The 55,356-nt window shown below is 73.9% G+C and carries 55 protein-coding genes and 1 other RNA gene (2 of these 56 running past the window's edge); 16 read left to right on the forward strand and 40 right to left on the reverse strand.

All coding sequences use genetic code 11. The features are described from left to right. On the reverse strand, positions 1-430 hold the beginning of the coding sequence (locus AC5L34_RS14590) for a bifunctional [glutamine synthetase] adenylyltransferase/[glutamine synthetase]-adenylyl-L-tyrosine phosphorylase (RefSeq protein WP_441174955.1). Its footprint begins 2,657 nt before the window's first position; only the first 430 of its 3,087 coding nucleotides appear in the window; the start codon lies at positions 428-430; the stop codon falls past the left edge of the window. Further along, positions 430-1,197, reverse strand: coding sequence for a type 1 glutamine amidotransferase (locus AC5L34_RS14595; RefSeq protein ID WP_441174956.1), 768 nt, complete (start codon positions 1,195-1,197; stop codon positions 430-432). The genes AC5L34_RS14590 and AC5L34_RS14595 overlap by 1 nt, the downstream gene beginning before the upstream one ends. A 299-nt stretch (positions 1,198-1,496) precedes the next feature. Here AC5L34_RS14595 and AC5L34_RS14600 point away from each other — a divergent pair, with 299 nt between their 5' ends. Beyond that, positions 1,497-2,372, forward strand: a complete 876-nt coding sequence (locus AC5L34_RS14600; protein ID WP_441175144.1) for a S66 peptidase family protein — start codon at positions 1,497-1,499, stop codon at positions 2,370-2,372. Positions 2,373-2,390: 18 nt separating this feature from the next. Here AC5L34_RS14600 and AC5L34_RS14605 read toward each other — a convergent pair whose 3' ends face one another. After that, positions 2,391-3,275 carry a Vgb family protein gene (locus tag AC5L34_RS14605; RefSeq protein WP_441174957.1) on the reverse strand — a complete coding sequence of 295 codons (885 nt, stop codon included), beginning with the start codon at positions 3,273-3,275 and terminating at the stop codon, positions 2,391-2,393. A gap of 208 nt (positions 3,276-3,483) precedes the next feature. Between AC5L34_RS14605 and AC5L34_RS14610 the strand changes: the two genes are divergently transcribed. Continuing rightward, entirely contained in the window at positions 3,484-3,960 is a 477-nt protein-coding gene (locus tag AC5L34_RS14610; protein WP_441174958.1) for a hypothetical protein, read from the forward strand. Positions 3,961-4,018: 58 nt separating this feature from the next. Here AC5L34_RS14610 and AC5L34_RS14615 read toward each other — a convergent pair whose 3' ends face one another. From AC5L34_RS14615 to glnA, 5 genes are all read right to left on the reverse strand, one after another. Then, complete coding sequence (locus AC5L34_RS14615; RefSeq protein ID WP_363625676.1) at positions 4,019-4,396, reverse strand: VOC family protein; 378 nt, start codon at positions 4,394-4,396, stop codon at positions 4,019-4,021. Positions 4,397-4,438: 42 nt separating this feature from the next. Further along, a complete protein-coding gene (locus tag AC5L34_RS14620; RefSeq protein ID WP_441174959.1) occupies positions 4,439-7,828 on the reverse strand; it encodes an NACHT domain-containing protein in 3,390 nt (1,129 codons plus the stop codon). A 71-nt stretch (positions 7,829-7,899) separates the two neighbouring features. Then, positions 7,900-8,595, reverse strand: coding sequence for a helix-turn-helix transcriptional regulator (locus AC5L34_RS14625; RefSeq protein WP_441174960.1), 696 nt, complete (start codon positions 8,593-8,595; stop codon positions 7,900-7,902). A 36-nt stretch (positions 8,596-8,631) separates the two neighbouring features. Then, positions 8,632-9,057: a DUF350 domain-containing protein gene (locus tag AC5L34_RS14630; RefSeq protein WP_101412099.1), complete on the reverse strand. Its 426-nt coding sequence runs from the start codon at positions 9,055-9,057 to the stop codon at positions 8,632-8,634. 89 nt (positions 9,058-9,146) lie between these two features. After that, the gene (glnA, locus tag AC5L34_RS14635; protein ID WP_357723539.1) at positions 9,147-10,496 is read right to left on the reverse strand and encodes a type I glutamate--ammonia ligase; all 1,350 of its coding nucleotides are present in this window, start codon (positions 10,494-10,496) and stop codon (positions 9,147-9,149) included. A gap of 188 nt (positions 10,497-10,684) precedes the next feature. Here glnA and AC5L34_RS14640 point away from each other — a divergent pair, with 188 nt between their 5' ends. After that, a complete protein-coding gene (locus AC5L34_RS14640; protein WP_441174961.1) occupies positions 10,685-12,445 on the forward strand; it encodes an NAD+ synthase in 1,761 nt (586 codons plus the stop codon). 135 nt (positions 12,446-12,580) lie between these two features. Continuing rightward, positions 12,581-13,426 carry a 3-methyl-2-oxobutanoate hydroxymethyltransferase gene (gene panB / locus AC5L34_RS14645; protein ID WP_441174962.1) on the forward strand — a complete coding sequence of 282 codons (846 nt, stop codon included), beginning with the start codon at positions 12,581-12,583 and terminating at the stop codon, positions 13,424-13,426. Positions 13,427-13,555: 129 nt separating this feature from the next. Here panB and npdG read toward each other — a convergent pair whose 3' ends face one another. Both npdG and AC5L34_RS14655 read right to left on the reverse strand, forming a co-directional pair. After that, complete coding sequence (gene npdG / locus AC5L34_RS14650; protein WP_441174963.1) at positions 13,556-14,254, reverse strand: NADPH-dependent F420 reductase; 699 nt, start codon at positions 14,252-14,254, stop codon at positions 13,556-13,558. Positions 14,255-14,450: 196 nt separating this feature from the next. Next, positions 14,451-15,884, reverse strand: coding sequence for an RNB domain-containing ribonuclease (locus tag AC5L34_RS14655; protein WP_441174964.1), 1,434 nt, complete (start codon positions 15,882-15,884; stop codon positions 14,451-14,453). Positions 15,885-15,958: 74 nt separating this feature from the next. Between AC5L34_RS14655 and AC5L34_RS14660 the strand changes: the two genes are divergently transcribed. The 3 genes from AC5L34_RS14660 (at position 15,959) to AC5L34_RS14670 (ending at position 18,726) form a co-directional block, all read left to right on the forward strand. Next, complete coding sequence (locus AC5L34_RS14660; RefSeq protein WP_441174965.1) at positions 15,959-17,017, forward strand: hypothetical protein; 1,059 nt, start codon at positions 15,959-15,961, stop codon at positions 17,015-17,017. Positions 17,018-17,378: 361 nt separating this feature from the next. Continuing rightward, the gene (locus tag AC5L34_RS14665) at positions 17,379-17,876 is read left to right on the forward strand and encodes an NUDIX hydrolase (protein ID WP_441174966.1); all 498 of its coding nucleotides are present in this window, start codon (positions 17,379-17,381) and stop codon (positions 17,874-17,876) included. Beyond that, complete coding sequence (locus AC5L34_RS14670; protein ID WP_441174967.1) at positions 17,869-18,726, forward strand: nucleotidyltransferase domain-containing protein; 858 nt, start codon at positions 17,869-17,871, stop codon at positions 18,724-18,726. Before AC5L34_RS14665 ends, AC5L34_RS14670 begins: the two co-directional genes overlap by 8 nt. Here AC5L34_RS14670 and AC5L34_RS14675 read toward each other — a convergent pair. The 4 genes from AC5L34_RS14675 to map all read right to left on the reverse strand — a co-directional run bounded on the left by AC5L34_RS14675 (position 18,716) and on the right by map (position 22,016). Beyond that, entirely contained in the window at positions 18,716-19,582 is an 867-nt protein-coding gene (locus AC5L34_RS14675) for an AraC family transcriptional regulator (RefSeq protein ID WP_088999097.1), read from the reverse strand. The two genes, AC5L34_RS14670 and AC5L34_RS14675, sit on opposite strands and share 11 nt — an antisense overlap. 167 nt (positions 19,583-19,749) lie before the next feature. Next, positions 19,750-20,211, reverse strand: a complete 462-nt coding sequence (locus AC5L34_RS14680; protein ID WP_441174968.1) for a hypothetical protein — start codon at positions 20,209-20,211, stop codon at positions 19,750-19,752. A 142-nt stretch (positions 20,212-20,353) separates the two neighbouring features. After that, positions 20,354-21,028, reverse strand: a complete 675-nt coding sequence (locus AC5L34_RS14685; RefSeq protein ID WP_441174969.1) for a phosphotransferase — start codon at positions 21,026-21,028, stop codon at positions 20,354-20,356. Positions 21,029-21,197: 169 nt separating this feature from the next. Continuing rightward, entirely contained in the window at positions 21,198-22,016 is an 819-nt protein-coding gene (gene map, locus AC5L34_RS14690) for a type I methionyl aminopeptidase (RefSeq protein WP_441174970.1), read from the reverse strand. An 89-nt stretch (positions 22,017-22,105) separates the two neighbouring features. Between map and AC5L34_RS14695 the strand changes: the two genes are divergently transcribed. Beyond that, the gene (locus tag AC5L34_RS14695) at positions 22,106-22,372 is read left to right on the forward strand and encodes a helix-turn-helix domain-containing protein (RefSeq protein WP_357659457.1); all 267 of its coding nucleotides are present in this window, start codon (positions 22,106-22,108) and stop codon (positions 22,370-22,372) included. Between the two features lie 85 nt (positions 22,373-22,457). Here the strand turns inward: AC5L34_RS14695 and AC5L34_RS14700 are convergent, their stop codons facing one another. Beyond that, entirely contained in the window at positions 22,458-23,066 is a 609-nt protein-coding gene (locus tag AC5L34_RS14700) for a class I SAM-dependent DNA methyltransferase (RefSeq protein ID WP_441174971.1), read from the reverse strand. Between the two features lie 85 nt (positions 23,067-23,151). Continuing rightward, a complete protein-coding gene (locus AC5L34_RS14705) occupies positions 23,152-23,712 on the reverse strand; it encodes an NUDIX domain-containing protein (RefSeq protein ID WP_441174972.1) in 561 nt (186 codons plus the stop codon). 220 nt (positions 23,713-23,932) lie between these two features. On the opposite strand from AC5L34_RS14705, the gene AC5L34_RS14710 reads away from it, so the two are divergent. Next, on the forward strand, positions 23,933-24,406 hold the full coding sequence (locus tag AC5L34_RS14710; protein WP_441174973.1) for a hypothetical protein: 474 nt from the start codon (positions 23,933-23,935) through the stop codon (positions 24,404-24,406). Between the two features lie 193 nt (positions 24,407-24,599). Here the strand turns inward: AC5L34_RS14710 and rnpB are convergent. Further along, positions 24,600-25,016, reverse strand: an RNA gene (gene rnpB / locus AC5L34_RS14715) — RNase P RNA component class A. A gap of 103 nt (positions 25,017-25,119) precedes the next feature. Here rnpB and AC5L34_RS14720 point away from each other — a divergent pair. After that, positions 25,120-25,881 carry a sulfite exporter TauE/SafE family protein gene (locus tag AC5L34_RS14720; protein WP_441174986.1) on the forward strand — a complete coding sequence of 254 codons (762 nt, stop codon included), beginning with the start codon at positions 25,120-25,122 and terminating at the stop codon, positions 25,879-25,881. Between the two features lie 247 nt (positions 25,882-26,128). Here AC5L34_RS14720 and AC5L34_RS14725 read toward each other — a convergent pair whose 3' ends face one another. Further along, positions 26,129-26,953 (reverse strand): TrmH family RNA methyltransferase, encoded by an 825-nt coding sequence (locus tag AC5L34_RS14725; RefSeq protein WP_494825328.1) that lies wholly within the window; start codon positions 26,951-26,953, stop codon positions 26,129-26,131. After that, entirely contained in the window at positions 26,950-27,759 is an 810-nt protein-coding gene (locus AC5L34_RS14730) for a phytanoyl-CoA dioxygenase family protein (RefSeq protein ID WP_494825329.1), read from the reverse strand. Before AC5L34_RS14730 ends, AC5L34_RS14725 begins: the two co-directional genes overlap by 4 nt. Positions 27,760-27,913: 154 nt before the next feature. Here AC5L34_RS14730 and AC5L34_RS14735 point away from each other — a divergent pair, with 154 nt between their 5' ends. Then, the gene (locus AC5L34_RS14735) at positions 27,914-28,408 is read left to right on the forward strand and encodes a GyrI-like domain-containing protein (protein ID WP_494825330.1); all 495 of its coding nucleotides are present in this window, start codon (positions 27,914-27,916) and stop codon (positions 28,406-28,408) included. A 254-nt stretch (positions 28,409-28,662) separates the two neighbouring features. Here the strand turns inward: AC5L34_RS14735 and mctP are convergent, their stop codons facing one another. The 7 genes from mctP to AC5L34_RS14770 all read right to left on the reverse strand — a co-directional run bounded on the left by mctP (position 28,663) and on the right by AC5L34_RS14770 (position 35,539). Further along, positions 28,663-30,318 carry a monocarboxylate uptake permease MctP gene (gene mctP, locus AC5L34_RS14740; RefSeq protein WP_494825331.1) on the reverse strand — a complete coding sequence of 552 codons (1,656 nt, stop codon included), beginning with the start codon at positions 30,316-30,318 and terminating at the stop codon, positions 28,663-28,665. After that, positions 30,318-30,599 carry a DUF3311 domain-containing protein gene (locus AC5L34_RS14745; RefSeq protein WP_101412130.1) on the reverse strand — a complete coding sequence of 94 codons (282 nt, stop codon included), beginning with the start codon at positions 30,597-30,599 and terminating at the stop codon, positions 30,318-30,320. The genes mctP and AC5L34_RS14745 overlap by 1 nt, the downstream gene beginning before the upstream one ends. 159 nt (positions 30,600-30,758) lie before the next feature. After that, positions 30,759-31,979, reverse strand: a complete 1,221-nt coding sequence (locus AC5L34_RS14750; RefSeq protein ID WP_441174990.1) for a bifunctional RNase H/acid phosphatase — start codon at positions 31,977-31,979, stop codon at positions 30,759-30,761. Between the two features lie 3 nt (positions 31,980-31,982). Further along, complete coding sequence (locus AC5L34_RS14755; protein ID WP_363901202.1) at positions 31,983-32,720, reverse strand: zinc ribbon domain-containing protein; 738 nt, start codon at positions 32,718-32,720, stop codon at positions 31,983-31,985. Continuing rightward, a complete protein-coding gene (locus tag AC5L34_RS14760) occupies positions 32,717-33,583 on the reverse strand; it encodes a Nif3-like dinuclear metal center hexameric protein (RefSeq protein ID WP_441174992.1) in 867 nt (288 codons plus the stop codon). Before AC5L34_RS14760 ends, AC5L34_RS14755 begins: the two co-directional genes overlap by 4 nt. A 137-nt stretch (positions 33,584-33,720) precedes the next feature. Then, positions 33,721-34,293 (reverse strand): flavoprotein, encoded by a 573-nt coding sequence (locus AC5L34_RS14765; protein WP_441174993.1) that lies wholly within the window; start codon positions 34,291-34,293, stop codon positions 33,721-33,723. Between the two features lie 16 nt (positions 34,294-34,309). After that, complete coding sequence (locus AC5L34_RS14770; RefSeq protein ID WP_441174994.1) at positions 34,310-35,539, reverse strand: helix-turn-helix domain-containing protein; 1,230 nt, start codon at positions 35,537-35,539, stop codon at positions 34,310-34,312. 243 nt (positions 35,540-35,782) lie between these two features. Here AC5L34_RS14770 and AC5L34_RS14775 point away from each other — a divergent pair, with 243 nt between their 5' ends. Further along, the gene (locus AC5L34_RS14775; protein WP_494825332.1) at positions 35,783-36,454 is read left to right on the forward strand and encodes a bifunctional DNA primase/polymerase; all 672 of its coding nucleotides are present in this window, start codon (positions 35,783-35,785) and stop codon (positions 36,452-36,454) included. Positions 36,455-36,699: 245 nt separating this feature from the next. Here the strand turns inward: AC5L34_RS14775 and AC5L34_RS14780 are convergent, their stop codons facing one another. From AC5L34_RS14780 to AC5L34_RS14800, 5 genes are all read right to left on the reverse strand, one after another. Continuing rightward, positions 36,700-37,422, reverse strand: a complete 723-nt coding sequence (locus AC5L34_RS14780) for an FAD:protein FMN transferase (RefSeq protein ID WP_441174996.1) — start codon at positions 37,420-37,422, stop codon at positions 36,700-36,702. A gap of 85 nt (positions 37,423-37,507) precedes the next feature. After that, complete coding sequence (locus AC5L34_RS14785; protein WP_494825333.1) at positions 37,508-38,098, reverse strand: FMN-binding protein; 591 nt, start codon at positions 38,096-38,098, stop codon at positions 37,508-37,510. A 10-nt stretch (positions 38,099-38,108) separates the two neighbouring features. Next, positions 38,109-39,530: a ferredoxin reductase family protein gene (locus AC5L34_RS14790; protein ID WP_494825334.1), complete on the reverse strand. Its 1,422-nt coding sequence runs from the start codon at positions 39,528-39,530 to the stop codon at positions 38,109-38,111. After that, a complete protein-coding gene (locus AC5L34_RS14795) occupies positions 39,527-40,894 on the reverse strand; it encodes a DUF1501 domain-containing protein (RefSeq protein WP_250100959.1) in 1,368 nt (455 codons plus the stop codon). Before AC5L34_RS14795 ends, AC5L34_RS14790 begins: the two co-directional genes overlap by 4 nt. Before the next feature lie 20 nt (positions 40,895-40,914). Next, complete coding sequence (locus tag AC5L34_RS14800) at positions 40,915-42,963, reverse strand: DUF1800 domain-containing protein (RefSeq protein WP_441174999.1); 2,049 nt, start codon at positions 42,961-42,963, stop codon at positions 40,915-40,917. A 469-nt stretch (positions 42,964-43,432) separates the two neighbouring features. Between AC5L34_RS14800 and AC5L34_RS14805 the strand changes: the two genes are divergently transcribed. Then, positions 43,433-43,690 carry a DUF3040 domain-containing protein gene (locus tag AC5L34_RS14805; protein ID WP_121400370.1) on the forward strand — a complete coding sequence of 86 codons (258 nt, stop codon included), beginning with the start codon at positions 43,433-43,435 and terminating at the stop codon, positions 43,688-43,690. Positions 43,691-43,709: 19 nt separating this feature from the next. Here AC5L34_RS14805 and AC5L34_RS14810 read toward each other — a convergent pair whose 3' ends face one another. Together AC5L34_RS14810 and AC5L34_RS14815 are read right to left on the reverse strand one after the other, a co-directional pair. After that, entirely contained in the window at positions 43,710-44,861 is a 1,152-nt protein-coding gene (locus tag AC5L34_RS14810; RefSeq protein WP_494825335.1) for an SWIM zinc finger family protein, read from the reverse strand. Continuing rightward, positions 44,858-48,004 carry a DEAD/DEAH box helicase gene (locus AC5L34_RS14815; protein WP_494825337.1) on the reverse strand — a complete coding sequence of 1,049 codons (3,147 nt, stop codon included), beginning with the start codon at positions 48,002-48,004 and terminating at the stop codon, positions 44,858-44,860. The genes AC5L34_RS14810 and AC5L34_RS14815 overlap by 4 nt, the downstream gene beginning before the upstream one ends. A 137-nt stretch (positions 48,005-48,141) precedes the next feature. On the opposite strand from AC5L34_RS14815, the gene AC5L34_RS14820 reads away from it, so the two are divergent. Beyond that, a complete protein-coding gene (locus AC5L34_RS14820; RefSeq protein ID WP_441175002.1) occupies positions 48,142-49,014 on the forward strand; it encodes a carbohydrate kinase family protein in 873 nt (290 codons plus the stop codon). Positions 49,015-49,057: 43 nt separating this feature from the next. Here AC5L34_RS14820 and AC5L34_RS14825 read toward each other — a convergent pair whose 3' ends face one another. Further along, positions 49,058-49,579, reverse strand: a complete 522-nt coding sequence (locus tag AC5L34_RS14825; RefSeq protein ID WP_441175003.1) for a DinB family protein — start codon at positions 49,577-49,579, stop codon at positions 49,058-49,060. 83 nt (positions 49,580-49,662) lie between these two features. Here AC5L34_RS14825 and AC5L34_RS14830 point away from each other — a divergent pair, with 83 nt between their 5' ends. After that, positions 49,663-49,869, forward strand: a complete 207-nt coding sequence (locus AC5L34_RS14830; protein WP_363900404.1) for a DUF8847 domain-containing protein — start codon at positions 49,663-49,665, stop codon at positions 49,867-49,869. Positions 49,870-49,878: 9 nt separating this feature from the next. Here AC5L34_RS14830 and AC5L34_RS14835 read toward each other — a convergent pair whose 3' ends face one another. From AC5L34_RS14835 to AC5L34_RS14845, 3 genes are all read right to left on the reverse strand, one after another. Further along, the gene (locus tag AC5L34_RS14835) at positions 49,879-51,024 is read right to left on the reverse strand and encodes a polysaccharide pyruvyl transferase family protein (protein WP_441175004.1); all 1,146 of its coding nucleotides are present in this window, start codon (positions 51,022-51,024) and stop codon (positions 49,879-49,881) included. Positions 51,025-51,093: 69 nt separating this feature from the next. Then, positions 51,094-51,570, reverse strand: a complete 477-nt coding sequence (locus tag AC5L34_RS14840) for a GNAT family N-acetyltransferase (protein ID WP_494825341.1) — start codon at positions 51,568-51,570, stop codon at positions 51,094-51,096. A 21-nt stretch (positions 51,571-51,591) separates the two neighbouring features. Continuing rightward, positions 51,592-52,170 (reverse strand): TetR/AcrR family transcriptional regulator, encoded by a 579-nt coding sequence (locus AC5L34_RS14845; protein ID WP_494825343.1) that lies wholly within the window; start codon positions 52,168-52,170, stop codon positions 51,592-51,594. Positions 52,171-52,243: 73 nt separating this feature from the next. On the opposite strand from AC5L34_RS14845, the gene AC5L34_RS14850 reads away from it, so the two are divergent. Next, complete coding sequence (locus AC5L34_RS14850) at positions 52,244-52,822, forward strand: dihydrofolate reductase family protein (protein ID WP_441175006.1); 579 nt, start codon at positions 52,244-52,246, stop codon at positions 52,820-52,822. Positions 52,823-52,838: 16 nt separating this feature from the next. Here AC5L34_RS14850 and AC5L34_RS14855 read toward each other — a convergent pair whose 3' ends face one another. The 3 genes from AC5L34_RS14855 to AC5L34_RS14865 form a co-directional block, all read right to left on the reverse strand. Next, positions 52,839-53,636, reverse strand: a complete 798-nt coding sequence (locus tag AC5L34_RS14855) for an alpha/beta fold hydrolase (protein WP_357659506.1) — start codon at positions 53,634-53,636, stop codon at positions 52,839-52,841. Positions 53,637-53,711: 75 nt separating this feature from the next. After that, positions 53,712-54,179, reverse strand: coding sequence for a GNAT family N-acetyltransferase (locus tag AC5L34_RS14860; protein ID WP_494825346.1), 468 nt, complete (start codon positions 54,177-54,179; stop codon positions 53,712-53,714). A gap of 120 nt (positions 54,180-54,299) precedes the next feature. Continuing rightward, a protein-coding gene (locus AC5L34_RS14865) for an RNA polymerase sigma factor (RefSeq protein WP_494825348.1) crosses the window boundary here: on the reverse strand, positions 54,300-55,356 show its 3' portion. The gene runs 686 nt beyond the window's last position; the window shows 1,057 of its 1,743 coding nt (coding positions 687-1,743); its start codon lies off the right edge, out of view; the stop codon is at positions 54,300-54,302.

Below are 55,356 nucleotides of genomic sequence, written 5' to 3' on the forward strand. Positions count from 1 at the left end.
CGACCAGGTGGTCGCCGAGCGCGGAGGAGGCGCCGAGGACGGCGATCAGCCGGCGGCGCAGGCCGGCGTCGTCGGCGAGCGCCGCCAGCAGCGCCGAGGGCGCCTGCTCCGGGGCCACCCGAGGCTCGGCCTCGATCGGCGTCCCGGCGTGGGCCTTCCCCCGGGGACGACCGACGGCGCGGCCGGTGCCGTTCGCGGCCACCCGGCGCTCGGCCTCGACGAGGCGGTGCAGCTGGCGCAGCGCCAGGTCCGGGTCGGCGGCCCGGGAGAGCGCGGCGAGCAGCTCCGCCGCGCGGTCGTCGGCGGGTTCCTGCGCGTCCGGCCGCCACAGCCCGAGCCCGTCCGGTCCGAGCAGGTCGGCGGTGCGGGTGGCGTCGGTGCCGAAGCCGTAGCGGGCGAGCCGTCCCGCGGCCCTGGCCGGCCGGCTCATCACTGCCCGAGCAGGGGCAGGCTACGGCGGGGCGTGGCGTCGTCCAGCTCGCCCAGGGCCAGGGCGGCGAACCGGGCGGCGAACGGCTGCCAGACCTCCTCGACGTCGACCATCACGTCGTGGCAGGCCGCCACCACCAGGTCGGGGTCGTAATCGAGCTCGGCGAGCAGGGTCGAGTCGGCGGCCCAGTCGGCGATCATCGCGGTGTCGCACTCGATGTGGAACTGCAACCCCCAGGCCCGGTCGCCGAGGCGAAACGCCTGGTGGGGATAGCGGGTGGAGGCGGCCAGCAGGGTGGCGCCCCGGGGCAGCTCGGTGATCTCGTCGGCGTGCCACTGGAACACGTCGGGCATCAGCGGAACGTAGCGGAAGAGCGGGTCGGTGTCGGCGGCGTCCCGCTTGCCGACCACGCAGGGCCCGACCTCCGGGCCGCTCGGGCTGCGTACGACCTCGCCGGCGTGCGCGGTGGCCAGCAGCTGCGCGCCGAGGCAGATGCCGAGGGTCGGCACCCGGTGCCGGACGGCCTTGCGCAGCAGCCCCTCCAGCGCCAGCAGCCAGGGCGCGCCGGGCGACCCGTCGGGCAGCGGGTACGGCGCCAGCGCGCCGCCGAGCACCACCAGCGCGGAGTATCCCGCCAGGTCGGCCGGGATCTCGTCACCGGCGTGGGCGCGTACCACCCACAGGTCGAGGCCGGCTTCCGTCAGCCACTCCCCCAGCCGGCGGACGTCGTCGGTCGGGTCGTTCTCGATCACCAGCGCGGTAGCCACGACGTCGAGGCTAGCCGGTGCCCCCGACGCACCCCGGAACGCCTCCGCCGGGCGCGGCGGGTGTTCGGCTCAGGGGGCGCGCAGCGCGTCGAGCATCCGGGACAGGGCGGCGCGGGTGTCCGCCAGAGCGGCCGGGTCGCTCGTCGTCATCACACCCGTCGCACCGTCGGCGGACCGGGCCGACCGGTACGTGGGCGCCTGACCCGCCGCGACTAGGCTCAGCCGCTGTGTCCGACCACGCCCGCACGAGCCCCGCCACCGCCGTACGACCGCCGGTGCTGCGGCCCGGCGACACGGTGATGCTGGTGTCGCCGTCCGGGCCGACCCGGCCGGAACGGGTGGCCCGGGGCGTCGAGCTGCTCACCGGCTGGGGACTGCGGCCGGTGCTGGCGCCGAACGCGTACGCCCGGCAGGGCTACCTCGCGGGCGCCGACGAGCTGCGCGCCGCCGACCTGAACACCGCGTTCGCCGATCCGGGGGTGCGCGGGGTGATCTGCACCCGGGGTGGCTACGGCGCCCAACGCGTCGTCGACGCGATCGACATGGCCGCCGTACGCCGGGACCCGAAGGTGGTCGCCGGCTTCTCCGACATCACCGCGTTGCAGTTCGCGCTCTGGCGGGGCGCCCGGCTGGCCGGCGTGCACGGCCCGGGGGCGGCGTGGTCGCCCGAGCGCACGCCGCTGCGTTCGGCCGAGTCGCTGCACGCCGCCCTGATGACCACCGAGCCGGTCACGGTCAGCGCCGCCGCCGAGGAGGAGACCTTCGCGGTACGCGTACCCGGGCGGGCCACCGGTCCGCTGCTGGGCGGCAACCTCTGCCTGATCGTGGCGTCGCTGGGCACGCCGGACATGCCGGACCTGACCGGCGCGATCCTGCTCGTCGAGGACGTCCAGGAGCCGCCCTACAAGGTCGACCGGATGCTCACCCAGCTCCGCCGCGCCGGTGCCCTCGACGGGCTGGCCGGCGTGGCGGTGGGCCAGTTCACCGACTGCGCGGACGGCTGGTCGGTCGGCGTCGCCGACGTGCTCTCCGAGCGCCTCGGCGACCTCGGCGTCCCCGTCCTCGGCGGTCTCCCGATCGGTCACGGCCCAGGCCAGCTCAGCGTCCCGATCGGCACCGAGGCCACCCTCGACACGGAAACCGGCACCCTCACGGCCACCCCCGCCGTACGCTGACCCACCCACTCGGCCCCGTCAGGGGGTCAGGTGGGCCAGGGCGCCCGTCTCCAGGGCGACCCAGACCGCGGCATCCGGGGTGACCGTGAGGCCGTGGGGTTCGGAGGCCGGGGTCGGCAGGTCGTGGGTGATGATCGTGCCGTCCGGGGCGACGTGGCCGATACGGTTGCCGCCCCACTCCGTGTACCAGCAGCCGCCGGCCGGGTCGGCGACGATCGCGTGCGGCCGGGCGGACCGGTCCGGCAGCGGGTACTCGGTGATCCGCCCGTCCGGGGTGATCCGGCCGAGCTGACCGGCGCCGATCTCGACGAACCAGAGCGCCCCGTCGACGCCGGCGGTGATGCCCACCGGCGCGGCCCCCTCGGTCGGCAGCGCGTGCAGGGTCACCTCGCCGGCCATGTCGATCCGGCCCACCGCGTTCGCCTGGTTGAGCGTGAACCACACGGCCTCGTCGGGCCCGGCGGCGACCATCGAGGCGAACGCGCCGCTCACCGGCAGCGGGAACCGCGTCCGCTCCCCGTCGACGGTGACCCGACCGATCGCGTCGGCGTTCATCGCCGCGTACCAGAGGGCCCCGTCGGGCCCGGCGGCGATGCCGCAGGGGCCGGTTCCGGCCGGCAGCTCGACGGCGCTCAGCTCGCCGCCGGTGGTGATCCGGCCGATCCGGTCGTCGCCGGAGCGGGTGAACCAGAGGGCGCCGTCGGGGCCCGGCGTGATGATCAACGGTCGGCTGTCGGGCGCCACCGGCCACGTGCGCAACTCGCCGTCCGCGCCCACCCGGGCGATCCCGCCGGCGTGGACCAGCGTCAGCCACAGCGCGCCGTCGGGGCCGGCCGTGATGCCGTACGGGCCGGTGCCGGCCCCGGTCAGGGGGACTTCCCGGATCTTCGCGGACGTCGTCAAGAGGGTCACCTTCCGTCACCTGCTCCGCCCCGGCGGGGGCCCTACCGACCGCACACCCTTGCCGCCCCCGCGCGCCGGTGCAACCCGTTTGTCCGGTCGCGCCGCCGGATTGCCAGCTCGCTGACAGGGTCGCCACGGCTCCCGCCCAGCCCGGCTGGTCACTGTCGGTGAGGTCATCGCACCACCCATCGACGAGCTGGAGGACGACATGTCCCGCACCATGAGGAAGAAGCACCTGCTGGCCGGGCTGGCCGCGGCGGGCGTACTCGGCGTGGGCCTCGCCGCCCCGACGGTCGCGTTCGCCGCCGACGGTGCCACCCCGACGCCGAGCGCCAGCACCGGCGCCACCGGGGACGGCGACCGCGAGCGGCAGCGCACCGACCGGCAGGCTGAGTTCGCCGAGAAGCTGGCCGCGGAGCTGGGCGTCGACACCGACAAGGTGACGGCCGCGCTGGAGAAGCTACGCGAGGAGCACAAGCCGGCCGACCGGCCCGAGAAGGGCGACGGGCCCGGCAAGGGCGACTCCCCCGACCGGCAGGCCGCGATGAAGGAGCGCCTGGCGCAGGCCGTCGAGGACGGCAAGCTCACCCAGGAGCAGGCCGACGCCGTCACCGCCGCCGCCGAGGCGGGCGTCCTGCCCGGACCGGGCGGCCGGGGCGGGCACGGCGGACCGGCCGGCAGGTGACGTACGCCGTCCGTCCCGGCGACCCGGCCGGGGCGGACGGCGACCCGGCCGGGTCTGCTCAGGCCTGCGGCGGCGGGGCGTAGACGCCGAAGTGGTTGCCGACCGGGTCGGCCAGGTGGGCGAAGGTGAGCCCGTTGTCGTTGGACCTCGGCGGCACCAGCACCTTGCCGCCTGCCGCCTCCGCCCGTCGGGCGGCGTCGGCCACGTCGGCCACCTGCACGTAGAAGATGGCGTAGTTCGGGCTCGTTCCGCCGGTGTCCCGGACCGCGCCCTGGATGGATCCCTCCGGCCCCGGCTCCGTCACCCGGTACGACGCCTCCGGCGTCCCCTGCTCGCCGAACGCCCAGCCGAACAGGTCGGTGTAGAAGCGCCCGGTCTCCTCCGGCCGGTCCGTGCCGACCTCGAACCAGTTGACCCCGCTGGTGATCGTGGACATGTGTCGCCTCCCGTTCGCGCGCCGGCCGTTCGGCCGGCGCCGTCAGGAGTCAGCCTCCGCCCCGTCCGCGACACCGTCCTGTCGGTGTTTGCGACCGGACCGCTCCTCGGACGGGGCGGTGAGCGGAATCAACCGGTGGACCAGGTCGGGGCGACGCGATCCGTGGCGGGCGCGGAAACTCGCCGCTTCGGCCACCGACACCGGATACCGCCGCACGCCCGCCTCGTACGTGCGGGCGACCAACTCCGCGGTGTCGGTGTCGAGCCAGTCGAGCGGACTGCCGCCAGCGGCGGCAAACCACTGTGCGCCGGCGATCAGGCGGTCGGCCTGCTCAGCCAGCCTGACGTCGGTCTCCCGGTCGCGGCCGAGGAAGGTAAGAACGCAACGGGCGGCCGACGCCAGCAGGGAGCCGACGAGCGTCACGTCCTCTTGGAGAAGACACAGCACATCGGCGACGAACGCGGCGGACAACCCGGGGTCGGTCGAGATCCGATCCAGCACGAACTCCGCCACCGGCAGTTGCGGTGTCTCGTCCGGCTCCTCCACGATGGCCAGCAGGCGTTGGTAGGCCCGCTCCCGCTCCCGAGCCCCCGCGCCGAGGATCGGCAGAAGCGACACGTCGAGCAGGAGCCGGGCTTCCGACCGGTCGCCGTCCGGGAAGGTCCAGAAGCCGCCGAGCGCGTCGAGCGGATGGCCCAGCGGTCCCAGCGCGTGCAGCGCCGTGTCGAGATCCGGGTCGCACTCGAAGTGCGCGGTCCGAGCGAACAGGGCGAAGTCAGTTCCGGTCGTCAGGTAGTAGCTCGCCGCGTCTACCTCCGAATGGCTGTCGTCCCTGGAGCCGGTGACGAACCAACCGGGGTCGCCCGTCGGTGGCGGCGACTCGTCCCGACCTTCTCCGATGGAGAGGAGCAGATCCCGTCGCGTTCCCGTCCACGCCCGCTCGACCCGCACGACGCCCAACAGGCCGGCGTACTCGCTGTCGCTGAGCTGGGAACGCCAGAAGAGAGCCAGTCGGTTCCACCCGGACGCCACGTCGCCGCTGTCCGGGTGGAGTTCGCTTGCCCGCAGTTGACCGCGTGCGGCGAGCAGCAGCACGAGCAGGTTCACGCCGTACACCGCGTGGCGTGCCGGAACCGACAACTGCCGAGGCTCATACGACTCGAAGCGGCGAGCCGGTCGCCGGTCGGGCGCCGCCCGGAACAGGCGCAGCAGCAGGTCGACGACGGCGTCCCGCCGGCTTTCGCCCCACGACGTCAGGATCTCGGTGAGGAAGGTGACGATCGGGGTGCGTCCGGTCAGTGTCGCGAAGGACAGCAGGGCGTGGAGCGGATCGTCGTCCGTCGGCGTGGCCCCCAGCAGGGCGCTCGCCTCCCGGGCCGCCAGGTCGTCCAGCACCAGCGCGGTCGTCCGGGCGATCAGGAACTCACCGAAGGTGGCGTGCAGGAACTCGTAGGTGCTGGCCCGGCTCTCGTCTCGCATCGCCTGTGAGCGGTGCACGAAGAAGAAGCGGCCCAGGACGATCTCGGCAGGTCGCAGCGGGGTACGCAGGTGTCCGTCGGTCGCGACTGCCGCCGGACGGCTGCCCAGGAACGGCAGCGCGGCGAGATCCGACTCGAAGCCGTTCTCGGTGACCCACTGGACGCCCCGGTTGAACATGCCGAACGCCACGATCGACAACCTGCGCAGCTCGTCCTCCGTCGCCCGGTCCAGGTCCCGCTCGGACAGGCCCGGCCGGTGCTTCATGACCTCGCGGCGGGCGAAGCTGCGCAGCAGGCGCTCGTAGAGCTCGCCCCGGCCCAGCTCGCCGGCCGATCGCAGGTCGTTGCCCTCGGCGTCGTAGAGCGCCAGCATCAGCAGCAACAGCGGCTGTTCGGCCAGCTCACGGTGGGCCAGCACCGTCGCCGGCTCCAGCGGCTGTACGCCGAGCGCGCGGAACGCCCCGGCGTTGACCCGGTTCCAGGTGGCAGTCCAGGCCCGTACCCGCTCGCCGTCGAACGGCTCCAGCCGCACCGCCACCGTGCCGGGCGGCGGCTGCGCCCGGTCGGCGACGCTGGTACGGCTGGTCACCAGCACCGCCACCGGCCGTCCCTGATCGGCCTCGCGCCGTTGGAAGGCCGCCACCCGGCGCAGGTAGTCGGTCTGGCTGACCCCGGTGGCCTGGAGCAACTCGTCGAAGCCGTCGAGCAGCACGACCGGCAGGGCGTCACCGGCCGACCTGGACAGGCCGGGCCAGTCCACCCGCTCCCCGGTGTCGTTACGGACCGCCTGCTCGATCTGGTCCTGGAGCTCCCCGGCGGCGTGGACGTCTCGCAGCACCACCCGCACCACCATGAAGTCGGCAGCCGGCAGCTGCGCGGCGAGGACCCGGGTCAGCACCGACTTGCCGGAGCCCGGCTGGCCGAGCACCAGCAGCGGGGCGCGGGTGGCGTTCGGCGAGGTGAGGTGCACGACCAGGGACTGCCACAGGTCGTCACGCAACGGCCGCCCGTCCCACCACGCCTCGTCACTCGGTCGCGCGTGGGCGGGCAACTCCTCGATCCGGCACAGCGGCGGCACGTACGCCTCGCCGAGCGTCGGCACCGTCAGCCCGGTCGGCACGTCCCCGGACGAGATGATCGGCCGTCCCAGCTCCGCGCTGTACGCCACGGCGAGCGCCGCCCGACGGCCGTCGGGCGGGCTCCCCGCGGAGAGGGCGACCAGGGCCTGCCGCATCTCGTCCAGCCCCACCGAGAGGGCGCGCACCTGCGTCCGGGTCGCCTCGTGCTCGTGCAGGCCGATCCAGAACGCCACCTCGACGTAGTCCACCGCGAGCTGGGTCAGCAGGTCGCGGTGCCGGTCGGCGGCGGTCCTGGGCAGCCGGAGCAGCATCTCCTCCGTCGCCTGTCGCCGCCATTCTTCGACGGCCTCCCACGCGGCCAGGCCGCGTAGGAGGTGCAGCAGCCGGCCGACGAGCCCGCCGTAGTAGGCGACCAGGGAATGGCGGAACGCGGGATAGGGCAGTTGCGGGCCGGGCAGCGGCGCCGCGGTGGCGAAGAACGCGTCGGTGAGGGCCGCCTCGTGCACCGCTCCTGAGCCGGCCAACGACAACTGCTCGGCCTTGCTGATCCGGGCGCTCGCTACGTCGAAGGGCAGGTCGATCTCGCTCATCACCTCGAAGAAGGCGGTCACCGCGATGACGGCGTGCGCCGCCTCCAGGCGCTGCGTGCGGTGGTACCGGGACAGCCCGGAGCGCTTCTCGGACACGCCGCGTACCAGCTCGTGGCCGAGCCGGACGAACTCCGCCTTCGCGTCGAAGATCCCCAGCAGCGCCGGCACCGGCACCGAGGCGGCCAGCAGGGCCCCTCCAGTCAGCTTGTCGAACCAGTCGACGACCCTGCTCTTCTCCCCGCCGAGCAGGCGTACGGCGTCGGCGTAGCTGAGCGCGTCGGGCACGTGGTGACCTCCTGCGGGAACATGCGGAAGGGACAGCATGCCGTGCGCGGGAGGGCCGCGCTGTCCCATGGTCAGACCAGGCTGAGCCGGCGGACCCGCTCCGTGGGGATGTCGATGTCGTCGGCGGCCAGCTCGCGTTCCGGCACCCTCTCCGCCAGCGTCGTGACCGAGGTGATCCGGTCGGTGCGGAAGGCGCGGATGCCGTCGCGCAGCCGGCACCAGCCCAGCAGGTACCAGTGCCGAGGGTTGCCGAGGTAGCCCAGCGGTTCCACGTCGCGCAGCGAGCCGGCGCCCGCGCGGTCGGCGTAGCGGATGCGCAGCACGCGGCGCGCACGCACCGCGTCGGCGACGGCGGCCGGGACGGGTGCCACCGGCCCATCGCCGATCAGGTGCACCCGGGCGGCGAGCCGGTGCGCCTCGGCGGCGTCGGCAGCGGGCATCACGGAGATCAGCTTGCGCAGGGCGGTGCCGGTCGCGGCGGCGAACGGCGTGCCGCGCATCCGGTGCAACGCCACCGCCATGGCGACCGCCTCGACGGGGGTGAGGTTGACCGGTGGCAGGGTGCGGGCCCGGTCGAGCGCGTAGCCGCCGGTGCGGCCCGGCTCGGCCCAGATCGGCACGCCCGACTCCTGGAGGGCGCCGATGTCACGCTCGATCGTGCGGGTGCTCACCTCGAAGCGGTCGGCGAGCCAGCGGGCGCTGCGCGGCCGTGGTGACACGGCGCGCAGCTCCTCGACCAGGGCGTAGAGACGGTCCGTCCGGTTCACCCCCGCAACCTACGACGCGGGTGTGACGGGAGCGGCTCAGGCGATGCAGGCGCAGACGATCAGCGCGGCGCCGAAGTGCGTGGCGGCGCTGACCCGGGCCGCCGGGTGCGGCTCGTCCGAGCAGATGATCTCGCCGAGCTTGCCCGGGGTCAGCAGGTCCAGCACGAAGAACGCCAGTGCCATGATGGCCAGGCCGACCAGGCCGAAGACCACCGTCGAGGCGAGGCCCTTGGCGAAGTCGCTGTAGCTGGTCAGGATCGCGGTGAACACGATCCCGGCGATGCCGAGCTGGTTGGCGGCGAGCAGCAGCGCGGCGTTGCCGTTACGGCGTACCCAGATCAGCTCCCGCAGCCGGCCCGGAGTGAGCATGTCGACCAGCCCGAACCCGGCCGCCATCAGGGCCACCCCGACGACCCCGAACACCACGCTCTGCCATGCTCCGCTGAGCAGGTCTTCCAGCACCGACTGCCTCCCGAACTCTGCGCCCGGCGGGGATGCCGGCGCGGTGACCGAGACGATAGCGGCACCGCGCCAGCACGGCAGCCCTCGCCCTACAGCGACAGGTAGCGCTGCCGCTCGTAGGGGGTGACCTCGCGGCGGTACTGCTCCCACTCGGCCCGCTTGTTGCGCAGGAAGAAGTCGAAGACGTGCTCGCCGAGCACCTCGGCGACCAGCTCGGAGCCGGCCATCACGTCGATCGCCTCGGCGAGGTTCTCCGGCAGCGGCTCGTAGCCCATCGCCCGACGCTCGGCGCTGGTCAGCGACCACACGTCGTCCTCCGCGCCCGGCGGCAGCTCGTAGCCCTCCTCGATGCCCTTCATCCCGGCGCCGAGCAGCACCGCGAAGGCCAGGTAGGGGTTCGCCGCCGAGTCCGGCGAGCGGACCTCCACCCGGGCCGAGTTCGGCTTGCCGTAGGCGGGGACCCGGACCAGCGCCGACCGGTTCAGGTGACCCCAGCAGACGTACGCGGGGCTCTCGGTCACCCGGTCCGGCAGCGCCTGCGGGAACAGCCGCTTGTAGGAGTTGACCCATTGGTTGGTGACGGCCGTGTACTCCCGGGCGTGCACCAGCAGCCCGGCGATGAACGCCCGCGCCACCTTGGACAGCTTCATCGGGTCGCCGGCGTCGTGGAACGCGTTGCGCTCCCCCTCGAACAGCGACAGGTGGGTGTGCATGCCGCTGCCCGGCTGGTCGGTGAACGGCTTCGGCATGAAGGTGGCCTGCACGCCGGTGGAGAGCGCCACCTCCTTGACCACGTGCCGGAACGTCATGATGTTGTCGGCCGTGGTGAGCGCGTCGGCGTAGCGCAGGTCGATCTCCTGCTGCCCGGGGGCCACCTCGTGGTGGCTGAACTCCACCGAGATGCCGATGCGCTCCAGCGCCAGCACGGCCTGGCGGCGGAAGTCGCGTGCCACGGCGTGGGTCGTGTGCTCGAAGTAGCCGCCGGTGTCGACCGGGACCGGCACCGAGCCGTCCAGCGGACCGTTCTCGAGCAGGAAGAACTCGATCTCGGGGTGGGTGTAGAAGGTGAAGCCCTTCTCGGCGGCCTTCGACAGCGCCCGGCGTAGCACGTGGCGCGGGTCGGCCCAGGACGGGCCGCCGTCGGGCAGCAGGATGTCGCAGAACATCCGGGCGCTCTCGCCGCTGACCCCGCCCTCGAACGGGAAGACCTGGAAGGTGGTCGGGTCGGGCATGGCCACCATGTCGGACTCGAAGACCCGGGCGAAGCCCTCGATCGCCGAGCCGTCGAACCCGATGCCCTCCTCGAAGGCCGCCTCCAGCTCGGCGGGGGCCACCGACACGCTCTTGAGCGTGCCCAGCACGTCGGTGAACCACAGCCGGACGAACCGGATGTCCCGCTCTTCCAGCGTACGGAGGACGAACTCCTGCTGACGGTCCACTTCCACCCCTCGCGACACCGTTGCGCACCTGCGGCCGGGGCTGACCCGGCCTGACCGACCAGTGTCCACCCGCCTCGTTACGCCGACGTTACGCGACCGGCCGGCCGGCGTCCCGTCCTGTCCCGCGGCTCCCGCCGTGGCACGCCGCCCGCCGTGTCGGGTCCGACCGGCTGGGGCAAGATGAGGACATGCCCACCCTGCGTCTCGCCCTGTGCCAGGTCAACCCGACCGTCGGCGACCTCGCCGGCAATTCCGGCCTGGTCCGTGACTGGACCCGCCGGGCCGCCGACGCCAGCGCCCAGATCGTCGCGTTCCCGGAGATGATGCTGACCGGCTATCCGGTCGAGGACCTGGTCTTCCGCCGGTCCTTCGTCGCCGCGTCGAAGGCCGCGCTGGAGCGCCTCGCCGCCGATCTCGACGCCGACGGGCTGGGCGCGCTGCCGGTGCTGGTCGGCTACCTCGACGCCGACGGCCCGCCGCAGGTCAGCGGCGACGCCGAGCCCGGACGCGGGGCCCGCAACGCGGCTGCCCTGCTGCACCACGGTCGGATCGTCGCCACCTACTTCAAGCACCACCTGCCCAACTACGGCGTCTTCGACGAGGACCGCTACTTCGTCTCCGGCGACGCCCTGAGCGTCGCGCGCGTGGGCGGGGTTGACGTGGCGCTGACCATCTGTGAGGACCTGTGGCAGGCCGGCGGTCCGTTCGCCGCCGCCCGTCAGGCCGGCGTCGGCCTGGTCCTGTGCGTCAACGGCTCGCCGTACGAGCTGAACAAGGACGACGTCCGGCTGCCGCTGGTCCAGCGCCGGGCCGCCGAGGCCGGGGCGACGATCGCGTACGTCAACATGGTCGGCGGCCAGGACGAGCTGGTCTTCGAGGGCGACTCGATGATCGTGGCCGCCGACGGCGAACTGCTGGCGCGGGCCCCGCAGTTCGTCGAGCACCTGCTGGTGCACGACGTGGAGCTGCCCGCGGCCGGGGAGCAGGGCGCCCCGGAGCAGGTGCTGGCGGACGGGATGCGGGTGGTCCGCGCCGAGGCCGGCGACATCCCGCCCGCGCCCACCGGGCCCGCCGTCACCGGCGGGACGATCGCCCCGGTCGCCGACGAGGCCGAGGTGTGGCAGGCGCTCGTGCTGGGCCTGCGCGACTACGTGAACAAGAACCGGTTCCCCTCGGTGGTGCTGGGCCTCTCCGGCGGCATCGACTCGGCGGTGGTGGCCGCGCTGGCCGTCGACGCGCTCGGGCCCGACCGGGTGGTCGGCGTGTCGCTGCCCAGCCAGCACTCCTCGGAGCACAGCCGGGAGGACGCGGCCGACCTGGCGAAGCGGACCGGGCTGGACTACCGGGTCGAGCCGATCCAGCCGATGGTGGACACCTTCCTGGCGAACATGTCGCTCTCCGGGGTCTCCGTGGAGAACCTCCAGGCGCGGGTACGCGGGGTGATCCTGATGGCGCTGTCGAACCAGGAGGGGCACCTGGTGCTGACCACCGGCAACAAGAGCGAGCTGGCGGTCGGCTACTCCACCCTCTACGGCGACTCGGTCGGCGGCTTCAACCCGGTCAAGGACGTCTGGAAGACGCTGGTGTGGCGGCTGGCGAAGTGGCGCAACGCGGATGCTGCCCGCCGGGGCGAGACCCCGCCGATCCCGGAGAACTCCATCGGCAAGCCGCCGAGCGCCGAGCTGAGCCCGGGCCAACTCGACAGCGACACGCTGCCCGACTACGACGTGCTGGACCCGATCCTGATCGGCTACGTCGACGGCGACCTGGGCCGCGACGGGCTGGTCGCCTCCGGCCACGACCCGGCCGTCGTCGACCGGGTGCTGCGGATGGTGGATACCGCCGAGTACAAGCGCCGCCAGTCCGCGCCGGGCGCGAAGATCTCGATGAAGGCCTTCGGGCGGGACCGGCGGCTGCCGATCACGAACCGGTGGCGCGAGGACGGCTGAGCCGGGTCGCTCCCGGGCCGGCGGCGGCCCGGGAGTGACATCCTCCACTGCGCTCTGCCGCCGGCCGGTCGTCGGGTGCGACGATCGCGGCGGAACCCGGGGACCGCGTACGCGGCCTCGAGGAAGGAGAGAGTCATGGTGGAGTCCACCCCGTCCGAGGTGACCGCCCTCTACGGCGGCCCGGCCACCCGGCGGGTACGCACCCGCGACCTGATCGCCGCCAAGGAGCGCGGCGAGCGGTGGCCGATGCTGACCTCGTACGACCAGTACACCGCCTCGATCTTCGACCAGGCCGGCATCCCGGTGCTGCTGGTCGGCGACTCGGCGGCGAACAACGTCTTCGGCTACGAGACGACGGTGCCGGTGACCGCCGAGGAACTGCTCCCGCTGGTGCGCGCGGTGGTCCGGGCGACCCGGCACGCGCTGGTCGTCGGCGACCTGCCGTTCGGCTCGTACGAGGAGGGCCCCACGCAGGCGCTGCGTACCGCCGTGCGGTTCATGAAGGAGGGTGGCTGCCACGCGGTGAAGCTGGAGGGCGGCCGGCGCTGCGCGGCGCAGATCGCCGCCATCACCGGCGCGGGCATCCCGGTGATGGCGCACGTCGGCTTCACCCCGCAGAGCGAGCACGCCATCGGCGGCTACCGGGTGCAGGGGCGCGGCGACACGGCCGACGACGTGATCGCCGACGCCCACGCGGTCGCCGAGGCGGGCGCGTTCGCCGTGGTGCTGGAGATGGTGCCAGGGCAGGTGGCCAAGCGGATCACGGCGGAGCTGCCGATCCCGACCGTGGGCATCGGCGCCGGCGCCGACACCGACGCGCAGGTGCTGGTCTGGCAGGACATGGCCGGCCTGCGTACCGGCAGGGCGCCGCGCTTCGTGAAGCGCTACGCCGACCTGGCGGGTGCCCTGACCGACGCGACCCGGCGCTTCGCCGACGAGGTCCGGGGCGGCGACTTCCCCGCCGCCGAGCACACCTTCTGAGCCGCTCGACGGGCGGCCCCACTCGCCCGAGATCTTGGTATGGGATGGCCCCTCAGGGGGCCGTTTCCTACCAAGATCTCGGGCGAGGCGAGGCGAGGCGAGGCGAGGCGTGCGGGCAGGCGGGTGTCGTCAGAGGTCGGTGACGCGGATGCCCGCGTGCGCCTTGTAGCGCTTGTTGATGGCGATCAGGTTGGCGGTGAACGCCTCGATCTGGTGGGCGTTGCGCAGCCGGCCGGCGTAGATGCCGCGCATGCCGGGGATCCGCGCGGCGAGCGCGGCGACCACGCCGACCAGCTCGCGGTCCTCGGTGCAGATCAGCACGTCGAGGTCGATCCGGTCGATCTCCGGGTCGGCCAGCAGCGGGGCGCTGACGTGGTTGAACGCGGCGCAGACCCGCGAGTCGGGCAGCAGCCCGGCGGCCTGCTGCACGGCGCTGCCCTCCGGCACGGCGAGGGCGTACGGGCCCTGCTTGTCGAAGCCGAGCGGGTTGACGCAGTCGACGACGATCTTGCCGGCGAGCGGCTCGGCGAGGGCGGCGACGGTGGCGGCGTGCCCGTCCCACGGCACCGCGATGATGACCACGTCGCTGCGCCGGGCCACCTCCTCGTTGCCGGCGCCGGTCACCCGGGCTTCGGCGGGCACGCCGGGCAGGGCCGCGATCTCCTGGGCGGACTGGACGGCCCGATCGGCGGTACGGGACCCGATCAGCACGGACTGGCCGGCCCGGGCGAACCGGTAGGCGAGGCCCCTCCCCTGGTCGCCGGTGCCGCCGATGATGCCGACGGTCAGCCCGGACACGTCGGGCAGCGTGCTCGCGTCGTAAGCCATGCCGTCATCCTCGCAAACCCGCAGGCCGGCGGCAGCGGCGGGCGCTGTGACAATCCCCGCTGCCGCAGCAGTGCCGGGCAGCCGCCATCGGCGGGAACCGGACCAGCCCGGCGGCCACCACGCAGGGGGCGAGCGGGCCCCGGGATCGGGCCCCGCCTGGCAGCCACCCGCGCAGGGGGCGAGCGGGCCGGCGGGATCAGGCCAGTTCGAAGGCCACCGCGCGGGTGGCGGGGTCGGCGGTGACCAGGCGGACCCGGACCCGTTCACCGAGCGGCAGGTCGCCGAGGCAGCGGGCGCGCACCGGCGGGTCGTCCAGCGCCACGGTGCCACCGGGCCGGCGGCCCGGGCGGGCCTTGCCGTCCGGGGACGCGTCGACGTCGAGCACCGCCGCGTCGAAGGTCTCGCCCACCCGGTGCTCCAGCAGCACCGCCTCGGCCAGCTCGATCGCGCCCCGGGTGGCCGTCGACGCCACCCGGTCGGTCGTGGCCATCACCTCCGGCAGCCGGGGCAGCGCCGCGCGGGCCCAGTCGGGCACCGCACGGCCCTCGTGCAGGGCCAGGCAGACCTCCGTGGCGTACCGGTCGGCCAGTCGCCGCAGCGGCGCCGTGACATGGGCGTACGCGGCCGCGACCCCGCCGTGCTCCCGCTGCTCGGGCGGCGAGCCGTCGAAGGCCGTGTACGCGGCGCCCCGCATCAGCTCGGCGGCCTGGTCGACGAAGGCGGCGGCCCGGGGCTGCGACGGGTCCAGCCCGGCGATCACCTCGCCGGGGCCGGCGCCGTCCGGCCAGCGCACGCCCAGCGGGGCGGCGGCGGCCCGCAGCCGCGCCACCGCCTCGGGCTTCGGCGCCGGCATCGTACGCAGCAGACCGATCCCCCCGGCCAGCATGATGTCGGCGGCGGCCATCCCGGTCAGCAGCGAGATCTGGGCGTTGTGCTCCTCCATCGGCACCGGCCCGCGCAGCACCAGCCGCCAGCCGTCGCCCTCGGCCTCCACGTCCTGCTCGGGCAGCGGCAGGTTGATGGCGCCCCGGCGCAGGCCACGGGCGGTGAGCAGGGCCCCGATCTCGGGCAGCAGGGCGATCGGGTCGGGCAGCCGGCCGGCGTCGGCGGCCGCCTGCACGCCGATGTAGTCCAGCTTGGCCCGGCTGCGGACCAGCGCGCGTTCCAGCGTGACCCCGACGGTGCCGCCGTCGCCGTCCAGGTCGACGGTCCACACGACGGCGGCGCGGTCGACGTCCGGCAGGAGGCTCGCCGCGCCCTCGCTGAGGGTCTCGGGATGCAACGGCACGGTGCCGTCGGGCAGGTAGACGGTCTGCCCGCGCCGCCAGGTCTCCTCCTCCAGCGCCCCGCCGGGGCGCACGTGCGCGGCGACGTCGGCGATGGCGTACGTCACCCGGAAGCCGCCACCGGGGCGGCGGGCGAGGTGCATGGCCTGGTCGAGGTCGCGGGAGCCCTCGGGGTCGAGGGTGACGAACGGCACCTCGGTGCGGTCGGCGGCGGGCCGGGGCGGCGTGGCCGCCGCGGCGTCGGCCTCGCGCTGCGCCGCGGCTGGGAACCCCTCGGGCAGACCCAGTTCGCGGCGCAGCGCGCCGAAGTCGATGCGGGGTGCGAGTACGCGTCGGATCACCACGGGGTCAATCCTGACAGTGTGGCGGATGATCCGCTTCCCGACGAGCGCCGCCCGTCCCGCGTCACGGTCAGCCGGTGGCCCGGCGCGCGCTCGCCCGTACGCCCCGGGGGGCGGTGGCCCGCGCCGGGGTCGCCGGGGCGGGTGCCTTGCGGGCGGTGACCTTCTTGGCCGGCGCCTTGGCGACGGTCGTCTGCTTCGCCGGGGCCTTCTTCGCCGCCGCCTTGCGGGTGGTCGCCGAGGAGGTCGCCGTGGCCTTCCTGGCGGGGGCCTTCGTCGCGGCGGCCTTGCGGGCGCCGCCGGTGGGCCGGGTGGTGGCCGTTTTCCTGGCCGGCGTCGTCTTCTTGGCGGTGGCCTTCTTCGCGGGGGCCTTCGCCGCCGTCGTGGCCTTCTTCGCGGGGGCCTTCGCGGCGGTCGTGGCCTTCTTCGCGGGGGCCTTCGCCGCCGTGGTGGTCTTCTTCGTCGCCGAGGCGACCTTGCCGGTGGTCCTGGCGGGGGCCTTCTTCGCCGGCGCGGTGGTCTTCCTCGCCGTGGTCGCGGCCTTCGTCGCCGCCTGCCGGGCGGGCGTCTTCGCCGACGTCGTCTTCTTCGCCGTCGTGCTCCTGGCCGCCGCCGTCGTCCGCTTCGCCGCGGCGGGGGCCTTCTTCGCGGCGTTGGTGGTCGCCTTCTTCGCCGCGGCCGTCGTCTTCTTCGCCGCCGTGGCGGTCCTGCTCGCCGCCTTCTTCGCGGGCGCCTTCTTCGCGGGCGCCTTCTTCGCGGGCGCCTTCGCGGCGGTGGTCTTCTTCGCCGGGGCCCGCCCCGCACCGCCCGCCGCCTTCGTCGCGGGCGCCTTCTTCGCCGCCGTGGACGTGGCGGCCGGGCGCGCGGTCCGCGTCGTACCCGCGGTCCGCTCCGCCGCGGCGGTCTTCCTGGCGGTCGTGCGTCTGGCGGCCGGGCGGGTGGTGGCCTGCTGTGCTTCGGCCATCTCGGTTCCCTTCCTGGGGACGTGCTCTCGCGCTCGCGGAGCACCGCGTACCTCGGCGCGGGCCGTCCCGCGCCGACTATCTGTCCTCCCCGGCCCAGCGGGCGTCCTCGGCCTCCCACGCTTCGTTGCGCTCCCGCACCGTCTGCAGGGCGTTCTCCGCGTCGGCGGCTGAGGCGTACGGCCCGAGAACGTGCCTGGCGGGGCACACGTCGGCATCGGTCTCGACCCGGTGGTGACGGGTGCACCAGTAGAAGTGCCCACCGTTTCCGCTGTCGCTCATGGGATCACTGTGCACCGCGAACCACCCGGCCGCCACCGGAACACCACAAGTCGCCGATGTTCTCCACAGTAGACGTGCTCCCGCCGGCAGGGGCTGGAACTGCGGAAACAGGGTCGCCGGTGCCTGCCGAGCACCCCGGGGGGCCCGCGTCGACGCCGAGCTGGCGAAGGAGTACGCGCGGGCGGCCCGGGAGATCAGCCTGTCGGGGCGACGCGGCCCGCTCCGCCGTCCCGGGGCCGGTTAGGGTCGCCGGATGGGCGTTCCGGACCACATCCTGCGGCTGCGCGAACGCGTCGGCCACGACCTGCTGCTGTTGCCGAGCGTGAGCGCGGTGGTGCGCAACGACGCCGGCGAACTGCTGCTCGGCAGGCGCGCCGACGACGGGCGCTGGTCGGTGGTCAGCGGCATCGTCGAGCCGGGCGAGCAGCCGGCCACGGCGGTGGTGCGCGAGGTGCGGGAGGAGACGGGCCTGGAGGTCGAGCCGGTCCGCCTGAGCAGCGTCGTGTCGCATCCGCACACCTATCCCAACGGCGACCGCTGCGAGTTCTTCAACCTCGGCTTCCACTGCCGGCTGGTCGCCGGCACCGCCCGGGTCAACGACGACGAGTCGGTGGCCGTGGAGTGGTTCCACCCGGACCGGCTGCCCCCGCTGGACCGGCACGCCCGGCTGACCGTCGCGCACGCCCTCGACGCGGAGCCGACCGCCTGGTTCCTGCCCGCCGGGACGGCCTGGGCCGAGTCCGATGAATGACCTCGACCCGCCCCTGCGCCGCTACCTCACCGACCTGGTCGCCGCCGCCCGCGACGTCCTCGGCGACGACCTCGTCGGGGCGTACGCGGCCGGCTCGGTCGGGCTGGGCGCGTACCAACCGGGGCGCAGCGACGTCGACGTCGCGCTGGTCTGCGCCGACGCCCTCGACGCCGGGCGCAGGCGGGAGCTGGTGGCACGGCTGCGGCACGAGGCGCTGCCCTGCCCCGCGCGTGGGCTGGAGCTGGTCGTCTACCGACGGGAGGTCGCCCGCTCCGGCACGCCGGAGCCTGGTTTCGAGGTCGAGCTGAACACCGGCGCGCGGATGCCGTTCCGGGCGACGTGGGCCGCCGCCGACCGGCCCGTCGAGGACGGCCTGTTCTGGTACGGCCTGGACCGCAGCATCCTGCACCAGAGCGGGCTCGCCCTGCTCGGGCCGCCTGCGGCCGAGGCCTTCGCCGACCTCTCCCCCGCCGACCTGCGTCGCCTGCTGACCGACGCGCTGCGCTGGTGGCTGGCGCTGCCGACCCCGCCCGGCGACGGTCCCGCCCCGGGGGCCGAGGACGCGGTGCTCGGTGCCTGCCGCTCCCTGGTCAGGGTCCGCCACGGCGTCTGGCTGTCGAAGGTCGACGCCGGCCGCCGGCTGGTCGCCGACGCCCGGCTGGCCGCACCGACCGCCGCCGGGCAACCCGCCTACGCGGCCGGTGACGGCGGGGCCGTGGGCGTGATCGGTGACGGCGGGGCCGTGGGCGTGATCGAACGGTCGATCGCGGCGCGGGCCGGCGGGCCCCCGCCGAGCGGACCCGAGGCCCGCGCCTTCCAGCGCCGGGTGCTGGACGAGATCAGCCGGTGACGGGCTCCACCGGGATCCAGAGTTCCGCGTCGGCCTCCGTGCCGTCCGCCGACAGGCGGGTGCGGGAGATCTCCGGCCCCGGCCGGCTGCGGTACGGGTTGGACGGGAACCACTGGGTGAACACGTCGCGCCACAGGTACTGCACCGCCTGCGGGAACGCCCCGGAGGTCTCGAAGACCGCCCAGGCGCCCGCCGGCACGGCCAGCGCGTCCAGGTCCTCCGGCGCGTCCGCGCCCGTCACCACGCCGTACCAGTAGTCCAGCTCGGTGCCCTCCGCCCGACCGTCGGCCACGTTGGCGCTGACGTTGACGATGCCCTGCGGCTCCTGGTCGGACAGGGCCTCGATCCGGCGTACGGTCTCCGGGGGGATGCCCTTGACGAAGGCGACGATCGCCGGGTTCATCCCCTCGTGCACCAGCGGCACCCGGGCCTTGCGGCCCACCAGCTGGAACCCGTCCTTCTGCACGATCCGGTATCGCATGCTGCTGCTCCCTTCGACGACGAGTCGGAAGGACATCCGGGGCTGGGAGCGCAGCGCCGCCCCCGTACGCCTGGCCTCGCCGGGGCCCACGCCGTGCACGGCGTGGAACGCCCGGGCGAACGCCTCGGTGGAGCCGTAGCCGTAGCGGACGGCGATGTCGAGCAGCGTCCGTCTTCCCGCGAGCACCTCCCCGCCGGCGACGGTGAGCCGCCGACGCCGGACGTACTCGGACAGGCCCACGCCTGCCAGCGCGGAGAAGAGCCGGCGGAAGTGGTACTCCGACGTCACCGCGATCCGCGCCAGCTCGGCCACCTCGATCTGCTGGTCGAGGTGCCGCTCGATGTGCTCCATGGCCTGGTTGAGCCGCTCCAGCACCCGGTTCTCCTTCCCTTTCCGATCAGCAACGCTAGGCGCGCGGGAGGGTGCCCGACCCGACATGCTGTGCCCGGATCGGTCGGTCCCGCCGGCCGTCCGGACGGGCCCCGCCGGGACTGACCGTGACGGTGCGCCTGAGGGGCGACGTCGCTACGCGGTTCGAGGCCTCAGCGGCGGCCGCACCAGGCACGGGCCGGCGTGGTGCGGACCAGGAGTCCGCTCGCCGCCAGCGCCAGTACCGCCAACAGCCCGCCCGCCAGCGCCGCGATGAGGGCCGGATCGACCGGAGCCGTGATCAGCGACCCGAGGCGCGGTCCGAAGAGCAGCATGATTCCGGCCCCGGTCAGGAACGCGAGGGCGACCGGCGCGGCGAACCTGTGCACCACCCGCCACGCCGTCGGGCCGCCGCGCCAGAGCCCACGGAGCACGACTGCGACCGCACCGGTGCAACAGACCAGGGCGAACCAGTTCCCGACGCCACCGACCTCGCCGAGCAGCGCGACGTCCACGGCGAGCGTGTACGCCCACCAGAACGCCAGCAGCAGCGTGCTCACGACGATCGCGGGCGGCCGTCGCAGCGGCTCCCGCCCATCGGGCGGCGCGCCGTGATCCAACGACTCGTCGATCATTGCCGGATCCTATGCTCCCGACCGACCGGGGTGCGGCGACCGATCGCAGGCGGACGTGCGACCGTACGCCTCGTCGGCGGCGCCCTCCCGTTGCTCGCGGCAGCTTCCGGCGCTGCCCGTCAGCGCCTCTCGGCTGCCGGCTTCACCGGCGACCAGTGATGAGAGCGGCAGCGGCGTCGAGCCGCTCCCGCTCAGTGCCGGTGAGTGCCGGATCGGTCCGCCGTCTGGCTACGGCCTGGTCCAGCGCGGTCAGCGCACTGCCGCCGACGCATTCCAGGAAGGCGTCCAGCAGGGTCGCGGCCGACGACGCCAGAGGATGCGCCCCCTCGACGGCCACCTGGGCGAGGATGACCGCGGTGAGCGCGACGTCGAGGTCTGCCGGCCCCTCGGCCGCGTTGCGCCAGTCGATCACGACCGGCCCGCGTGACGTCAGCATGACGTTCTCCGGGTGCAGGTCGAGGTGCAGGATCCGGACGTCCCCGCCGTCGCTGAGCCGGGGCGGCAACGCGTGCAGTCGGTGATGCAGATCCGCCAGGCAACTGGCCGTTTCCACGGCGTCGAGCTCGCCGGCGAGGAATGCCGACAGCATGGTGGGCCCGTCCAGTCGTTCCATGACGAGATCGGCCCCTTGTGCCCGGTGGACCGTGGGCACAGGGAAGCCAAGACTCGCCACGTACGCCATGACTACGGCCTCAGCCGCAACGTCCCCACCCTCGCGGTAACGGCGGAGGACGCGTCGATCGTCGATGACGAAGACGTCAGCGTCTCGACCCGACGCCAGAGGGGCCGATTCCATACCGCGACAGTACCCAGTCATCAGGGATCTCGAATCCGGCGACGCTCTTGATCGGGGCTGCGGGCCGGGGGCGGAACCGGAAGCTGGCGCGGCAGCGAGCCGACGTTGCGCGCCGCCGTCATGATCCGCGCACCCTTCTCGGCCAAGGCAGGCCCGGAATGCCCTGAGTCGCCCCGACGGCAGGCAGTGGTCAGCAGGCTGAGGCCGGCCTCATGGTGGGGTCGGCCGGGGTGCCGCCGTCAGTGGGACGGCGGGTCAGGACCTGGGGGCCGGAGGCGGTGACGGCGACCGTGTGTTCGGAGTGGGCGGTGCGGGAGCCGTCGGCGGAGCGGATCGTCCAGCCGTCCCCGTCGAACTTGATCTTGTTGGTGGAGCGGCAGAACCAGGGCTCGATGGCGACGGTGAGGCCGGGTTGCAGTTTCATGCCACGGCCGGCGCGGCCGCTGTTGGCGACGTGCGGGGCCTCGTGCATGGTGCGCCCGATGCCGTGGCCGCCGAACTCGCCGTTGACGCTGTAGCCGTAGGAGTGGGCGACCGCGCCGATCGCGGCGGAGATGTCGCCGAGGCGGCCGCCGGGCTGGGCGGCGGCGATGCCGGCCTCCAGGGCAACCTCGGTGGCCTCGATCAGCTTCAGGTCGGCCGGGTCGGGGGTGCCGACGACGACGGAGAGCGCGGAGTCGGCGTTCCAGCCGTCGATGCCGAGCGCCATGTCGATGCTGAGCAGGTCGCCGTCGCGCAGCACGTAGTCGTGCGGCAGGCCGTGCAGCACCGCGTCGTTGACCGACAGGCACAGCACGTTGCGGAACGGGCCCCGGCCGAACGACGGCGCGTAGTCCCAGTAGCAGGATTCGGCGCCGCGCTCGGCGATCCGGCGACGGGCGTGGTGTTCAAGGTCCATCAGGTTGACGCCAACCGCGGCGACACCACCCAACTCGGCGAGCAACTCGCCGACGAACTGGCCGGCCACCGCCATCCGGCCGATCTCCTCGGCGGACTTGAGCTCGATCACGACAGCCTCCCCCTCCACGTACGGTATTTCTATACCGGTATTTTTATACCACGCCTGGTCGGGGCGTCCCGGAGGGATATCCTGCTGGCATGGTTCGCCAACCACTCACCGCCGAACAGATCGCCGCGGGCCAGCGCCTCGGAGGCGCCCTGCGGGCCGCGCGGGCCGGCCGCAGCCTCGTCGAGGTGGCCCTGGCAGCCGGCATCTCCCCCGAGACTCTGCGCAAGATCGAGGCGGGCCGCCTCCCCGCACCGGCGTTCGGCACCGTGGTCGGCCTCAGCCAGGCCCTCGACATTCCCCTCAGCGACCTGGCCGACGTCTGGCTGGCCGACACGCCCGTCCGCCAGGCGTCCTAGGGGCCAGCCGCCCAGGGCAGGCGCTTCGGTACGCGCCTCTCAGCCGACGGGCAGCGGTCACGCCGCCGATCGAGCACGGGTGCGCTCACCCTTCGGTGGCGGTTGCCGCGATGGCGGCGTGCGGCCGATGAGTGCCATCGCTGGGCCGCCGTACGCGCTCGACCTCCTTGAAGCCGGCTCGCGTCAGTCGCTCGGAGACCTCGTCGACGGGCCACCGGTAGGCGGTCACGACCTTGTGGTCGAACGCGGCCACCTCTTCGCCGTCGAAGAAGCCGAGCACCAACGTCCCGGCCGGGGACATCGCCCGCCGGAAGTCGGCGAGCACGCCGTCGAGATCCTGCGGCGGTACGTGGATCACCGAGTACCAGGCCAGGATGCCGGCGACGGAGTGGTCGACGACGTCGAGGTCGCGCATCGACCCGAGCCGATACCGACCGTCCGGGTGGGCCGCCCGCGCGTGGGCGATGAACTCGGGGACGATGTCGATGCCCGTCGCGTCGACGCCCAGCGAACGCAGGTAGCCGGTGATGTGGCCGGGCCCGCAGCCCAGATCGAGCACCGGGCCGGGCCGGCCGGCCAGATGCCGGCCGATGAAGGCCAGGTCGCCGGGGTCCACCTGCTGACTCGTGCCGAACAGCTCGATGTAGAGCTCCGCGACCGAGCCGTACGCCTGACGAACCTGCTCGACGTTCACCGCACGACTATATGAGCTCTCGGGTGTGGAGAAGCAAGCTCGGGACCGGCGGCCGGGCCGCGCGTGGCCGTCAGCGGCACTACCGTCACGACCATGACCGATCCGATCGAGTTGCGGGGCTTGGCAGCACCGGCCGGTTCGTCGCGTAGCCGCACGACACCGGCGCGGTCCCGGGGTCGGCGTGCCTGATGCTTGACGAATCCGTCCCAGTACATGCACGACAGCCAGCCTTGACTCCTCGGTGCTCAAACTCAGGCAGAGAACGGACCATTGCCGCCAAGACGCCATGCACGAGGGGAAGGCCGCCCAACTCGCTGATCCCGACCCATGCGATGTCGTCATGCTCGTCAGGTGCACGGTTGGTCGGAGAGCCAACCCAGTCTCCGATGTGCCAGACGCCCACGTGAACGGCATCCTCACCACTGCCGGTATGCAAGACGCCCAACCGTGAAGCGGACTCCGCCGCGATGTGAACACCGAGCTCCTCGTGCATCTCACGCGCGAGGGCTTGTAGTTCCGACTCACCCGCTTCGACCAGCCCCCCGGGCAGATCCCAGACATCTGGGTATACCCGTTTGGTCGGCCTGCGGTGCACCAGCAGGACCGCGCCGTTTTCAACGAGTGCGCCCGTGACGACAACCTGCATGACGGGAGTAGAGCACAGGGATAGGACAAGCTCGACAAGCCGAAGGGGACGCGCAGACGTCCGGATCTGCCGCGATCCAACCGCTACGCGGCGTGGCAGCCCATCGCCGGCGGCTCGGCCAGGCCGCGCTACGCGCTCGTGTCGCCGACCGTGAGGGCTGGTTCCCTGAGGAAGCGGTATCGGATTGCCAGGCGATCAGGCGGCCTGAAGCATCCACCGGGTGGACATCGTCGCTCAGTGGGTCCGCGTCTCCTGGACCAAGCAGTCACGTGGAGGCCCCCACGCCGCCCGCCGCAACGCCCTGCCTATGGCGTTCGCGCTGCCAGAGAACCGCTTACCCCTCACCCACGAAGTCACGATGCACGAGCGCGACGGGTTCCAACCACGCCCCTCCCTGCGCGTCGGTGCACCTTCCTGTGAAGCCGTCCAGCTCCGTTACGCCGAAGAGCGGGTCCGCGTCGAGCTGGTCCCGACGGCTTGGGGCATGCCCCGCCGACACCGCCGCCCTCCAGCCGTACGCCTCGCCCGAGGCCAGTGGGTGCGCTGGCAGATCAACTACCGCTTCACCAGTCACTGCACCGGAGACTGGCTCTATCGCCTGGACACGCTGAACATCGCCCATGGTCCCGTGCCTGTCGAGATCTTCCTGACCGAACCACCCCAGATCATCGATGAACTGGCCTACCTGCGCTGAAGGCAGTCGATGGCACGGCGGCATGGAAGCCGACGGGTCGCAACAGCCGATGGCACCGCGCAGAAGCCCGCGAATCCGCCGTCCAGGCCCTCAGTGCGAGTTAGCACGCCGGCCAAATTGATTTATGACGACCATCGACAGCCGGACGTAGAACCAGATCAGAGCCTGATCGCGGCTCTGAGCTGGTGGGCGACGGACGAGGCGACCTGTACGCCGGATTCTGTGACCGGCACGCGCCCCGAGGGGCTCGCGCCGGCGGCGGCCATCCATCTAGGCCTGCCGTTGCCGGCAGGCTCGAGCGGCCTACCCGCAGACATCGGGCGGGCCGCCCTCAAGCGTCTGCGCGGGTCGTCGTCCTGCTGGTCGACGGCCCTTTCTTGGCCTTGCTCCGGGTGGGGTTTACCGAGCCACCCCGGTCACCCGGGGTGCTGGTGGGCTCTTACCCCACCGTTTCACCCTTACCGTCCCCGATGGGGCCGGCGGTCTGTTTTCTGTGGCACTGTCCCGCGGGTCGCCCCGGGTTGCCGTTAGCAACCACCCTGCCCTGTGGAGTCCGGACGTTCCTCGGCGGCGGGCCGGGGCCCGCCGACGCGACCGCCCGGTCGACTCGTCCGTCGCGCACCCATCCTAACGACGCCACGGCCGCGTCTATTGCCGCCCCGGGCCGACCGGCCACCCGTCGCGCCGTGGGCGCGTACTAGCCTCTGGTGACCATGGATGTCTCCGACGCCGCGCTGCTGCTCGCCGCCGGGCTCGCCGCGGGCACGGTCAACGCGGTGGCCGGCGGAGGGTCCCTCATCACGTTCCCGGCGATGATCGCCGTGGGCCTGCCGCCGGTGCCGGCCAACGTGAGCAATTCGGTGGCGGTCTTCCCGGGGTACGTGGCGAGCGTGGCGGGCAGTCGGCAGGATCTGCCGCCCCGGCGGACGCTGGCGGCGCTGGTGCCCACCGCCATCGTCGGTACGATCGCCGGCGCCCTGCTGCTGCTGGCCACCCCGGCCCGGGCGTTCGAGCTGGTGGTGCCGTTCCTGGTGCTCGGGGCCACGGCGGTGCTGGCGTTCCAGGATCCGCTGCGCCGGCTGGTCGGGCATCCGCGCGACCTGCCGCCGCGCCGCCGTACGGTCACCGTGCAGGCCATGGTCGCAGTCGGCGCGGTGTACGGCGGCTACTTCGGCGCGGCGCTCGGGGTGATGCTGGTGGCGGGACTGGCCCTGGTGCTGGACGCGACGCTGGCGCGGGTGACCGCGCTCAAGAACCTGCTCTCCGCCCTGGTCGGGCTGACCACCCTCGTGGTGTTCGCGCTGTTCGGGCCGGTGAACTGGGCGGCCGTCGCGGTGGTCGCGCCGGCGACGCTGGTCGGCGGGTACGCCGGCGCGCGGCTGGTGCGCCGGCTGCCGTCGGTGGTGCTCAAGGTGCTGATCGTGGTCTTCGGCACGTCGATCGGGCTCTACCTGCTCTGGCGCGCGCTGCGCTGAGCCACGGCGCGCCTCTGCGGGTAGGTGATCGGGTCGAAGACCGGGGGCCGGCCGCCCTTGGAACCCTTCCTCCGCCGGCTGGCCGCCTGATCGGCCTTGGTCGGGATGGTCGGGTACGCGGCCTGCCACCGTCGGGCCTGGGCACCCGGATACCGGCCAGCACGGGGATGAACTACGGGCTGTCACCGCGCCGCCCAGCCTCTGAAACGCGGCCCAGGGTGATCAGCCCACCAGTGTGATCAGTGCGCTACCGGCGGGCGGCAGCGCTGCGCTGACGTGCCGACTCGTAGAGCACGACGGTCGCGGCGGCCGCCGCGTTCAGCGAGCTGGCGGCCCCGGACATCGGGACCCGGACGAGCTGGTCGCAGGCCTCACGCCAGCCGACGCTGAGACCGGTGGTCTCGTTGCCGATCAGGGTCAGCGTGGGTTGCGTGAAGTCGTACTCGGCGGCATCCAGTGCGCCGTGCTCATCGGCACCCACGATGCCGATGCCGACGCCGTCGGCGCGCACGTCGGCGACCCAGGACAGCACGGCCTGGTGTGAGGGCGCCCGGACCACGGGCAGAGAGAACAGCGAGCCGGTGCTCGCCCGCACCGTCTTCGGGTCGTACACATCGGCGGCATGGCCGGTAACGATGACGCCGGACGCGCCGAAGGCGTCTGCAGACCGGATGAGCGTTCCGATGTTGCCAGGGCTGGTGGGCCGGTCGAACACGACGGTGAGCATGGTCGGCCCGGCCGGGATGCGGCACAGGTCGTCCTCCGGCAGCGCGACCACGGCCAGCAGCTCCGGAACCGTGTCCGCCTTGCCGCCCAGCTCGTGCATCAGTTCACGGGAGACGGCGAACCTCTCGGCCCTGACGGTGTCCAGGGCCTTGCGTGCCCAGCCGGACAGCTGGACGTCGGCGTCGTAGAGCAGCTCTCGGACCTGCCAGCCGTGTTCGATGGCCATGGCGATCGGGCGCACGCCCTGTACGAGGAACTCGCCGCGACGCTGCCGCTTGGTCCGATTGCGGAGCAGAGCCTCCCACTGCTGGAATCGCGCATTGCGGCCACTCACCCGCACCCTCACCGTTGTCCCCGTCTCCCCCGTACCTCAGGAACGAGGGTGTCCTGCCCGAGTCCTCGGCGAATCGCGATCTCCACGGGCGAGTACGCACCGTCGGCCCGTTCCAGTTCGTACGGCGCGGCCGGCATCAGCGGCGGCTGGGCCATGAAGCGCGGCCGCGTCCCGTGGTGCGGTTGCGCCGCGTGCACCAGGAACGGATGGCACAGGAAGACATCGCCCGGGGACCCGGTGGCCAGGGCGAGTGGCCGGTGGTCGGACGCCGCCACCAACTCGGGCGCGAGGTCCAGCCCGCTCGCCCCGTCCTCCCCGTACTTCTCCAGCACCTTCGGCACGTCGAGGTGTGAGCCGACCCGGATCCGGGTCGGGGCGTCCTCCGCACCGACCTCGCTGAACAGGCACAGCAACAGCAGCGCCCTGCCCCGGGAGCGAACATTCGTGAAGTACCAGCTTGCACCCTCCGGTAGATAGCTGCCCTCGATATGCCAGCCCACGTCGTCCGGCTCGTCCTGGTGCGGGAAGCGCAACGGGAACGTGCCCAGCGAGTAACGCGGCTCCCAGCGTCCCGCGCCGACGAGCAGGTCGTACGCGTGGTGGAGGAACGGTGAATTGGGTGCGGCGGCGAACGGCCCCTGCGCCATGCCGGGCACCCAGTGCACGGGCTGCGTCCAGGTGGCTGGGTCGTCCGGGTCGCAGCCCGTCTCCCGCCACAGCAGCCGCGCGCAGTCCGCGGCCACGCGCGGTGCGACGGCGCCCGCCAACTTCACGAAGCCGTCGCGAAGGAAGCGGGATACCAGTGTCGTGTCGTCCATGCCCCCATCGTGTGGCGGCACCGATCCCGATCATCCGACACTTTCCGCTCCGCTTCCGTCGGGTGTGCCGCAACAGAGCCGGTCACGATACGGAGGCACTGTCGCACAGCACTTCAGATTCAGGTTCCGCCCAACTGCCGAAGGGAGCGAACGCATGGAAACCCGCATCGTCGACCGTCCCGCGTTCCGGCTCGTGGGGCACGCTGCCCGGGTTCCACTGATCCACCAGGGCGTCAACCCGTACATCCAGCAGCACATCGCCGCGCTGCCGGCAGAGGAGCACCTGCGCCTGAAGGCACTCGGCGACACTGAGCCGAGCGGCCTGCTCGCGGTCTTCGATGGCTTCGACGCGGACTACGACGAAGGCAGCGAGCTGACCTACCTGCACGGGGTCGCCGTGTCCCCGAGCACGCCGGTCCGGGGCGATCTCGAGGTCATCGAGGTCCCGGCGGGCCGCTGGGTGGTCATCCGGGCCGTGGGGCCGCATCCGCAGACCCTGCAGAAGACCTGGTCCGCAGCCGCAGCCGAGTGGTTTCCCTTCAACCCGTGGCGGCTGCGGCCGGGCCCGGAGATCGTCGCGGTGCCCGAGCCGACGGACGACCTCAGCACCGCGACCCGCGAGCTCTGGCTGCCCGTCGAGCCGGCGTAGCGACGGGGTGGAATATCCGGGTGCCCAGGCCCGACGGTGGCAGGCCCGTACCCGTCCGGATCCGGTCGCGTGAAGAAGAGCGTCCGGTGCTCGACGTCCAGGAAGGCGGTCCGCCACCGCGTGGCCGGGTTCGCCTCGTCGTACGCCCGGCTGTGTAGCCACCGGCGCGCGGCCGCACGGCTCGCCCGAGAGGGAACGTACCCCGCGTCGCCCCCGGCCGCAGGGGGCCGGGGGCGACGCGGTCCCCGATGGGCTCAGGCGACCGGTTCCGGGGCGGCGTCGGCGTCGCGGCGCGGGCCGGGCACGACGCGCGGGTCGCCCTCGTCGGCGAAGTAGTCGTCCGACGTGGTGCCGTCGCCGCCGTCGCGCACCTTCGCCGCCCGCAGCACCACCGTGAGCAGCGCCGCGACCACGAGGTTGACCAGCACGGCCACGATTCCGACGTAGATCGTCTTCGGGGTGTCGAAGCCGAAGTCGGCCAGCGGGAACGCCGAGCCGCCGAAGTGCTTGCGGCCGGTCGCGGCGTTCGGGATCTGGTAGAGCATCCACATGCCCAGCCCCATGCCCGCGATCCAGCCGCCGATCAGCGCGCCCCGGTGGAACCAGCGGGTGTAGAGGCCCAGGGCGACCGCCGGCAGCGTCTGGAGGATGATCACGCCGCCGATGAGCTGGAGGTCGATGGAGAACTGCGGGTCGAGGAAGACGATGCAGGCGACCGCGCCGACCTTCACCACCAGCGAGGTGATCTTGGAGACGTTCGCCTCCTGCGCGGGGCTGGCGTCGCGCTTCAGGTACTCCTTGTAGATGTTGCGGGTGAACAGGTTCGCCGCCGCGATCGACATGATCGCCGCCGGCACCAACGCGCCGATGCCGATGGCCGCGTACGCGACGCCGGCGAACCAGTCGGGGAACTGCTGGTCGAACAGGACCGGCACCACCGTGTTGCTGTCCACGGTGCCCTCCTTCGACCCGGGCAGCGGCTTCACCCCGGCGGCGATGGCCATGAAGCCGAGCAGCGCGATGAGCCCGAGCAGCAGGCTGTACGCGGGCAGCGCCGACATGTTCCGCTTGATCACGTCGCGGTTCCGGCTGGCCAGCACCCCGGTGATGCTGTGCGGGTAGAGGAACAGCGCCAGCGCCGAGCCGAACGCCAGCGTGACGTACTGGAGCTGGTTGTTGGCGTTCAGCAGCACCCCGTCGTTGGGGTTCGGTGACGCGTCGAACTTCGCGTCCGCCGCGTCGAAGATCTCGCCCCAGCCACCCAGCTTGTACGGCAGGTAGAGCACCGCCACCAGGATCACGATGTAGATCAGCGTGTCCTTGACGAACGCGATCAGCGCCGGCGCGCGCAGCCCCGACTGGTACGTGTACGCGGCGAGGATCGCGAACGCCACGATGATCGGCAGGTGCCGGGCCAGGGTGCTCTCGCCGGTCACCCCCATGGTCTTGAGCACCGCCTCGATGCCGACCAGTTGCAACGCGATGTACGGCATCGTCGCCACGATGCCGGTGATCGCCACGAGCAGCGCCAGCACCGGCGAGTCGAACCGCTTGCGGACGAAGTCCGCCGGGGTGACGAAGCCGTGCCGGTGCGAGACCGACCAGAGCCGGCACAGCACCAGGAACACCAGCGGGTAGATGACGATGGTGTACGGGACGGCGAAGAAGCCGGCCGCGCCGGCACCGAACATCAGCGCCGGCACCGCCACGAAGGTGTACGCGGTGTAGAGGTCACCGCCGACCAGGAACCAGGTGATCCAGCCGCCGAAGTTGCGCCCGCCCAGTCCCCACTCGTCCAGGTGGGCCATGTCCTTCGGGGCCCGCCACCGGGCCGCCACGAACCCCATCGCGCTGACCAGCAGGAAGAGCACCGAGAAGACGATGATCTCGGTGAGGTGGTCGCGCCACATCAGCGGCCACCCGCATCCGTACCGGCCGGCTCCTCCGACGGGCCGCCGGCCCGCTTCTTCGTCATCTGGTACACCAGCGTGGTGGTGGCCACGCCGAGCAGGATGTAGGCGAGCTGGAGCCAGTAGAAGCGCGGGAAGCCGAGGAACCGGGGCGAGTCCGCGTTGAAGAAGACGGGGATCAGGGGCACCACGATGGGGATGAAGAGCAACCAGTTCCAGGGGCTGTGGTCCTTCGCCCGGGACCGCGCCGCGGTGGGCGCCTCCGGTTCGGGTGCGGCCATGGCGACATACCTCCGCGTGTCGTAGATCGGCACTGATGACGGCCGGAGGCTACGACCCTGTGACGGGGGTCACGTTCGATGGGAGGAGGATGCTGCGCCGAACGGCGGACGGGATGCGCCGAACGGCCGCGCCGGGCGGCCGGACGGACGGCTCCGGGCTCAGATCTCGGCGAGGTGGGCGGTGTCGTTGACCGCACGGACGGCGACGCCGCCGTCGGGCCACGTGTCGAGCACCGAGATGCCGGCCGCATCCAGGAAGAGCCGGTGCAGGAAGCCGTCACCGGCCGCGAGGGCGTCGCGCAGCACCAGCTTGATCGGCGAGACGTGCGAGACCACCACCACGGTCTCCCCGGGGTACGCCCGGCACAGCCCGTCGACGGCGCGACGGCAGCGCTCGGCGACGTCGGCGAACGACTCGCCGCCCGGCGGGGCCACCCGGGTCGAGGCGAGCCACGCGTCCATCTCGCCCGGCCACTCCTGGCGGACCTCGGCGAAGGTGCGCCCCTCCCAGGCCCCGAAGTCGCACTCGACGAGGTCGTCCTCGCGGCGCACCGGCACACCGCCGAGCGCACCGGCGATCGCCTCGGCGGTCGCCGTACACCGGGACAGGGGCGAGCTGACCACGGCCGCGACGGTCGGGGCCAGCCGGGCCACCCGGGCGGCCGTGGCCCGGACCTGGGCCCGGCCGCGCTCCGACAGCGGCACGTCGCCGCGGCCGGAGTAGCGGCGCTGCTCGGTGTACGCGGTCTCGCCGTGCCGCACCAGGACGAGCCGGGTGGCGGTGAAGCTCGGCCGCGGCTCCCAGGAGGCGGGCGCGGTGGCCGGGTCGGTGCCGGTGGTCGTCGCCGACGCGGCGCGGGCCGCCACCTCGCGGGCCCTCGCCCGGGCCGGCGAGTCGGGGGCGGCGACCTCACGCGGCGGCTCCACGACGCGCGGCGGCGCGACGGCGGCCCGGGCCGGCGCCTTGCCGGCGGCGGCGTCCATGGCGGCGTTGGCGAGGGCGTCGGCGTGCCGGTTGCGGTCGCGGGGAATCCACTGGTAGCGGACGGCGGCGAAGCGGCTCGCCAGCCCGGCGGCCTGCGCGGCGAGCGGGCGCAGCCCGGGGTGCTTGATCTGCCAGCGGCCGCACATCTGCTCGACCACCAGCTTCGAGTCCATCCTGGCCTCGACCTCGGCGGCGCCCAGCTCGGCGGCGGCCTCCAGCCCGGCGATCAGCCCCCGGTACTCGGCGACGTTGTTGGTGGCGACGCCGATCGACTCGCTCCGCTCGGCCAGCACCTCACCGGTGTCCTGGTCGCGGACCACCGCGCCGTAGCCGGCCGGGCCGGGGTTGCCCCGGGACCCGCCGTCGGCCTCGACGACGACCACGCGCGGCGCCACGGGCTAGAGACCGGACTCGTTGGTGCGGACCATGATCCGACGGCAGTCCTCGCACCGGACGACCTCGTCCGGGTCGGTCTTGCGGATGCGGGCCACGTCGGCGCCGGACAGCTCCAGGCGGCAGCCGCCGCAGCGCCCGGCGGTCAGCAGCGCCGCGCCGAGCCCGGTGTCCTCGCGGATCTTGTCGTACAGCCCCAGCAGGTCGGCCGGGAGGTCGGCCGCGAGCGGCTGGCGGGCGCCGCGCTTGAACTCCTCCTCCTTGGCGATCTCGGCCAGGCTCTCGTCGCGGCGGCGCTCGGCGTCGTCACGCTTCTCCCGCACCTCGGCGAGCCGCTTCTCCACGCCGTCCAGCACGCCCTGGGCCGTCTCCCGCTGCTCCATCAGCTCCAGCTCGGCGTCCTCCAGGTCGCCCTGGCGGCGGTTGAGCGAGACCAGCTCGTGCTGGAGGGCCTCCAGCTCGCGGGCCGGGCCGGTGCCGGCGGCCAGCCGGGCCTCGTTCTTGGCCTTGCGGGCCCGCACCTGGTCGACGTCCTTCTCCATGCGGGCGATGTCCCGGTCCAGGTCGTCGACAGCCACCTGGGCGCGGACCCGCTCGTCCTCCAGCGCGGACAGCTCCCGGGCCAGCGCGTCCAGCTCGGCCCGCTCGGGCAGCGCGCGGCGGCGGTGGGCGAGCTGGGCGAGGGAGGTGTCGATGGCCTGGAGGTCGAGCAGGCGGCGCTGGACCTTGGGGTCAGCCTTCACGGTCGGGGCTCCTTGTCGTCCACCGCGGGTGGGGCGGCGTGTACGGTCCACGGGTCGGTGGCCAGGTCGGACACCAGCGTCTCGACACCCGTCGCCTCCCGGAGGAGAGCGGCCAGGTCGTCCAGCCACGGTCGTTCCGTCGCCCAGTGGGCGGCGTCGAGCAGGGCCGGGCCGTCGGCGGCCAGGTGCTCGCCGGCCGGGTGGTGACGCAGGTCTGCGGTGAGGTACGCGTCCACCCCGGCCGCGGTCGCGTCGGCGAGGAAGCCGTCCCCCGCGCCGCCGCTGACCGCGAGGGTACGAACCATACGCCCGGGATCCCCGGCGGCGCGAACTCCCCAGGTGGTGGCGGGCAGCACGGCGGCGGCGTGCCGGGTCAGCTCCGCGAGCGTCATCGGCTCCGGCAGTTCGCCGATGCGGCCGATCCCCCGGCCGTCGCCCTGCGCGGGCGAGCCGGGTGCGGGACGGTGCAGCGGGCGCAGCCCGGTCAGCCCGAACCGGGCGGCGAGGGCGTCGGAGACGCCCGGGGCGGCCACGTCGGCGTTGGTGTGCGCGACGTAGAGCGCCACGTCGGACTTGATGAGCCGGTGGACGATGCGGCCCTTGTAGGTCGTGGGGGCCACCGAGGAGACACCGCGCAGCAGCAGCGGATGGTGGGCGACGATCATGTCGACGCCGGCGTCGAGCGCCTCGGCGACCGTCTCCGGCACCACGTCGACCACGCAGAGGACCCGGCGTACCGGGGCACACGGCTCGCCGAGCACCAGCCCGACGCGGTCCCAGTCCTCGGCCCAGGCCGGCGGATAGCGCCGCTCCAGCTCGGCGACGACGTCGGCGACGGTCGGCGGGGCTGCGTTGGTGCTCACGGCGGGCCAGCTTACCGGCGCGGGACGTGGCCGGGGCCCTCCCCCACCGACGCGGCGGCGTGTCCCGCCGCTCCCCGGGCGCGCCGGAGGGTCCCGTGCCGACGCCGTGCGTCGACCCGGGACCTTCCGGCGCGCGTTCAGGCGACGGGGCAGAGCCGCTCCCGTACGGCCGCCAGGCCCAGGGCCCACGGGAAGGCGGCCACGTGCCGTTCGCCGGTGCCGGGCGGGTGCAACGGGATGACGTGATCGCCGAACAGCACCGTCACCCCCCACTCGGCGAGCCGGGCGATGCCGGCCTGGAAGGCCGGGTGGGCCGCCATCGCCACGTTCGTGTACGGCACCGCCACCACCGGCACGCCCATGCCCTGCGCCTCCACCAGCAGCCCGAGGGCCAGTGTGTCGGTGATGCCGGCCGCCCACTTGTTGACGGTGTTGACCGTCGCCGGGCAGACGATCATCGCGTCCGCCTGCGGCAGCACGTCGAGGTCGCCCGGGTTCTTGTAGTGGGTGCGGACCGGATGGCCGGTCTGCCGGGCCAGCGCGGCCCGGTCGACGAACTTGGCGCCGTCCGGCGTGGTGACCACGCAGACGTCCCAGCCGTCCTGGTGGGCCAGCTCGACGAGCCGGCCGACGTGGCGGGCCAGCGGCGAACCGCAGGCGATGACGTAGAGCACCTCGCGGCGCTCGCTGCTCGGGTGCGGGCCGGTCATCAGGCCGGCTCCGCGCTCATACCCCTACTCCCATGTGCTCAGCCAACTCCGCAATCGGAGAAGGCGGCGCACCACGTGTGCGACGCAGGATGTCCGACATCACCTCGTGGGCGATCGGCCGGCACCGGATCTCGGACGGGGCGAGGCGGTCGCCGCGCAGCAGCATCTCGCCGGCGTTGGCCACGTCGCCGACGTGGGCGAAGCCCCGGGCGATGTCGAGCAGGTGGTGGGCCCGGCGCTCCGGCAGCAGCGCGTTGAACGCCGGCTCCTGGATCCGGTTCCGGTGCACCTCCACCGCCCGGCCGCCGTCGCCCAGTTCGACCGCCGCCGCGGCCCGGTGCAGCTCCACGTTGGTCGGCCCGAACGAGGTCCAGTAGTGGTTGTGGTCGCCACCGAGCAGGGTGGCCGCCTCCTGCGCGCCGTTGATCAGGTCGTCGACGGTGGCGCAGTCGCCGATCCGGGCGGCGGCCATCGCCCCCTGGAGCAGCAGCATCCCGTACACCGACAGCAGGGCCGGGGACGCCTCGTTGCCGCCGCCGGGGGCGAGCCGGTTGGCGATGGTGACGTTCAGTTCGAGGGCGGGGCGGGGCCGGCCCATGGCCACCAGCGCGTTGCAGACCCGGGTGGTGGCGATGCCGGCCAGCAGCGGGTCGTCGGCGCGCTGGGCGACCGCCATCGAGCGGTCGGCGGCCAGCCAGGCCAGCTCGCACTCGCCCAGCTTGCGCAGCACCGACGAGGCGATCTGGTAGACCTGCCCGAGCAGGTGGGCCGCCTCGCGGGCCGGATCGCCGGCGTGACCGGCGTCGGCGGCCTGGGCGTCGCGCAGCAGCTTCGGCAGCGCCCGGGTGAGCATCCCGTACCGGCCGTACTGGTAGGTGAGCCAGGCGTGGTTGACGGCCTTGCGCATGTCGGCCAGGGGCGGCGGGTACGGGGCGGCGTCGAAGTACGCGCTCATCGAGTCGTACCGCTCCAGGGCCGCCCGGATCTCCTGCACCTCCACCTGGTCGATGCAGTTCAGCGCGTCCGTACGCCGCTCCGGGTCCTTGCCGAGCAGCAGCTGCACGTCGACCTGGAGGATGTCGGCGATCTCGTAGAGGACGGAGAACTTGTCCAGCCGGCGCACCCCGCGCTCGACCTTGTCCACCCAACTCTTCGACTTGCCCAGGCGGTCCGCGAAGACCTGCTGCGACATCTTGCGCCGCCCCCGCCAGTAGGCCACCCGTCGCCCGATGGGTAATTCGTCCATCTACCCGTGCCTCCCCTTGTGCCTGCTCGAGCGGGCGTGCCGGCCGGTCGCCCGGCGTGGCGATCCGTACGCCTCAGGTTTCGCTGGTCGCACAGCGTGTGCGTCAGCCATACAGCCAGTCCTCGTAGTTTTCGTGCAAGTTGCATCAGCCGTTCGTCAGCTCAACGATCGCGGGTTACGGCAGTGACGGTGCTCGACATGCGACCTGGGCACCGGCCGGGGTCCGGCGAGGGGAGATGGCACATGTGGGGAAATGTCGCGCCGCGCGTCGTTCAATTGTCCCCGATGGAGCGGGTGCGGCTGCGGCGGGTGGCCGTGCGGTACGCCCTGCACGGCTGGGACGTCACCCCCGGCGCCTGCCTGGCCCGTAGCCGCTTCGTGTGCGGGCGGGCCGGCTGCCCCACGGTCGGCTGCCATCCCGCGCTGGAGAACTGGGAGCACGCGGCCAGCGCCGACCCGGCGCGCGTCGCGACCTGGTGGCGCACCCGACCCCACGGCGTGCTGCTGCCCACCGGGCGGGCGTTCGACGTGCTGGAGGTGCCCACGCACCTCGGCCGGCACGTGCTGGACGCGGTCCGCACGCACCCGGCCGGCGTCGGCGTACGCGGGCCGGTGCTGGTGACCCCGACCGGCCGCTGGATGTTCCTGGTCCGCCCCGGCGACCCGCTGCGCCCCGAACTCGACCACTGCTTCCACGTGGTCCGGCACGGCCCGGGCTCGTGGATCCCCGCCCCGCCGACCCGGCTGCCGGAGGGCACCGTGCGCTGGGCGGTCGCGCCCGAACAGGCCCGCTGGCAACTGCCCGACTCCTACCTGGTGCAGAACGCGCTGATCGAGGCCCTGCGGGCCACCGGCGTCACGGTCACCTCCGACCTGATCCCCGGGCACCTGCCGCTGCCGCGCCGGGGCATGTGACGGCGGCTCGACAGCGACGCCGGAGGGCCGGCGCTCGTTGGGTACGGCGACGGCGCACCCGCGCCGGGAGCGGGGGTTACATGTCCACCGACGACACCGCGCGCCAGCCGGACGGCACGGAGCCGCCACCACGGCACCACCGGCCGCACCGCCGCTGGCCGGTCACCCGGCCCGCCGGCTCCCGACCGGGCCGCCCCCGGCCCCTCGGCTCCCGACCCGCCACCACCCGCCCCTTCCGCTGACCCTCAGCCGGCCAGGGGCAGGGCGGTGGAGTGCAGCAGCCGTGCGTCGTCGGTGACGACCGCGTGCTGGTGGCCGGGCAGGCCGTCCAGCCAGCCGACGCCGGCCGGACCCATCGCGACGGCCGCGGTGGCGTACGCGTCGGCCAGCCCGAGATCCGGCCCGACCACGGTGACCGAACGCAGCCCCCGGGCCGGCACACCCCGGCGCGGGTCGAGCACGTGGTGGCCGCGCTCGTAGACGCCGGACGTGGCAACGGCCAGGTCGGTGCCGGTCAGCACGAGACAGGTGGACATCGCGTCCCACGGGTGCCGCACGCCGATCCGCCAGGGTCGCCCGGTGTGGGAGCGGCCGCGTACCCGCACGTCGCCGCCGGCGTTCAGGCAGTGGTTCGCCGCCCCGGCCGCGAGCAGCCGGTCCGAGGCGACCTGCACCGCCCAGCCCTTGACGTAGCCGGACGGGTCGAGCCGCCCGGTGGCGTACGCGTCGAAGAAGCCGTCGGTGACCCTCCACAGCTCGGCGCAGCGCGCCAGCACGTCCCGCAGGTCGGCGCCGGCCGCGGAGAGCGGCAGCTCGCCCCGGTCGAGGCGGCACACCTCGCTGTCGGCCCGGTACGTGCTGAACCGGGCGTCGACCTCGCGCAGCCAGGCGAACGCGTCCCCGGCCAGCCCGTCCAGCTCGGCGACGGGCAGGTCGTCGGCGAGGTCGAGGCTGATGGCGGTACCCATGACCTGCTCGACCCGGCGCAGCCCCGGCCTGGTCGCCGGTGGACACCCGCCCGGCCCGCGCCACCCCGCCGCCGACACCGGCACGTCAGTTCGCCCGGTCGATCGCGGCCTGCAACGACTGCCGGTACGAGGTGCTGGTGGCGGTCGCCCCGGACACGGTGTCCACGTCGGCGCTCTGCCGCTGCACCACCAGCCCCGAGGTGCCGCTGTAGCGGCCGTCGACCTGCTCGCTGCGCTGGTCGGACTGGGCGGTCTCCTCGGGCAGCTCCAGGGCCACCACGTCGACGATCCGCGTCCCGCGCAGGGTGATCTGCACCTGGACGTTGCCGTACTCGTTCTCCACGACCGGCCCCGTGACGGTGCGGGTGGTCGGCGCGGGCGGCGGCTTGGTGGTGGTGCGCGGCGCGGAGGGCGCCCGGGTGGTGGGGCTCGGCCGGCTCGCCGGGGGCCGGGTGACGGTGCGGCCGGGCCGGGGGGACGCGACGGTGCGGCTGGGCGACGGCGCGGCGGAGACCTCGCCGCCGGTCGGGGCCGGGCCGGCCGGCGCGGGGGTCACCGGCACGGGCGCCGCCGGCAGGTCCTGAGCGACCGGGCTGGTGCCCGGCGAGCCCTTCAGCACCACCATCGCGGTGGTGCCGGCCGCCAGGCCGGTGATGGCGAGCAGGGCGCGACGCATGGCAGCCTTCCTACAGCTCGAACGTGGCGAGGTGGATCTGCCGGCGGGGCACGCCGGCCTCGCGGAGCACCCGCAGCGACTGCTCGACCAGGCCGGGCGGCCCGCAGAGGTAGACGTCGCGCCGGGCGACGTCCGGGACCAGCCGGCGCAGCCCGTCCGGGCTCATGACCTGGCGGGGGCCGGGGTCGTGGCGGGAACCGACGACGTACCAGATCGCGGTGTCCCGGGCCTCGGCGAGCCAGTCCAACTCGCGGTGCAGCAGCACGTCGGCCGGCGTACGGGCGCGGTAGATCAGCGCGGCGCCGGGCGGCAACTCCTCCAGCATCGCCCGGATCGGGGTGATCCCGCTGCCGCCGGCGATCAGCAGGGCCCGTTCGCGGGTGCGGTGGGCGGCGGTGAAGGTGCCCGACGGGCCCTCCGCCCAGACCCGGGTGCCCGGTTCGAGATCGCGCAGGTCGGCGGTGTGCCTGCCGACCACCTTGACGGTGAGCCGCAGCCAGCGGTCGTTGACGGCGGCGGAGACCGAGAACGGGTGCGCCTGCCACCAGCAGCCCCGGGCGAGGAAGCGCCAGCGGAAGAACTGCCCACCCAGTAGCTCCAGCCGCTCCAGCCGCTCCCCCGTCAGGTAGATCGAGATCGTGTCCGGGCTCTCGGCGACCACGTCGGCGACCCGCAGCCGGTGCCGCAGGTTGAACGCCACCGGCGCGAGCACCCGGCCCCAGAGCAGGGCGGCGAGCACCAGCGCGTACATCGCGATCCAACCGGTGCGGACCGGACCGGGCCGGAACAGCTGCGCGCCGTTGCTGAACTGGTGGGCGAAGCCGAGCAGCAGCACCGCGTAGCTCGACAGGTGCAGGGCGTGCCACAGCTCGTAGGGCAGCGCGCTCCGGATCGCCCGCACGCTGGTGAGGCCGACCAGCACCAGGATCCCGGCGGCGGCGAACGCGGAGACCATGTCCTCGTAGTCGCGCAGCAGCACGCCGGCCTCGGTGAGCACCGGGTTGTCCTCCAGGTCGGCGTAGCCGACGAGGATCAGCGACGCGTGCGCGAGCACGGCGACCAGCAGGGTGGCCCCGACGTCGCGGTGCCAGCGGGCGATGCGTTCGCCGCCGGCCCACCGCTCCAGGATCGGCAGCCGGCTCATCATCAGCACCTGCACGAGCAGCAGGTAGCCGGCGACCAGTCCCGTGATCCGGCCGGCGGCGGTGAGGGTGGCGGCCGTCGTGCGCAGCGATCCGGGCGGGGTGTCCAGCCACCAGGGCAGCACGCTGGCGAGCAGGCCGACGACGAGCAACGCGGCCAGCAGCCGCCGGCCGCCGGGTCCGCGTCGCGGCGGCACCAGCGGGCGTACGTCCGCAGCCGGCCGGCCGCCGCGCCGGGACGGGGTCGTCCCGGCGCGGCGGCCGGCGGCGTGGGTGCGCGGGTACGTCACGCGTACAGCTTCATCGGGCGGTACTTCTGCCGGGGGAAGATCTTGTCCACCTCCGCATTGGTGAGCCCGAAGCGGCCCTGCGCGACGGCCCCGTAGACGTTGAACATGTTGTTGTACTCGGGCACGTCGCCGGAGTCCAGGTCGTCCAGGCCGTTCCAGGTGCCCAGCAGCGAGCCGGCGAGCTTGCGGCCGGAGAGCACGGTGACCACGCCGCCGTGGCCGTGGTCGGTGCCGCCGCCGTTGGAGGCGACCCGCCGGCCGAACTCGCTGGAGACCATGATGGTCACGTCGGCCGACTTCTCCCCGAGGTCGGTGAAGAACGCCGCCATGGCGCTGGCCAGCTCGTTGAGCCGCCGGTGCAGCTGACCGCCGTCGCGGGTGCCCTGGTTCTCGTGGGTGTCGTAGCCGCCCATTCCGACGGTGGCGACCCGGACGTTCGCCCCGCCCTTGATGAGCTGGGCGAGCTGCTGGAACGCGTTGCCGACGCCCTTGTACTCGACGCCCTCGGCCGCCTGGTACGGCTTCGCGGCGAGACGCTGCGCGGTGGCCAGCGCCCCCAGGCCGTCCTGCACGGCCTCCTGCACGGGGTGGTTGATCCCGGTGAAGAGCCCCTTGATCGCCTTCTCGGTCGCGGCCCGGTACCGGTCGTCGCCGTTGAGCCGCAGCGATCCGACGTTGTTGAGGGAGAGCGCGCCGTTGTTGCCGACCAGCGAGCGGGGCAGCGTGCTGCCGATGCCGACGCTGCGGAACGCGGTGCCCGTGCCGAGCGCGTCGACCAGGCTGTCCAGCCAGCCCCGGCCGCCGGTCTCGCCGGGCAGGCCGCCGAGGTTGCAGGCGTCCGCGGCCTGGAAGTGGCTGCGCGAGAGCCGCTCGTCGGAGACCGCCGGGACGAAGCCGAGGTTGCCGCTCTTCAGCCACTTCTCCAGCGGCTTGAACGCGCTGGTCAGCTTGAAGCCGCGCCCCACCGCCAGGGAGTCGTCGCCGAGCAGCAGGTCGGGGCGGGCCTTGGCGAGCACCGGGTCGTCCGCCGGGGCGACCAGGCTCAGCCCGTCCAGCCCGCCGTAGAGGAAGACGTGGATCAGCGTGCCGGTCTTGGTGGCGGCGAACGAGGCCGAGGTGGTGACGAACTGTGCCGTCGCGAGGGCGGTGGCGGTGGCGGCGGCGCCGGCCACGAACGTCCGCCGGGTCACGCCGCGACCGTCCTGCTGGGCCTCCTCCAGGTCCTCCAGCCGCCGGTAGCGGTCGGCCTCGGCGGCGTTCTCGGCAGCGACGATGTCGGCCTCGGCCCGCAGCAGCGCCTCGGCCGGGTCGTCGGCCAGTCGCCGCAGGTCGGGGCATTCGGGGTGCAGGGGAAACGTGTGCACAGTCTTCTCCATCGGGTGCCTCACCGGAGGTGGTGCTGGGGGGAAGCGAGGATCGCCCGCGCTACGGCGGTGACGGCCCCGTCGAACGTGGCGTCGACCCTGTCGCCGGCCGACACGCCGGCCACGCCGAGGATCAGGGACCGCTCCCTGGCGCTCAGCTTCTGACCCACCAGCCGCAGGGCCAGCGCGTCCACGTACGCGCCGGCGGTGGCGGGCGGCCGGGCCACCAGCTTCTCCGGCGGGGTGTAGGTGAAGACGGTACGCCGGCCGGCGAGCAGTTCGCCCGCCTCGTTCCAGCCGTTGACCATGGTGCCGGCGGAGGTCCAGGCCACATAGACGTCCGGGTAGCCGTCGGGGGTGGGCTGGCCCATCGGGTACTGGCCCAGCTCGCGCATCTTGTCGTGGACCTGCCGCAGCCCCCGGGCGTACGGGGTGCGCTTGCTGTCGCCGTTGTCGTGCCTCGGCGACGCCTCCGGGGACACGCCCAGGGCCCGGTACGTGGCGACCAGGTACTCCATCGGCCGGCGTACCTTCTGGCCCACCGCCGCCCAGAACTCCGAGGAGCTGAACAGCGTCATCAGCACCGGCTTGATCATGCCCTTGTTCATGCTGTACGACTTCGCCAGCCGCTCCACCAGGGACTTCGGCGGGGTGTCCGACACGAACCGGGTGGCCAGGCTCTGCGCCACGTACTTCGCGGTCGACGGGTGCAGCGCGATGTACGTCAGGTACGCGTCGATGGCCGCCTCGGCCTTCTTCGGGTCCTTCGAGTTGTTCGCGTGGGTGAAGCCGAGGACCTTCACCTTGCCGACGTAGTGCCGCTCGGGACGGAACACGTACTTGCCGTCGCTGACGCCGCGACCGGTCTGGAGCAGGGCCGCCTGCCGGACGTCCTTCTCGGTGTAGCCGCCGTCGACGCCCACCGAGTACAGCTCCAGGTTCTCCCGGGCCAGGTTCTCGTTGACCGCGTCGGCGCGGGAGTCGTTCTGGTTGAGGTAGAGCAGCAGCGCCGGGTGCCGGTTCGCGGCGAGCAGCATCTCGGGGTAGCTGCCGAGGGCGTGCGCCCGCACGACGTCCCGGTCGAAGGACGCGCGGTAGACCTCGCCGCCGTCGAAGTCCGCGGCGACGTGCAGGAAGTCGTTCCAAAAGTCGACCATGACCTCGAACAGCTGCCGGTTCGACCAGATCTGCCGGGCGACGGTGGCGTCCACCATCTCCTTCTCCGGCTGCGCGCCGCGCTCGTTGAGCTGGTCGCGCTGCTCGCGCAGCTGCGCGGTGCCCAGCTTCAGCGTCGGCAGCTCGGCGAGCTTCAGCTCGGCCTTCGTGGGGGCGATCTTGTCGGGGTCGAGCTGCCAGCGCAGCCAGCCGTCGATGCCCCGATCCTTGATCTCGGCGAGGACCTGCGGGGTGGCGCCGAAGGTGGCCCGCCGGGCCAGGTGCAGCATCGGGTCCTTGGCGAGCACCGTCTTGACGGTCACCTTGGTCTCCGCGGCGGCGGCCGCCGGCCCGGAGAAGGTCCGGCCGCCGGCCGGGGCGTTCTTCTTCAACGCCTCGCCGGCCCGGGAGCCCATGTAGCTCTCGTTCTGCTCGGTGTAGGTGCGCACCGTGCTCGGCTGCTGGCCGCTGGGGCGGGCGGGGGTGCCGTCGGTGACGGTGGTGCCGGTGGCGTCGGCGGCCACCGCCTCGTCGCCGAAGAGGCTGCGGATCTGCGGGGTCATCGCGAGGGCGGCACCGCCGGCCACCACCGCCGCGGTGCCGCCGAGGGCCGCGAGGGCCTTGCGACGGCCGACCTTGCGGCCCGGCTCGTCGCCGTCGTCCAGGTTGGGCAGCCCCGGGCCGGCCGGCGGAGGGCCGGCCTGCCGGGCGAAGCCGTCCGGGCCCACCCACTGCGGGCCGCGCGCGGCCGGCTGCCCGGCGTGGGCGTACTGCCCCCGAGGGTCGGCGGGGTGCGGGCTGCGCGCCTCGTGGCCGTACGGGGTGGAGGGGTGGGCGTCGGCGGCGGGGTACTGACGCCCGTCCCATCCGCGGTCGTCCCGCGGTCGACGTGGTGGCACATTCTGGTCGGCCATGTACCAATCCGTTTCTGCTGCGCCGCGACGACTGGCACCGGGCACGGGGTGCAGGTGCGGCGGCTGGTGCCTGAGGGGGTTGTCACCGGAAGGTAATGAAGCGTTCAGGTGCCTTCAAGCAGCTCCGGAAGCCCCCGGGAGGGCACTTAAGGCGCCGCTCAGCGCGGGTCGGCGGCCCTGGATTTCCGCGCGGCCCGGCACGGACCTCGCGAGCAGGGCGTACGCGGCACGGCACGGCCCGGACGCGACGATTCCGGCCGGACCGGCACGGGACGGCACCTGTATCGGCACAGGCAAATTTAAGGTTCGGCTAAGCCTGCCCTGAGGCGCTCCCCGCTCTCCGGCGGCACGGCCCAGCGTGGCCGGGGCCGGCGCCGGCCGGACGCGCAAAGTAGCAGCAGGACGGGAGCGTGAGCCGCCGCCGCAGCGGGTATGCCGCCGAACCGCTGAACACGTGAGGGGAAGGCACATGCTCAGCAAAGAGGATCAGCGCAGGTTCGAGCAGATCACCCGTCAGCTCCGGGAGAGTGATCCGGCGTTCTTCGCCCGGCTCGACAACCGGGCGCGGGCCCGTCGCGGCCGATGGCTGATGCTGTTGACGATCGTGCTGTGGGCGTCGCTGCCGGCGATGACCGTGCTGGCCGGGCGGCTGGCCGGGGCCGTCTGCGCGGTGGTCCTGGTGGCCAACGCGGCACTCATGTGGCGGTTCCGCCGCCGCTGGCTGTGAGCCGGGGTCCCGTACGCCCTCACCGGGCGAGGAGCCGGTACGCCCGCCGCAGCCGCTCGACCAGGCCGGGCCCGCCGATGGCGGGGGCCGGCGCGCCGAGCTGCCGCAGCAGCAGGTCCGGCCCGGTCGACAGGCTGGGTGGCCGGTCGGGTAGCGGGACCGGCGGCAGCCAGAACCGGTCGACCGCCTCGGCCAGCGGTGCCGCCGGCAGGCCGGCGAGCGCCCGGGCCGCGCCGACCGGCGGGACGTCCACGGTGCCCTGGCCGGCGTCCGGTCCGGCCCGGTCCGCACCGCCGTGCCCGGCACCGTCCGTCGTGGCCGGCATGGTCGTGGAGACGACACCGTCCGCCGTGGGCGGCACAGCCGCCGGTGTGGCACCGTCCGTCGTGGATGGTTGGGTTGGCGGTACGACACCGTCCGCCATGGGCGGCACCGCCTCCGGTGCGGCACCGTCCGTCGTGGACGGTGGGGCCGGCGGCACGACACCGTCGGACGGCACGGCCGGTGGCCGGGCACCGTTCGCCTCCGGCCGGTCGTCGACGCGTGCGGCGCCGGCGCGCAGGACGCGCAGCCGGTCGAGCAGCTGCGTCCGGCTGCGGCCCCGCCAGTGCAGCAACTGGAACGGGTCGGCGTCGAACGCCTCGGCGAGCAGGTAGAACGTGGCCGCGAGGTGCTTGCAGGGAACGGCGAAGTCGGGGCAGCTGCACCGCTGACGCAGTTCCGCGACGCCGGCGGGGAAGAGTGGGGCGCCGGCGCCCGCGAACAGCTCCTCCAGTTCCGGGGGCAGGTCGCCGGCGAGCAGCCGGGCGCTGAAGAACGCCTGGGCGGCCAGTTCCGCCTCGACGCGGGCCCACAGCGCCTCCGGGAACGGCGGCAGGGCGATGCTCACCTCGTACGGCTGCGCGCGCGAGCCCTGCACCTCGGCGTGGACGGTGCCGGGGGCGACGTCCAGGCGGATCACCTGGCCGGCCCGCGCGTACGACCGGCCGCGGGTCAGCCGGGTGCCGAGGGCGAAGGACTCCAGCACCTCCAGGAAGCGCCGCGACCACCAGGACCGGCCGATGGCGCCCCGGGTGCTGCGCGCCCTCAGGCCGCCGTCGACCCGGCGCGGCCGGCCGTAGTCGGCGAAGCGGCCGCTCCCCCCGCTGCCATCCGCCGGCTGCCCGCTCACTCCACCACCGCCCCGGCCTCCAGGGTGAACAGCTCGCGCAGCTGCGTCGTGGACAGCTCGGTGACCCACTGTTCGCCGGTGCCGACGACCGAGGCGGCGAGGCTCCGCTTGTCGGCGATCAGCGCCGCCACCTTCTCCTCCACCGTGCCGGCGCAGACGAACTTGCGGACCTGCACCCGGCGCCGCTGGCCGATCCGGAACGCCCGGTCGGTGGCCTGATCCTCGACGGCGGGGTTCCACCACCGGTCGACGTGCACCACGTGGTTGGCCTCGGTGAGCGTGAGTCCGGTGCCGCCGGCCTTGAGCGACAGGACGAAGATCGCCGGTCCCCCGGGGGACTGGAACCGGGTCACCATGGCGTCCCGGTCGGCCTTGCCGACCCCGCCGTGCAGGAAGAGCACCTCCCGGCCGAACCGGGCCGACAGGTGCCCGCGCAGCATGCCGCCGAACTCGGCGTACTGGGTGAAGAGCAGGGCCCGCTCCCCCGCCGCGAGGACCTCGTCCAGGATCTCCTCCAGGCGGGCCAGCTTGCCGGAGCGGCCGGGCAGCGCCGAGCCGTCGCGCAGCAGTTGCGCGGGGTGGTTGCAGACCTGCTTGAGCCGGGTCATGGCGGCGAGCACCAGCCCACGGCGCTCGATGCCGTCGCTGGACTCGATCCGCGCCATCATGTCGTCGACGATCGCCCGGTAGAGCGAGGCCTGCTCGGCGGTGAGGTTGCAGAGCACCTCCATCTCCAGCTTCTCCGGCAGGTCCGAGATGATCGAGGAGTCGGTCTTGAGGCGGCGCAGCACGAACGGGCCGGTGATCCGGCGCAGCCGCTCGGCCGCCTCGGCGTCGCCGTGCCGCTCGATCGGCTCGGCGTACGTCTTGCGGAAGGTCGCCGCCGGTCCCAGCAGGCCCGGGTTGGCGAACTGCATGATCGACCACAGGTCCGCCAGCCGGTTCTCCACCGGCGTGCCGGTGACGGCGATCCGGTGGCGGGCGGGCAGCGCGCGGACCGCCTCGGCCTGCCGGGTGGCGGCGTTCTTGATCGCCTGGGCCTCGTCGACGACCACCCGCCGCCAGTCGATGCCGGCCAGGTCGACCGCGTCGCGGGCCGCGACGGAATAGGTGGTGAGGACCAGGTCCGCGCCGTGCACGGCCGCGCCGAACGCCTCGCCCCGCGCCCGTTCCGCGCCGTGGTGCACGTGTACGCGCAGCCCCGGCGTGAACCGCGCCGCCTCGCGCTGCCAGTTGCCGACCAGCGACATCGGGCAGACCAGCAGGGTCGGGCCGGCGTCCGGCGGGTCTGCGGCGAGCAGGGCGAGCAGTTGCACCGTCTTGCCCAGCCCCATGTCGTCGGCGAGCACCCCGCCGAGCCCCAGGGACTGGAGGAACGCCAGCCAGGCCAATCCCCGCCGCTGGTACGGCCGCAGCGTGCCGTGGAACGCCGGCGGCGGGTCCAGCGGGGTGAGCCGCCGCTCCACCGCCCCGGCGAGCAGGTCGCCCAGCGCGCCGTCGGCGCTGACCTCCAGCACGGGCAGCGCGTCCGGCTGCCCGGCGTCGGTCAGGCCGAGCCGCAGCAGGTCGGCGACGGTCAGCTCGCCGGAGGAGCGGAGCAGCCGCAGGCCGGCGGCGAGCCGCTTCGGGTCCAGTTCCACCCACCGCCCGCGCAGCCGCACCAGCGGCGTCTTCAGCGCGGCCAGCGACGCCAGCTCCTCGGCGGTGAGCGGCTGGTCGCCGAGGGACACCTCCCAGCGGTAGTCGACGAGGGCGTCCAGCCCGACGCCGCCGGAGCTGGTGGCGACGGTGCCCGGGGCGGTCCGGCTGCGGGCCTGCAACCGGGCGCCGAGCCGGGACGACGGGCGCCGCCACCAGAAGGGCAGCAGCACGGCGAACCCGGCGGCGTGCAGCACCGGGGCGCCCTCGCGCAGGAACCGGTGCGCCCCCTCGACGTCCAACTCCAGGGCCTCCGGGGTGGCCGTACGCAGGGCGGTGTCCAGCTCCGGCCAGAGCCGGCTGGCGCGGCCCAGCTCGGCCAGCAGCGTCTCCTGCGGGTCGTCGCCGCGACCGGCCAGTCCGGCGACGGTCCCCGGCGCCCGCCACACCTGCCCGGCGTCCACGTGCAGGCTCGGCTCGTCGGCGGCCTGGAGGCCGAACTCGACCCGCCACGAGCCGCTCGTCGCGACCGTCGCCGCCGGGTCGGCGGGCACCACGACGACCGGCTCGGTGACCTCGTCGGCCGAGGGCTCGACCAGGCGGAAGCTCGCCCGCACCGCGCCGCCGGCCGCGTCGCGCTGCCAGGCGTCCAGCTCGGCGCGGAGGGTGTCCAGCCCGGCCGGGTCGGCGGCGAACTCCCGCACCGGCCCGGTGAGCGCGGCCAGCCAGGCCGGCACGGCGCCGTTCGGTCGTACGCCCCGGGCCAGCGCGGTCTCCGCCAGGGCGGCCCGGACGGCGGCGTCGGCGAGCGCGTCGAGCGCGTCGGCGACCAGCGCGCCCGGCGCGGTGTCCGGTCCGGACGGCGTGCCCGTGCCGGCGGCGGCACCGGGACGGCCCGGCGCGTCGGGGCCGGTGGCGGCACGGGCGGCCGGGGGCAGGGCCAGCGCCAGCGCCCGGGCCCACGCGGCGTCCGTGCCCGTGAGCAGCGGTCGCCACACCGCCCGGGCGGTGACCGCACGGTCCGCGCGCTCCTGCGACGGCTCGGTGAGGCCCGGCAGGACCCGGCCCCGGGCCGTCAGGTCCACCGCGAAGTCGGCGAGTTCGGCGAGGTGGCGCAGGGTCGCGCCCGGCACGGCGGCCAACGCGTCGAGGCCGCGCAGCAGGGGCAGGGCGGCGTCGGGGGCGTACCCGAGGACGGGGACCCGCCACCCGGCGAGGGTGACCGCCCCGCGGGCCGCGCCGGCGACCTCGGGACGGACGAGTTCCGGCGAGTCCAGCGGCGCGCCGGCCCGGGTGGGCAGGGTAAGCAGGGCCGTGCCGAGGTCGGTCGGCTCGGCCGTCGCGGCCAGCGCGGCGGCGAGCGTGGCGTGGTCGGCGGCGAACGGGTGCGGCCGTTCCCGGGGCGCCCGGCCCGGGCGGCGCGACGCGTGGACCGGCAGCGTGCTGTCCTCGGCCCAGACGACGAGCCCGACGCCGGAGCGCCAGACCCCGTGGACGACCAGCACGCGTTCCCCTCCTCGCGACGACCCCGGCGAGGATATCGGTCCGGTCCCGGCGGCCCCGACCAGCGCACCGACGGGCCGCCCCGATTGGCGACGGCCGGGAGGCCGGGCCCGTGGTGCGCCGACGGTAGGGTCGGCGCGTGTACGACCTCCTCGTGATCGGCGGTCTCGGCGTCGACGTGCGGGTGCGGGTGCCCGCGATCCCGCTGCCGGCCGTCGACTCCGTCCCCGTCGACCCGATCGACCTGCGGATCGGCAACACCGGCGCCGGGGTGGCGCTCGCGGGGCACGCGCTCGGGCTGCGCGTGGCGGTGATCGACGTCATCGGCGCCGACCCGGCCGGTGACGTGGTCCGGGCCGCGCTGGCCCGCACCGGCGTGCACGCCGTGCTGGGCGACGCCCCGGCCGGCACCCGGCGGTCGGTGAACCTGGTCGACCCGGCCGGACGGCGCATGTCGCTCTACGACCCGCGCCCCTGGCAGGGGCCGCCCCCGTTCCCGGCGGGCGAGGTGACCGCGCTGGCCAGGCGGGCGGCCCACGTCCACCTGTCAATCATGGATTGGACGCTGCCCCTGCTGCCCGCCCTGCGCGCCGCGCTGCCCGACGGGGTCGCCCTCTCCACCGACCTGCACGACTGGGACGGGGCGAACGCCTACCATCGGCCCTTCGCCGAGGTGGCCGACGTCGTCTTCGTCAGTGGTGTTCGGTTGGGCGCGGGGGCCGGCGCGCTCGCCACCGCCCTGGCGCCGCGTACGGTGCTGGTGACCCGGGGCGCGGACGGCGCCGAGGTGCACCACGGTGCGGGCGACCCGACGCCGGTGCCCGCCGCCGCGCCGCCAGCACCGGTCGTCGACACGAACGGGGCGGGGGACGCCTTCGCGGCGGGCGTGATCGCCGGGCGGCTGCGCGGCGCGGCGTTGACGGACGCGGCGTCGTACGCGGCCCGGGTCGCCGCTGCGGCCTGCACCCACGACGGCATGGAGTATCCGCCCGGCCTGCTGCCGCGTCGCTGACGCCGCAGCCCGGCGGCGGGACCGGATCGGACCGGCACGGCGGTCAGACCGCGCCGGTGGCGCCGTCGGTCAGCTCGCGGAGGATGTCGGCGTGCCCGGCGTGCCGGGCGGTCTCCTCGATCATGTGCACCAGGATCCAGCGCAGCGACACCTCGCCGAGCTGCGGGTGCGGCACGACGTGGTCGAGGCCGAACCGGCCGGCGACCTCCCGGGACCGGGCGCAGGCCTGCTCGTACGCGGCGGCGAGCCGCTCGACGGTGTCGTCGTCGGTGAGCGTGAAGCTGGCCAGCGCGTCCTCCTCGGAGGTGAGGTAGACGTCGCCCGGGCCGGGGGCCAGCAGGCACGGAAACCAGTTCCGTTCGACCAGCGTCAGGTGTCTGACGAGGCCGGCGACGGTGGTGGCCGAGGGCACCAGCCGGCGGGCCGCGTCGGCGTCGGAGAGCCCGCGCAGCTTGCGCAGCAGCACCCCCCGGTGGAAGTCGAGGAACGACTCGAGCACGGCCCGCTCGTCGCCGGTGCGGGCCAGCACGGGGCCGAGGGTGGGATCGATCGCCATCTCCGCCATCCACAGACCCTAGTGCCGGGACGTCCCGGCCCGCTGCCCCGCTATCCGCTGCGGGCTCTCCCCGGGCGGGGCAGGATGGGCGCATGGCATCAACGGCAGAGATCCCCCTGGTGGGTGGCGTGGCCGACGGCGAGACCGTCACCGTGGAACTGGACCCCAACGGCCGCCCGCCGCTGACGCATCACCACCTCGGTGCGAAGGGGCTGGCCGAGGCGGAGATCTACGAGCTGGAGTCCGTTGACGTCGAGCCCGACCGGTGGCGCTACCGCTGGCGCGGACCGGCGGTCTGAGCCGGCGGGTCAGCCCGTCGGGGTCAGCCTGCGCGCCCGCAGGCTGTCCAGCACGGAGCGGGTGACCTGCGAGGTCCCCCGGGCCTCGTCGCACACCTCGGCCACCCGCCGGGCGGTGGCCTCGGCCCGCTTGTCCCGCTCGTCCCAGAGCCGGTCGACCTCGGCCAGGAGCGGCCCCTCGACCTCCCGCTCCACGCCGCGCAGCGCCGGCACCCCGAGCCGCTGGGCCAGGTCGAAGACCTTACCGGCGTACGGCAGGGGCAGGAACGGCGTGCCGGCCATCGCGGCGAAGATCAGGAAGTGCAGCCGCATGCCCACGGCCAGGTCGAAGTGGCGCATCAGCCCGAGCACCTGCTGGGGCGAGTAGGTGCCGTGCAGGATCCGGCCCCGCTCGGCGGCGACCATGTGCGACAGGACGCCGTGCGAGTGCCGGATGTCGTCGCGCTCCATCGGGACGAAGAGCACGTAGGCGTCGATCCGGTGCACCAGGAAGTCGCCGATCTGGGCGAGCAGGCGGTGGTAGCCGTCGACGTCGAGCCGCTCGGCGGCCCGGCCCGGCTCCCGTACGCTCATCCCGACCAGCCGCTTGCCGGCCGGCACGCCCTCCTCGCGCAGCAGCGCCGCCGGGAAGTCCTCGGGCTCGATCAGGAACGCCGGATCGGCGGTCACGGTGATCGGGTTGAGCAGCCCGGCCTCCTCCAGCATCATCCGGGACTCCTGGTCGCGTACGGTCACCTGGGTGGCGCTGGCCAGGGTCTCCCGCACCATGCCGGTGTCCACGCCCTCGCTGAGCGGCCCGACCCCCACCGCGTACGTCAGCAGCGGCAGGCCCCGCTCCTGGGCGACCCGGACCACCCGCAGGTAGCGGCGGGCCTCCCGGTCGTAGAGGATGCCGCCGCCGCCGAGGATCAGCACGTCGAGCTGAGCCAGCACGAGCGCCGAGTCGGTCCGGCTGACCCCCTCCCAGGGCACCGCCTCCACGTCGGGGTGGGCGATGCGGGTGTGCTCGGGGTTGCGGGAGAAGACGATGATCCGTCCGTTCGGCTCCTGCTCGCGCAGGTCGGTCAGGAGGCCGCTCAGGATCGCCTCGTCACCGAGGTTGCGACCGCCGTACGAGCCGAGCACACCGATGGTCAGTCCGCCGCCATGCGTCATCCGTCGCTCCTCCCCAGGTGCGTGACGCGGTGGGTTTCCCGTTGGGCGGAGGAACACTCCTGACGCGGCTCAGCCGGCCGGTGGCAGCCGCTTCGTCATCTGCTGGGCGGCCACCCGGTAGCCGAGGCTGTGGTAGAGGTGGATGGCCCCGGTGTTGGACCCGAAGACGTTCAGGCCCAGCTCCGGCACCCCGAGGGTGGCGAGTTCCGCCTCCATGAGCTGGATCATCCGCCGCCCGTACCCCCGTCGGCGATGTCCGGGATGCACCTCTATGTTGTTGAGCCACGCGGTGTGCGGCCCGGCGGGGCCGCCGGGGAGCCCGACCCAGATCCACCCCACCTCGACGTCGCCGACCCTGGCGGTGCGGAGCAGGGCACCGGCGCTGTCGACGCCGTCGGGGAGCTGTTCGCGCAGCTGGGTGGTGGCCCGCTCCAGGGCCGCGGGCGGGGGGAGGCCGCGGTCGGCGGTCATCGCCTCGGCGTACGAGCGCACGAGCGGCTCCCGCACCCGCGCGAACTCCTCGGCCGTCATCGGCACCAGTTCCACCACGCCTCCCCTGTGTCGGAATCACCGGTCGACACCGCCGACCAGCCGGGACACGAACGCCACGACCACGTCGTCGGGGTCGAATCCCGCCTCGATGGACGTGCCGAGCAGATCGAGCAGCAGCCCGTCCACGGCGTAGTGCAGCAGAGCGACCTCGAACGCGCCACCCGGTAAGCCGGAGGCGAGGTGGAACGCGACGTCGTCGCGGTAGCCCCGACGCAGGGTGTCGCCGAGGATCCGGGCCAGGTCGGGCCGGCGGGCCGCCTCCAGCCGCAGCTCGATCAGGGCCCGGGTGAGGTCGGGCTGCCGGGTGGTCCGCTCGACGATGTAGCGCAGGTAGTCGGTGAACAGCTCCAGCGACGGCTGACGGGCGCCCAGCTCGGCCAGGACCTGCTCGTCGGGGGCGAACCGCTCCATGATCCGCTCGCCGAGGGCGCCGAGCAGCGCGTCGCGGGAGCGGAAGTAGTTGGAGGCGGTGCCGGTCGGCACCCCCGCCTCGGCGTCGACCGCCCGGTGGGTGAGCCCCCGCGCCCCGGTGGCCGCCAGCACCCGCAACCCCGCGTCGGCCAGCGCCGCCCGTCGTTCCACGTTCCTCGCCATGAGAACACCGTAGCAACAACCACTACGTGTGTAGTAACTTCATCCACGACATCAGTAGTGATTGGGGAACGGTTTGCGCAAGCTCGTGTACTACGTCGCCAGCACCCTCGACGGCTTCATCGCCGCCCCCGACGGGTCGTACGACTTCTTCCCGCTGGACCCCGACCTGGCCGCCCACCTGGCGGCCGACTGGTCCCAGACGCTCCCGACGTTCGCCCACCCGCAGTTCGGCATCGACGAGCCGACGGGCCGCTTCGACGCGGTGGTGATGGGCCGGGCCACCTACGACCCGGCGCTGAAGATGGGCGTCACGAGCCCGTACGCGCACCTGAAGCAGTACGTCTTCTCCCGCACCCTGCCGCCGGCCGCCGAGCCGGAGGTGGAGATCGTCTCCACCGACCCGGTGGACTTCGTCCGGGAGCTGAAGAGTCGACCCGGCCGCGACATCTGGCTCTGCGGCGGCGCCCAGCTCGCCGGCCAGCTCCTGCCCGAGGTCGACGAGCTGATCATCAAGCTCAATCCGTACGTGGTCGGCAGCGGCATCCCGCTCACCGCCCGGGGGTTCGATCCGCGCCGGTTCGACCTGGTCGACACCCGCCCGTTCGCCAGCGGGGTCGTCATCCTCCACTACGCCCGCCCCGAGGCCGCGTAGCCGTTCGACGTCGGCGTCAGCCGGGCGGCGACACCGGATGGGTCAGGAACGGCAGGACGGCGGCGGGCAGCGCCGGCGAGGCGACGATGTCGTAGTGGGTGAGCCCCGGCAGCACGGCGAGCCGGGACGCCGGCCGGTCGGTGCCGTCCCAGCCGGCGTCCCGGTGGCCGCCGCCGAGCAGCCCGAAGAACTCCACCATGTGCGCGCAGCTGACCGAGTCGCCGTCGGCGAAGACGAGCAGGGTGGGCACGGTGAGGGCGGCCACCTCGGCCGACCAGTCGTAGTCGCGCCGCAGCAGCTCGCCGGTCCTCGCCCAGAGCCGCGCCCAGTCCCCCGGCCGGGGTGCGATGCGGGCGTAGAGCTCGTGCGGCGGGGTGCCGCGCATCCGTTCGCCCGCCGCCTCGTCGGGCTCGGGCATGCCCGCCAGCACCTCCGGATACCAGCCCTGCCGCCTGCACGGCGCGGAGACGACGACCAGCCGGCGGACCAGCGCCGGGTGCTGGATCGCCGTACGCAACGCCACGCCGCCGCCGAGCGAATAGCCCATCACGTCGGCCTCGGCCAGGCCGAGCTGGTCGATCAACGCGGCGACGTCGTCGGCCATCGATTCGTAGCGCAGCGGGCGGTCCACGTCGGCGGTGCGCCCGTGGCCCTGGAGGTCGACCGCGATCACCCGTCGGCGCGCGGCCAGCGCCGGCAGGACCGCCGCGAACATCTCCACCGACCCGAAGCCGCCGTGCAGCAACAGCAGCGGGCGGCCGGTGCCGTGCTCCTCGTGCCACAGGCGCAGCCCGTGGACCTCCGCGTAGCTCACCGCACCATCCAACCCCGGCCGTACGACGTCCGCGGGCCGTCCGGCGCTTCTCCCCGTGGTGACGGCCCCGGCGGGCTACAGCCGCTTGCGCATCTGGATCGCGGTCGCCTCGAAGCCCATCTGCTCGTAGAGCGTGCGCGCCGGCAGGTTGAAGCCGAAGACGCTCAGGCCGATCGAGCGGACCCCCCACTCCCGGCAGCGCTGTTCGACGGCCTGGAGCATGGCCCGCCCGTAGCCCCTGCGCCGCAGGTCCGGCCGCACCTTGAAGTCGTAGCCGAAGGCGTGTGGACCGTCCGACTTCTGTTCGACGTGCAGCCACAGCATGCCGACCTCGTCGTCGCCGTCGTAGGCCGTCCAGAAGTGGTGCCCCGGCGTCGCCAGACCGTCGGGCAGCAGCTTCGCGTAGTCCTCCTGCGCCTTCGCCTCGGCCTCCGGCGCCGGCATCGCGCCGGAGTCGGCGATGTTCCGCGCGTAGCTCGCCTCCGCCTGCTGCCGGTACCGGAGGTACTGCTCGACGGTCATCGACTCAAGTCTCAGCGTCACCCTGACACCGTATTTCAGCCGTCCGGCCCGGACCGTCCGGCAAGGACAAACAGGACTCACGTTCTGCTTGCCGGTTCCGACCGGCGCTCATCCGCCGCCGACGTCCGTGCCGGCGCCGGGTCAGCCCGGCCGGACGCACGGGTCGGTGACCGTGTAGGTCGGACTCTGTGCCGTGCGACCGTCCCCGGCGGTCGCCCGTACCGACCAGGTCAACGTCGGCGCGCGCAGCCGCCCGACGCTCACCCGAGCGGCCGAACCGTCCACCGTCATCGCCCGGACCGACGTCCTGCCCCCGCTGGGCGTCCAGCGAACCTCGGCGCCGCCGAGCGCGGCACTGCCGGTGGCCTGCACCACGAGGGTGTACGTGTCGGAGCCGCACCGCACGTGGGCGGTGGCGGAGACCGTGAACGCCGCGGCGACCTGCGGTGCGGCGGTCGGCCGGGGCACGGCCGGAGGCCTGGACGGCGCCCCGGTCGGCGACGGCGCGGGGCCACCCGGCACGGCGTCGGGCGCGTCGGTCCGGGCGGACCCGTCACCGTCCCCCGGCGCGACCACGGGCCCGGGCGTCGGACCGGCGGCGCCGGCCGGCGGCGGTTCGGCGGCCCGCGTGCCGGTGCTCGTGGCCGACGGCGGCGCGGCGGCGGGCGTAGCCGGAGCGCCGGCCGCCGGTCCGCGCGTCTCCGACACCGGCTGGCCGGAGGCGTCCCGCGCGGCGGTCGGACGCCCGGGTGCCAGCGCCCAGGTCCCGAGCGCGGCGAGGAGGACCAGCAGCGCCACGGTCGCGGCCATCCGCCGACGGTGCCGCTTACGGTTCGCAGGCGAGGTCGTCCGCACCGGATGCGCCGCACCGCGTGCCGCCACCACACCGTCCGGATCCGCCGCCACACCACCCGAGGACCCCGGATCGACCGACGACGCCGGATCGGCCGGATCGGCGGACGGCGTCGGATCAGCCGGATCGGCGGACAGCGTCGGATCGGCCGGGGCGGCCGACGGCGCCGGGGCGGCCGGCGTGGGGTCGGCCGTGACCGCACCCGCCGGGTCGGCCTCCGCGCCGGGCGCCGGATCGGCCCCGACGCCGGTCGCCCAGGTCTCGGCCAGTCGCGGCCACACCGTGTCGGCGGCGACCAGGAAGGCCGGTGCCGTGTACGCCGACAGCAGCGCGGCCGGGCTCAGC

Source organism: Micromonospora sp. ZG13 (assembly GCF_059359355.1).

What these genes read in the sequence shown, in the direction of transcription:
- AC5L34_RS14600 (WP_441175144.1), top strand. Translation starts at nt 1,497, where the DNA reads ATGCTGGTGTCGCCGTCCGGGCCGACCCGGCCGGAACGGGTGGCCCGG.
- AC5L34_RS14610 (WP_441174958.1), top strand. Translation starts at nt 3,484, where the DNA reads ATGTCCCGCACCATGAGGAAGAAGCACCTGCTGGCCGGGCTGGCCGCG.
- AC5L34_RS14615 (WP_363625676.1), bottom strand. Translation starts at nt 4,396, where the DNA reads ATGTCCACGATCACCAGCGGGGTCAACTGGTTCGAGGTCGGCACGGAC.
- AC5L34_RS14640 (WP_441174961.1), top strand. Translation starts at nt 10,685, where the DNA reads ATGCCCACCCTGCGTCTCGCCCTGTGCCAGGTCAACCCGACCGTCGGC.
- panB (WP_441174962.1), top strand. Translation starts at nt 12,581, where the DNA reads ATGGTGGAGTCCACCCCGTCCGAGGTGACCGCCCTCTACGGCGGCCCG.
- npdG (WP_441174963.1), bottom strand. Translation starts at nt 14,254, where the DNA reads ATGGCTTACGACGCGAGCACGCTGCCCGACGTGTCCGGGCTGACCGTC.
- AC5L34_RS14665 (WP_441174966.1), top strand. Translation starts at nt 17,379, where the DNA reads ATGGGCGTTCCGGACCACATCCTGCGGCTGCGCGAACGCGTCGGCCAC.
- AC5L34_RS14670 (WP_441174967.1), top strand. Translation starts at nt 17,869, where the DNA reads ATGAATGACCTCGACCCGCCCCTGCGCCGCTACCTCACCGACCTGGTC.
- AC5L34_RS14680 (WP_441174968.1), bottom strand. Translation starts at nt 20,211, where the DNA reads ATGATCGACGAGTCGTTGGATCACGGCGCGCCGCCCGATGGGCGGGAG.
- AC5L34_RS14685 (WP_441174969.1), bottom strand. Translation starts at nt 21,028, where the DNA reads ATGACTGGGTACTGTCGCGGTATGGAATCGGCCCCTCTGGCGTCGGGT.
- AC5L34_RS14695 (WP_357659457.1), top strand. Translation starts at nt 22,106, where the DNA reads ATGGTTCGCCAACCACTCACCGCCGAACAGATCGCCGCGGGCCAGCGC.
- AC5L34_RS14705 (WP_441174972.1), bottom strand. Translation starts at nt 23,712, where the DNA reads ATGCAGGTTGTCGTCACGGGCGCACTCGTTGAAAACGGCGCGGTCCTG.
- AC5L34_RS14720 (WP_441174986.1), top strand. Translation starts at nt 25,120, where the DNA reads ATGGATGTCTCCGACGCCGCGCTGCTGCTCGCCGCCGGGCTCGCCGCG.
- AC5L34_RS14730 (WP_494825329.1), bottom strand. Translation starts at nt 27,759, where the DNA reads ATGGACGACACGACACTGGTATCCCGCTTCCTTCGCGACGGCTTCGTG.
- AC5L34_RS14735 (WP_494825330.1), top strand. Translation starts at nt 27,914, where the DNA reads ATGGAAACCCGCATCGTCGACCGTCCCGCGTTCCGGCTCGTGGGGCAC.
- mctP (WP_494825331.1), bottom strand. Translation starts at nt 30,318, where the DNA reads ATGTGGCGCGACCACCTCACCGAGATCATCGTCTTCTCGGTGCTCTTC.
- AC5L34_RS14745 (WP_101412130.1), bottom strand. Translation starts at nt 30,599, where the DNA reads ATGGCCGCACCCGAACCGGAGGCGCCCACCGCGGCGCGGTCCCGGGCG.
- AC5L34_RS14765 (WP_441174993.1), bottom strand. Translation starts at nt 34,293, where the DNA reads ATGACCGGCCCGCACCCGAGCAGCGAGCGCCGCGAGGTGCTCTACGTC.
- AC5L34_RS14770 (WP_441174994.1), bottom strand. Translation starts at nt 35,539, where the DNA reads ATGGACGAATTACCCATCGGGCGACGGGTGGCCTACTGGCGGGGGCGG.
- AC5L34_RS14775 (WP_494825332.1), top strand. Translation starts at nt 35,783, where the DNA reads ATGTGGGGAAATGTCGCGCCGCGCGTCGTTCAATTGTCCCCGATGGAG.
- AC5L34_RS14780 (WP_441174996.1), bottom strand. Translation starts at nt 37,422, where the DNA reads ATGGGTACCGCCATCAGCCTCGACCTCGCCGACGACCTGCCCGTCGCC.
- AC5L34_RS14785 (WP_494825333.1), bottom strand. Translation starts at nt 38,098, where the DNA reads ATGCGTCGCGCCCTGCTCGCCATCACCGGCCTGGCGGCCGGCACCACC.
- AC5L34_RS14800 (WP_441174999.1), bottom strand. Translation starts at nt 42,963, where the DNA reads ATGGCCGACCAGAATGTGCCACCACGTCGACCGCGGGACGACCGCGGA.
- AC5L34_RS14805 (WP_121400370.1), top strand. Translation starts at nt 43,433, where the DNA reads ATGCTCAGCAAAGAGGATCAGCGCAGGTTCGAGCAGATCACCCGTCAG.
- AC5L34_RS14825 (WP_441175003.1), bottom strand. Translation starts at nt 49,579, where the DNA reads ATGGCGGAGATGGCGATCGATCCCACCCTCGGCCCCGTGCTGGCCCGC.
- AC5L34_RS14830 (WP_363900404.1), top strand. Translation starts at nt 49,663, where the DNA reads ATGGCATCAACGGCAGAGATCCCCCTGGTGGGTGGCGTGGCCGACGGC.
- AC5L34_RS14835 (WP_441175004.1), bottom strand. Translation starts at nt 51,024, where the DNA reads ATGACGCATGGCGGCGGACTGACCATCGGTGTGCTCGGCTCGTACGGC.
- AC5L34_RS14845 (WP_494825343.1), bottom strand. Translation starts at nt 52,170, where the DNA reads ATGGCGAGGAACGTGGAACGACGGGCGGCGCTGGCCGACGCGGGGTTG.